At 63.5% G+C, this 57,671-nt stretch carries 39 protein-coding genes (2 of these 39 only partly in view); 20 read left to right on the top strand and 19 right to left on the bottom strand.

Annotated elements, in window-relative coordinates; translation table 11 throughout:
• Together AC1D2G_RS09050 and AC1D2G_RS09045 are read right to left on the bottom strand one after the other, a co-directional pair.
• A protein-coding gene (locus AC1D2G_RS09050) for a GcvT family protein (RefSeq protein WP_477413402.1) crosses the window boundary here: on the bottom strand, positions 1-1,563 show its 5' portion. It extends 864 nt beyond the left edge of the window; 1,563 of the gene's 2,427 nt are visible here — the first part of the coding sequence; its start codon is at positions 1,561-1,563; its stop codon lies off the left edge, out of view.
• Positions 1,564-1,620: 57 nt separating this feature from the next.
• The gene (locus tag AC1D2G_RS09045; RefSeq protein ID WP_477301925.1) at positions 1,621-3,159 is read right to left on the bottom strand and encodes a trimethylamine methyltransferase family protein; all 1,539 of its coding nucleotides are present in this window, start codon (positions 3,157-3,159) and stop codon (positions 1,621-1,623) included.
• 217 nt (positions 3,160-3,376) lie between these two features.
• Between AC1D2G_RS09045 and AC1D2G_RS09040 the strand changes: the two genes are divergently transcribed.
• The gene (locus tag AC1D2G_RS09040; protein WP_477413400.1) at positions 3,377-3,967 is read left to right on the top strand and encodes a transglycosylase SLT domain-containing protein; all 591 of its coding nucleotides are present in this window, start codon (positions 3,377-3,379) and stop codon (positions 3,965-3,967) included.
• 32 nt (positions 3,968-3,999) lie between these two features.
• Here AC1D2G_RS09040 and AC1D2G_RS09035 read toward each other — a convergent pair whose 3' ends face one another.
• From AC1D2G_RS09035 to AC1D2G_RS09010, 6 genes are all read right to left on the bottom strand, one after another.
• A complete protein-coding gene (locus AC1D2G_RS09035; protein WP_477413398.1) occupies positions 4,000-6,192 on the bottom strand; it encodes a dipeptide ABC transporter ATP-binding protein in 2,193 nt (730 codons plus the stop codon).
• A 60-nt stretch (positions 6,193-6,252) separates the two neighbouring features.
• The gene (locus tag AC1D2G_RS09030) at positions 6,253-7,410 is read right to left on the bottom strand and encodes an ABC transporter permease (protein ID WP_457151197.1); all 1,158 of its coding nucleotides are present in this window, start codon (positions 7,408-7,410) and stop codon (positions 6,253-6,255) included.
• Between the two features lie 12 nt (positions 7,411-7,422).
• Positions 7,423-8,457, bottom strand: a complete 1,035-nt coding sequence (locus AC1D2G_RS09025) for an ABC transporter permease (RefSeq protein ID WP_477226940.1) — start codon at positions 8,455-8,457, stop codon at positions 7,423-7,425.
• 224 nt (positions 8,458-8,681) lie between these two features.
• Positions 8,682-10,334 carry an ABC transporter substrate-binding protein gene (locus AC1D2G_RS09020; RefSeq protein WP_477301921.1) on the bottom strand — a complete coding sequence of 551 codons (1,653 nt, stop codon included), beginning with the start codon at positions 10,332-10,334 and terminating at the stop codon, positions 8,682-8,684.
• A gap of 263 nt (positions 10,335-10,597) precedes the next feature.
• Positions 10,598-16,651: a translocation/assembly module TamB domain-containing protein gene (locus AC1D2G_RS09015; RefSeq protein WP_477413396.1), complete on the bottom strand. Its 6,054-nt coding sequence runs from the start codon at positions 16,649-16,651 to the stop codon at positions 10,598-10,600.
• A 3-nt stretch (positions 16,652-16,654) separates the two neighbouring features.
• A complete protein-coding gene (locus tag AC1D2G_RS09010; RefSeq protein ID WP_477413394.1) occupies positions 16,655-18,583 on the bottom strand; it encodes an autotransporter assembly complex protein TamA in 1,929 nt (642 codons plus the stop codon).
• Positions 18,584-18,855: 272 nt separating this feature from the next.
• Here AC1D2G_RS09010 and AC1D2G_RS09005 point away from each other — a divergent pair, with 272 nt between their 5' ends.
• The 11 genes from AC1D2G_RS09005 to AC1D2G_RS08955 all read left to right on the top strand — a co-directional run bounded on the left by AC1D2G_RS09005 (position 18,856) and on the right by AC1D2G_RS08955 (position 38,990).
• Positions 18,856-24,336 (top strand): alpha-2-macroglobulin family protein, encoded by a 5,481-nt coding sequence (locus AC1D2G_RS09005; protein WP_477413392.1) that lies wholly within the window; start codon positions 18,856-18,858, stop codon positions 24,334-24,336.
• 108 nt (positions 24,337-24,444) lie between these two features.
• Positions 24,445-26,535, top strand: coding sequence for a penicillin-binding protein 1C (pbpC, locus tag AC1D2G_RS09000; protein ID WP_477413390.1), 2,091 nt, complete (start codon positions 24,445-24,447; stop codon positions 26,533-26,535).
• 18 nt (positions 26,536-26,553) lie between these two features.
• Complete coding sequence (locus AC1D2G_RS08995) at positions 26,554-27,276, top strand: M15 family metallopeptidase (RefSeq protein WP_477413388.1); 723 nt, start codon at positions 26,554-26,556, stop codon at positions 27,274-27,276.
• A gap of 167 nt (positions 27,277-27,443) precedes the next feature.
• Entirely contained in the window at positions 27,444-31,733 is a 4,290-nt protein-coding gene (locus AC1D2G_RS08990; protein WP_477413386.1) for a beta strand repeat-containing protein, read from the top strand.
• A gap of 80 nt (positions 31,734-31,813) precedes the next feature.
• On the top strand, positions 31,814-32,917 hold the full coding sequence (locus AC1D2G_RS08985; protein WP_477413384.1) for a TIGR03032 family protein: 1,104 nt from the start codon (positions 31,814-31,816) through the stop codon (positions 32,915-32,917).
• A 222-nt stretch (positions 32,918-33,139) separates the two neighbouring features.
• Positions 33,140-34,168, top strand: a complete 1,029-nt coding sequence (locus AC1D2G_RS08980; protein ID WP_477413382.1) for a sulfate ABC transporter substrate-binding protein — start codon at positions 33,140-33,142, stop codon at positions 34,166-34,168.
• Positions 34,169-34,190: 22 nt separating this feature from the next.
• Entirely contained in the window at positions 34,191-35,042 is an 852-nt protein-coding gene (gene cysT / locus AC1D2G_RS08975; RefSeq protein WP_477413380.1) for a sulfate ABC transporter permease subunit CysT, read from the top strand.
• On the top strand, positions 35,035-35,919 hold the full coding sequence (gene cysW, locus AC1D2G_RS08970) for a sulfate ABC transporter permease subunit CysW (RefSeq protein ID WP_477413378.1): 885 nt from the start codon (positions 35,035-35,037) through the stop codon (positions 35,917-35,919). Before cysT ends, cysW begins: the two co-directional genes overlap by 8 nt.
• Positions 35,920-35,932: 13 nt before the next feature.
• Positions 35,933-36,973 (top strand): sulfate/molybdate ABC transporter ATP-binding protein, encoded by a 1,041-nt coding sequence (locus tag AC1D2G_RS08965; RefSeq protein ID WP_477413376.1) that lies wholly within the window; start codon positions 35,933-35,935, stop codon positions 36,971-36,973.
• A 227-nt stretch (positions 36,974-37,200) separates the two neighbouring features.
• Positions 37,201-38,187, top strand: a complete 987-nt coding sequence (locus AC1D2G_RS08960; RefSeq protein WP_477413374.1) for a sulfate ABC transporter substrate-binding protein — start codon at positions 37,201-37,203, stop codon at positions 38,185-38,187.
• A 353-nt stretch (positions 38,188-38,540) separates the two neighbouring features.
• Entirely contained in the window at positions 38,541-38,990 is a 450-nt protein-coding gene (locus tag AC1D2G_RS08955; protein WP_013530871.1) for an RrF2 family transcriptional regulator, read from the top strand.
• Here AC1D2G_RS08955 and AC1D2G_RS08950 read toward each other — a convergent pair.
• The 7 genes from AC1D2G_RS08950 to AC1D2G_RS08920 all read right to left on the bottom strand — a co-directional run bounded on the left by AC1D2G_RS08950 (position 38,987) and on the right by AC1D2G_RS08920 (position 46,960).
• On the bottom strand, positions 38,987-39,526 hold the full coding sequence (locus AC1D2G_RS08950; RefSeq protein WP_477413372.1) for a gluconokinase: 540 nt from the start codon (positions 39,524-39,526) through the stop codon (positions 38,987-38,989). The two genes, AC1D2G_RS08955 and AC1D2G_RS08950, sit on opposite strands and share 4 nt — an antisense overlap.
• A 2-nt stretch (positions 39,527-39,528) precedes the next feature.
• Positions 39,529-40,515 carry an ABC transporter permease gene (locus AC1D2G_RS08945; protein WP_095091457.1) on the bottom strand — a complete coding sequence of 329 codons (987 nt, stop codon included), beginning with the start codon at positions 40,513-40,515 and terminating at the stop codon, positions 39,529-39,531.
• Complete coding sequence (locus tag AC1D2G_RS08940) at positions 40,512-41,492, bottom strand: ABC transporter permease (RefSeq protein ID WP_477394996.1); 981 nt, start codon at positions 41,490-41,492, stop codon at positions 40,512-40,514. Before AC1D2G_RS08940 ends, AC1D2G_RS08945 begins: the two co-directional genes overlap by 4 nt.
• A complete protein-coding gene (locus AC1D2G_RS08935) occupies positions 41,489-43,036 on the bottom strand; it encodes a sugar ABC transporter ATP-binding protein (protein WP_477413370.1) in 1,548 nt (515 codons plus the stop codon). The genes AC1D2G_RS08940 and AC1D2G_RS08935 overlap by 4 nt, the downstream gene beginning before the upstream one ends.
• 79 nt (positions 43,037-43,115) lie before the next feature.
• Positions 43,116-44,243 carry a sugar ABC transporter substrate-binding protein gene (locus AC1D2G_RS08930; RefSeq protein WP_095091454.1) on the bottom strand — a complete coding sequence of 376 codons (1,128 nt, stop codon included), beginning with the start codon at positions 44,241-44,243 and terminating at the stop codon, positions 43,116-43,118.
• A 303-nt stretch (positions 44,244-44,546) separates the two neighbouring features.
• A complete protein-coding gene (gene gntR / locus AC1D2G_RS08925) occupies positions 44,547-45,575 on the bottom strand; it encodes an HTH-type transcriptional regulator GntR (RefSeq protein WP_477413368.1) in 1,029 nt (342 codons plus the stop codon).
• Between the two features lie 155 nt (positions 45,576-45,730).
• Positions 45,731-46,960 (bottom strand): MFS transporter, encoded by a 1,230-nt coding sequence (locus AC1D2G_RS08920; RefSeq protein ID WP_477413366.1) that lies wholly within the window; start codon positions 46,958-46,960, stop codon positions 45,731-45,733.
• A 222-nt stretch (positions 46,961-47,182) separates the two neighbouring features.
• Here AC1D2G_RS08920 and AC1D2G_RS08915 point away from each other — a divergent pair, with 222 nt between their 5' ends.
• Positions 47,183-47,419 carry a DUF3175 domain-containing protein gene (locus AC1D2G_RS08915; protein WP_477413364.1) on the top strand — a complete coding sequence of 79 codons (237 nt, stop codon included), beginning with the start codon at positions 47,183-47,185 and terminating at the stop codon, positions 47,417-47,419.
• An 18-nt stretch (positions 47,420-47,437) separates the two neighbouring features.
• Here AC1D2G_RS08915 and AC1D2G_RS08910 read toward each other — a convergent pair whose 3' ends face one another.
• Positions 47,438-48,214, bottom strand: coding sequence for a FadR/GntR family transcriptional regulator (locus tag AC1D2G_RS08910; protein ID WP_477286699.1), 777 nt, complete (start codon positions 48,212-48,214; stop codon positions 47,438-47,440).
• Positions 48,215-48,322: 108 nt separating this feature from the next.
• Positions 48,323-49,213 (bottom strand): NAD-dependent epimerase/dehydratase family protein, encoded by an 891-nt coding sequence (locus tag AC1D2G_RS08905; RefSeq protein WP_477413362.1) that lies wholly within the window; start codon positions 49,211-49,213, stop codon positions 48,323-48,325.
• Positions 49,214-49,332: 119 nt separating this feature from the next.
• Here AC1D2G_RS08905 and AC1D2G_RS08900 point away from each other — a divergent pair, with 119 nt between their 5' ends.
• Positions 49,333-50,271 (top strand): NAD(P)-dependent oxidoreductase, encoded by a 939-nt coding sequence (locus tag AC1D2G_RS08900; protein WP_477413360.1) that lies wholly within the window; start codon positions 49,333-49,335, stop codon positions 50,269-50,271.
• Between the two features lie 149 nt (positions 50,272-50,420).
• Here AC1D2G_RS08900 and AC1D2G_RS08895 read toward each other — a convergent pair whose 3' ends face one another.
• Both AC1D2G_RS08895 and AC1D2G_RS08890 read right to left on the bottom strand, forming a co-directional pair.
• Positions 50,421-51,206 (bottom strand): FadR/GntR family transcriptional regulator, encoded by a 786-nt coding sequence (locus AC1D2G_RS08895; RefSeq protein ID WP_095091450.1) that lies wholly within the window; start codon positions 51,204-51,206, stop codon positions 50,421-50,423.
• 183 nt (positions 51,207-51,389) lie between these two features.
• Positions 51,390-52,379 carry a sugar-binding protein gene (locus AC1D2G_RS08890; protein ID WP_095091449.1) on the bottom strand — a complete coding sequence of 330 codons (990 nt, stop codon included), beginning with the start codon at positions 52,377-52,379 and terminating at the stop codon, positions 51,390-51,392.
• A 470-nt stretch (positions 52,380-52,849) separates the two neighbouring features.
• Here AC1D2G_RS08890 and AC1D2G_RS08885 point away from each other — a divergent pair, with 470 nt between their 5' ends.
• From AC1D2G_RS08885 to AC1D2G_RS08860, 6 genes are all read left to right on the top strand, one after another.
• Positions 52,850-53,590 carry an ATP-binding cassette domain-containing protein gene (locus tag AC1D2G_RS08885; RefSeq protein ID WP_095091448.1) on the top strand — a complete coding sequence of 247 codons (741 nt, stop codon included), beginning with the start codon at positions 52,850-52,852 and terminating at the stop codon, positions 53,588-53,590.
• 35 nt (positions 53,591-53,625) lie between these two features.
• On the top strand, positions 53,626-54,624 hold the full coding sequence (locus tag AC1D2G_RS08880; protein WP_477413358.1) for an ABC transporter permease: 999 nt from the start codon (positions 53,626-53,628) through the stop codon (positions 54,622-54,624).
• A gap of 87 nt (positions 54,625-54,711) precedes the next feature.
• Positions 54,712-55,479: an SDR family oxidoreductase gene (locus AC1D2G_RS08875; RefSeq protein WP_477413356.1), complete on the top strand. Its 768-nt coding sequence runs from the start codon at positions 54,712-54,714 to the stop codon at positions 55,477-55,479.
• Positions 55,480-55,666: 187 nt separating this feature from the next.
• On the top strand, positions 55,667-56,494 hold the full coding sequence (locus AC1D2G_RS08870) for a helix-turn-helix domain-containing protein (protein WP_477413354.1): 828 nt from the start codon (positions 55,667-55,669) through the stop codon (positions 56,492-56,494).
• A gap of 137 nt (positions 56,495-56,631) precedes the next feature.
• Complete coding sequence (locus tag AC1D2G_RS08865; RefSeq protein ID WP_477413352.1) at positions 56,632-57,075, top strand: SRPBCC family protein; 444 nt, start codon at positions 56,632-56,634, stop codon at positions 57,073-57,075.
• A 12-nt stretch (positions 57,076-57,087) separates the two neighbouring features.
• Positions 57,088-57,671 carry the 5' portion of an FAD binding domain-containing protein gene (locus AC1D2G_RS08860; protein WP_477413350.1) on the top strand. It continues 211 nt past the right edge of the window, so the window shows 584 of its 795 coding nt (coding positions 1-584); the start codon lies at positions 57,088-57,090; its stop codon lies beyond the right edge, outside the window.

The raw sequence follows: 57,671 nt of genomic DNA, 5'->3' as shown, positions 1-57,671 counted from the left end.
CGGCGCCAGCGTCATGCGGCCGGGCCTGGGCAGCTTGCAGGCGAGCATCCGGTCGAGCCAGGCGGCCGCCCCCTCACCCGTCACCTTGTATTTGGCGAAGCTCGAAATCTCTGACAGGCCGACACCGTCGCGAACGGTCGCGACCTCCCTGGCGACCTGGGTGAAATCGCTCGAGCGGCGCCACGAGAACTCGTCCTTGACGCCCTCCGGCGCATACCACAGCGGCACCTCCAGCCCATAGGCGACGCCCCATTGCGCGCCCTTGGCCGACAGCAGGTCATAGACCGGTGTCGTCTTCAGCGGCCGCCCGGCGGGCAGTTCCTCATTGGGGAAGCGGATCGAAAAGCGCCTGGAATAGTTCTCGCGCACCTTGGCGTTGGTGTAGGCCATCGTTGCCCAGTCGCCGTAGCGCGCGACGTCCATCGCCCAGATATCCGCGCCGGGATCGCCCTCGATCATCCAGTTGGACAGCGCCAGGCCGACGCCGCCGCCTTGGCTGAAGCCGGCCATGACTCCACAGGCAACCCAGAAACCCGGCAGGCCGCGCACCGGCCCGACCAGCGGGTTGCCGTCCGGCGCGAAGGTGAAGGGGCCGTTGATGATCTGCTTGATGCCAGTGTTCTGGAACGCCGGGAAATGCCGGAAGCCGACCTCGAGCGACGGCGCGATGCGGTCGATGTCCGGCGCCAGCAATTCATGGCCGAAATTCCACGGCGTCTGGAACTCGGACCACGGCTTGTTGGCCTTCTCATAGGTACCCATCAGCATGCCGCCGCGTTCCTGGCGCAGATAGAGCTCGCCATCGAAATCGACCGCGTGGATGATCTCCGTGCCGGTCTTGGCGTTCCAGGCGGCGACCTCCGGCATGTCCTCGGTGATCAGGTACATGTGCTCCATCGCCAGCACCGGCAGTTCGAGCCCGACCATGCGGCCGACCTCGCGCGCCCACAGGCCGCCGGCATTGACGACATGCTCGGCCACCACCTCGCCCTTGTTGGTGATGACGCGCCACATCCCATCGGCGCGCCGCACGATGTCCTCGACCTTGGTGAAGCGCTCGACCTCGGCGCCGAGTTTGCGCGCCGCCTTGGCATAGGCGTGCGTCACCCCCGACGGATCGAGATGGCCGTCCTCCTTGTTTCTGACAGCGCCGACGAACTGCTTGGGATCGAGCAGCGGCATCAGTTCGGCCGCCTCGCTGGGCGAGATCTCCTCAAGCTCGATGCCGAGATAGCGCCCCTTGGCGACGACGCCGCGCAGCCAGTCCAGCCGCGCCTCGGTCGCCGCCAGAAGCACACCGCCGGTCAGGTGCACGCCGGTCGCCTGGCCGGAAAGCTCCTCGATCTCCTTGTAGAGGTTGATCGTGTATTTCTGCAGCTTGGCGACGTTGGGATCGCCATTGATCGTGTGCATGCCGCCGGCCGCGTGCCAGGTCGAGCCCGAGGTCAGCTCGTCACGCTCCAGAAGCACGACGTCGGTCCAGCCATGGCGGGCCAGATGGAACAGTACGGAGCACCCGACGACGCCGCCGCCAATGACCACGACCTTTGCATGCGATTTCATGGATTTTTCTCTGATATCAGTGTGTTGAATGGGTGAGATGAATCAAAACGCGAGGCATCACGGCTCGCCCTGCCCGATCGCTTCGCGCCGCTTGGCCATGTAGGCCTCAAGCGCCTCGCGCACGGCGATATCCATCACCGGCTCGACATAGTCCTCGAGCGCCTTCTTCCACAGCCGCGTCGCCCGCGCCGTGGCGTCGAGGCCACCGGCTTCCTGCCAGGCTTCGTAATTCTGCCAATTGGACAGCATCGGCTGGTAGAAGGCGGTGGCGTAACGCTCGAGCGTATGCGGCTCGCCGAAGAAATGGCCGCCGGTCGGCACCGCGCCCAAGGCTTCGACGGCAAGCTCCGCCTCGTTGACCTCGATCGGGCGCAGGAACTCCATCATGTGCTGGATCATCTCGACATCGATGATGAGCTTCTCGAACGACGCTGTCAGTCCGCCCTCCTGCCAGCCGGCAGCGTGGTAGACGAGATTGCCGTGGCCGAGCACCGCGCCCCACAGCGCCATCAGCGTCTCATACGCGCCCTGCGCATCGGCGGCGTTGGAGGCGGAACCCGGGGTGGTGCGGTAGGGCAGATTGTAGCGTCGCGCCAACTGCCCCGACGCGATGTTGGCCTTGGTATTCTCCGGCGTGCCGAAGGCCGGCGCGCCCGACTTCATGTCGACATTGGAAGTGAAGGCGCCATACATGACCGGCGCACCGGGGCGCACCAACTGCGTCAGCACCACGCCGAACAGCGCTTCGGCATTCTGTTGCGCCAGCGCGCCGGCCAGCGTCACCGGGCTCATCGCCCCCATCAGCGTGAACGGCGTCACCGCCACCGACTGGCCGAACTCGGCCATGGTCATCAGCCCCTCTGCCATCATCTCGTCAAAGCGGCGCGGCGAGTTGACCGAGATGATGGTGGTGATCCCGGGATCGTCGCGCATCTGGTCCAGCGTCAGCCCGCGCGCAATCGCCATCATCTCGATGCCGTCCAGCGCCCTACCCCTGCCGATCGCCGAGACATGGAAACTCTTGTCGGTCAGCGTCAAATTGGTGAAATAGGTGTCGAGATGACGGGAATTCGCCGGCAGTTCCACCGGCGCGCAGACCTGGTTGCCGAGCATGTGGATGCAGTTGAAGTGCTGCGCCAGCCGGGTGAGGTCGGAATAGTCGCGCAGATTGCCGGCGCGGCGGCCGCGTTCCATGTCATGCACATTGGGCGGCCCGGCGACGAGCGTGAAATTGATGGTGTTGCCGCCGAGATGAATTGCGTTGGCCGGATTGCGCGGCGTCAGCACATAGCTGGACTGCGTGGTCTTCAGCGCCTCGGCGACGAGGCCGCGATCGATGCGGACATTCGCCGAGGCATGATCGACGCTGGCGCCGGCCTTCTCGAACAGCGATAGCGCACGCGGGCTCATCACCTCGATGCCGAAATTCTCCAATATGTGCATCGACGCCTGATGGATCTGCTCGATCTGGTCGGCCGAGAGCATTGCCATTGGCGGATAGGGATTGGTCACGCGCCGGAGCGGCAATTGCGGGATGGCCGATGGCCCCCTGTTGCTGGTGCGCTCGGCGCCGCGCTTGCGTCTTGGTTCGTTCATGCATGACATCAAAGCCCCGGCAAACCGGGGAAGCTGTCAGAAATGCGCCGCCTACGGGCGTGATTTTAGCCACGGCGGCATTTCTGCAGTATCAGTTTAGGAAAAGCGACAAAATGCGTCGTGTTATTGGTACTGGATTTTGTCGAGCGGCTACGCCGGTGAGGCATTAACGAACGTCGCAAGATTCCTTTTATGTTTTCGCCCTATTGCTCCTCCAATGCGTAGTTCGAGTTTTAGTAAAATTGGTGCGGTTTGCGTGCTGCTGGCGCTTTCGGCCTGCGCCACGGCGCCCAGTCATATCAACAATGTTTGCGCCGTCTTCGACCAGAACGATGGCTGGTTCGACAACTGGCAGTCGGCCGCCGAGCGCACGCAGCAGAAATACGGCGTGCCGGTCCCCGTGTTGATGGCGACGGTGCGCAAGGAATCCGGCTTCAAGAGCAACGCTCGGCCGCCGCGCACCAAGCTGCTCGGCTTCATTCCATGGAAACACGTCTCGTCGGCCACCGGCTTCTCGCAGGCACTGGACGGCACCTGGTCGCAATATCAGAGAGAGACGGGCAACTGGGCAGCGCGGCGGACCAAATTTGCCGACGCCGTCGATTTCGTCGGCTGGTATCACTCTAAGACCGCAGACAGCTATGGTGTCGCCCGCAACGACACCTACAATCTCTATCTCGCCTACTATCTCGGCTGGACCGCCTATGGCCGCGGCAACCGCGGCGATGCCGGCGTCCAGGGCTATGCGAGGGCCACCGAAAAGATGGCGCGGGACTATGCGCAGCAGCTGGGCCAGTGCGGCAACTGAACGCGCCGCTGCGCTAACTCCGACTGCCCCCGTCAGTTCGGCTTTTTGCCGCGTGGAGCCTTAGGCGCGGGCGTCTCCGAAACATGAGGCGCGTCTTCCGGCACGCCCTCATGCGCGGCGTGTTCCTTATCGAACTTGATCACCGGCTCCATCTTGGCCAGCACGTCGTCCGCCAGCCAGCACAGGCTCATATGGCCGTCGCCCAGGTTCTTGACCGGCGGCACCTTGGTCTCGCACAGATTGTCCGGCACAAGTTTCTTGTAGCCGCAGCGTGTCTGGAACGGACAGCCCGACGGCGGGTTCATCGCCGAAGGAATGTCGCCCTCCAGCACGATGTGCCGCTTCACCACGCTGGTGTCAGCGATCGGGATCGCCGACAGCAGCGCCTCTGTATAGGGGTGATAGGGCGGCGCGAAGATCTGGTCGGTCGTGCCCTGCTCGACGATGTAGCCGAGATACATCACGACGACACGGTCGGCGATGTAGCGCACGACAGACAGATCGTGGCTGATGAACAGCATCGTCGTCTTGTTCTTGCGCTGGATGTCCATCAAGAGTTCGGTCACCGCCGCCTGCACGGACACATCGAGCGCCGATACCGGCTCGTCGGCCACCACCACCTTGGCGTCGCCGGCAAAGGCGCGCGCCACGCCGATGCGCTGCTTCTGGCCGCCGGACAGCTGGCGCGGCTTGCGGGTCTCGAATGCCCGCGGCAGCTTCACTAGGTCGAGCAGTTCCAGCATGCGCTTGCGGCGGTCGGCAACCGTCTTGCCGACGTTGAATTTCTCCAGCGTGCGGATGATCTGCGAACCGACCGAGTGGCTGGGATTGAGCGTATCGAACGGGTTCTGGAACACCATCTGGATCGACGACACGGTGTCGACGCTGCGCTTCTCGATGCCGGTCGACTGGATTTCCGTGTTGCCCAGCGTCACACTGCCGGAGCTTGCCGTCTCCAGCCCGAGCAGCACCTTGGCCAATGTCGACTTTCCACAGCCGGATTCACCGACGATGGCGACCGTCTCGGATTCGCGCGCCATGAACGAGATCGTCTCGTTGGCCTTGACGACGCGGCCTTCGCTCGAGCCGAACACCTCGCTGCCGCCAACCTTGTAGTATTTTCTCAAATCCTCGATCTTGAGCACCGGCGCGCCGGGCACGACGCGCTCATTGACCTTCTTGGCGCCGGGCGGCAGTGCCTCCCAGTCGATCTCGTTGAAACGCACGCAGCGCGAGAAATGGCCTTCGTGGCCCGCGACCTCGATCATCGGGATTTCGGCGGCATTGCAGACGCCCTCGACGAAATGGTGGCAGCGCGGGCCGAAATTGCAGCCTTTGGGCCGCTCATGCGGCAGCGGCAATTGCCCTGGGATGGAGATCAGCGGCCGTGAATTCTTGTCGGCGCCCGGCAGCGGGATCGAGCGGAACAGCCCTTGCGTGTAGGGATGGCGCATGCGGTCGAACACGTCTTTGATCTTGCCGGTCTCTACTGCTTCGCCCGAATACATCACCGTGATGCGGTCGCAGGTCTCCAGGATCAGGCCAAGATTGTGCGACACGAAGATCATCGAGGTGCCGAACTTCTCGCCCAGCCCCTTGACCAGATCGACGATCCCCGCCTCCACCGTCACGTCGAGCGCCGTCGTCGGCTCGTCGAGCAGAAGCAGTGCCGGCTTCGAAAGCAGCGCCATGGCGATGACGATGCGCTGCTGCTGGCCGCCCGAGAGCTGGTGCGGATAGGAGCGCATCATGCGCTCGGGGTCGGGAAGCTTGACCGAACGCACCATTTCGAGCGCCCGTTTGTAAGCCTCTTCCTTCGACACCTTGTCGTGGATCAGCGGCACTTCCATCAATTGCTGGCCGACCTTCATCGCCGGATTGAGGCTCGCCATCGGTTCCTGGTAGATCATGGCGATCTTGTTCCCGCGGATGGCGCGCAGCTCCTCGTCGGAGAGCTCGCCCATGTCCTTGCCCTGGAACTTGATCTTGCCGCCGACGATCTTTCCGATGTTGGAGAGGTCGCGCATGATGCCGAGCGACACGGTCGACTTGCCGCAGCCGGATTCGCCGACGATGCCCATCGCCTCGCCCGGCATGACCGTGCAGGAAAAATCCATGACGGCCGGGATCTCGCCCTTGCGGGTGAAGAAGGAGATCGACAGGTTCTCGATCTCGATGATCGGCCCATTGGTCGGCTTGGCGGGATTTCGAACTGCCTCATTCATGGGTCGCTCCAATCCTTGTTTCAGGCCGGCTCTTCGTTCTTGGGGTTGAAGATCCGTCCATCAGTCTTTCATCGATTGTTCGCGCAGCGAGTCGGCCAACAGGTTCAAGCCCAGCACGAACGACATCAGTGCGATCGTCGGCGGCAGCGCCGGGTGGATGAAGGAGCGCAGCAGCCGGCTGGCGTCCTTGATCGCGGTGCCCCAGTCCGGGCTTTCCGGCGCCAGGCCAAGGCCGAAATAGCCGAGCGTGCCTAGCAGGATCGTGGTGTAGCCGATGCGCAGGCAGGCGTCGACGATCAGCGGCCCGCGTGCATTGGGCAGGATCTCCCACAGCATGATGTACCAGGGCGATTCACCGCGCGTCTGCGCCGCCGCTACGTAGTCGCGCGTCTTGATGTCCATCACCAGGCCGCGCACGATACGAAACACGCCGGGGCTGGAGGCGAACACCACCGCCACGAAGATGTTGAGCTGGTTGGGGTCGATGTGCACGATCTTCAGCGGATCGGCGTCGAACACCAGGCCGGCATAGATCCAGCCACCGACGATCAGGGTGATGCCGAGCAGGATGTAGAGCCGATCGGGCCGGTTCTTGTAGCGCGTCCAGAACAGCACGCTGAAGAAGATGATCGGAAACAGGAAGAACACGCCGGCCATCGCATAGGGGATCGGCGTGTCCATGATGCCCGGCGTCACGAGCAGGTAGAACAGCAGGATCACCGGGAAGGCCAGCACCAGATTGGCCAGGAACGACAGCACTGTGTCGATCTTGCCGCCGTAGTAGCCGGCCGGCAAGCCGAGCGTGATGCCGACCATCAGCGCGAAGCCCGTCGCGGCAGGCGCTATGATCAGCACGATCTGGCTGCCATAGACCATGCGCGAAAACACGTCGCGTGCCAGCTTGTCACCGCCGAATAGATAGGTCAGCCCCGATTGCGGTTCGATGGCGCCCGGCAGCACGTCCTTCATGATCGGGACCTGGGCCAGCGGATCGAAGGGCGAGATGGTCGCGGCGAAGATCGCCGTGAACAGCCAGAACAGGCAGATGCCGACCCCGACTATGCCGACGCCGCTGTCGAACAGCTGGCCGTAGAGCGCCAGCTTCTTCTTGTAGGCGAAGCTCGCTCCCATGACGATGAGGAGCGCGATCCAGACCGGCCAGAAGCGCGACAGCACTTCGAGAACGACGGTGAAGGCACTGATGTATTGGATCGGCATCCGCTTCGCCCCCTACTGAACTCTGATACGCGGATTGAGAAACGCGTAGCCGACATCGGAAATCAGCTGCGTGATCAAGACGATGAACACCGAAACCAGCGAGCAGCCGAGCAGCAGGTCGATGTCGTTGTTGCCGGCAGCCTCGACCAGCGTGTAGCCGAAGCCCTGGTAGCGGAACATCACCTCGACGATGACGACGCCAGTGAGCAGCCAGGGAAACTGCAGCATGATGACGGTGAATGGCGCGATCAGCGCATTGCGCAGCGCGTGCTTCACCACCACGCTGCCGAAGGAGAGACCCTTCAATCGGGCGGTCCGGATATATTGCTGCGTCATCACCTCGACCATCGAAGCGCGCGTCATGCGGGCGATGTAGCCGATGCCGTAGATCGCCAGCGTCATGACCGGCAAAGTGAAATTGTAGAAGGTGATGCCCTGGCTGGCCGATGCCGCCGAGCCGTTCAACCAGCCAAGCCATGAGGCGAAGATGACGGTGAAGATGACGCCCGACACATATTCGGGTGTCGCGGTCGAGGCGATCGAGGCCACCGACAGCACGCGGTCGGTTCGCGACCCTTCGCGCATGCCGGCCAGAATGCCGATCAGCAGCGAGATCGGCACCATTACCGCCAGCACGCAGAGCATCAGGGTGCCGGTCGCGCCAAGGGCGGGAAACAGTTTCGAGGCGACGCTAGCCTTGAATTTGGTAGAGCAGCCGAAATCGCCCTCGAGAACGCCAGCGAAGGTCGGCACGACCGGATCGTTGCAGAAGGAGAAACGCTGCGCCGGCTTGCCGGTCGCCGGGTCGGTCACCGGCTGCTTGGGCACGACGCCCAGCCACTGCCCATAGCGGACGAAGAAGTTCTGCCGGTAGCCATGGTTGACCAGCCAGCTTTCGAGCTGCTCGGCCGAGGTATGCATTTCGGTCTGGCTGATCGCCAGCTTCTTCAGATTGGGTTCAAGGTTGATCAGGAAGAAGACGATCATGGTCAGGCACAGCATCGTCAATGCCATGGTGCCAAGGCGCCTGATAACGAAAGAAAGCATGGCGGTCCCCTGCCGATGGGTTGGGGTTTGAGCCGGCTATGAAAGCCAACCCTGCCGTGAGCGGCGGGGCTGGCTGTCAAACAGGCCTTCGGATGCGATCAACCCTGTTTTTGTTGCATGACCTTGCCCGGGAGTCCGCAACTTTTTTGAGAAGCGGACCTACAGGGACGGATGATGCCAACAGCGAGGGAAGGGGCTGATGCCCCTTCCCCTTGTCCGTGCGATCAAGCCTGGTCGAGCCAGACCTTGCCGTAGTCGCGCTCGAAGGTCGGATGCATCTTGTAGTTCTGCACCGCCTTGACAGAGTGGCTGTAGAGCTTGCGCCAGTACGGCTGGATCAAGATGCCGGAATCCTGCAGGATCTGCTCGATGTCCTTCATCATTTCCTTGCGCTTGGCGGCGTCGGCAACGGCGAGCGCTGCATTGAGCTTGGCGTCCCAGTCGGGGTTCGACCAGGCCGTCTCGTTCCAGGCCTCGCCTGTGCGATAGCCGATCGCAAGCACCTGGACGCCAAGCGGCCGCATGTTCCAGTTGGTCATCGACAGCGGATACTTGGTCCAATCGTTCCAGAACGTCGAGCCAGGCAGCACGGTGCGCTTCACCTTGAGGCCGGCGTCGCGCATCTGGGCGGCGATCGCATCGCCGGTGTTCTTGTGCCAGTCCTCGTCGACGGTGATCAGATCGTGCTCGAAGTCGGCCTGGCCTGCCTCCGCCATCAACGCCTTTGCCTTGGCCGGATCGCGGGCGACCTTCGCAAGCTCGAAATATTCCGGGTGAATCTGGCAGACATGGTGGTTTTCGGCAACGGTGCCGGCATTGCCGTAGCCGAGCTGAAGAACGACATTGTTGTCGACCGCAAGCTGCAACGCGTTGCGCACCTTCTGATCGCCATAGGGCTTGTTGTTGACGTTGGTGCGGCAAACGATGGTCGACGCCGTGACGATTTCCGACTTGACGAGGTCCATGCCGTCGAGGATCGACACATAGTCGGCCGAGGTCTCGAAGTTGGTGTGGACTTCGCCGGCTTCGAAAGCGCTGACCATGGCTGCCGGATCGGTGCCGTAGTCGATGAATTCCAGGCCATCGAGGAACACTTCGCCGTCCCACCACTTGTCGTCGGCACGGCGCTTGTAGACCACCTTCTGGCCGACATCGTAGGAGACGAGTTCGAACGGGCCGGTGCCGATCGGGCAGGATTTGAAATCGCCGCCCTTCTCATCGAAGCTCTTGTGAACGATCAGGCCGGGATAGTCGCACATGTTGGGGATGAGTGCGATATCGGGCTTGGAGAGCTTCAGCACGACCGTGTGGTCGTCAGGCTTAGTGACGGCGCTTTCGTCGAGCTTGTCGTCCTTGACCAGCGAGCCGAGACGGCCGGGCATGGAATTGCCTTCGGCTTTCTTGTCGGCCCAGCGCTTGAGGTTGAAGATGACGTCATCGGCGGTGAAGGGGTCGCCATTCGACCAGGTGACGCCCTTGCGCACATGCAGCGTGTACTGCGTGGCGTCGTCGTTCACGTCCCAGCTTTCCAGCAGATAGGGGCGGAACGTGTATTCGGATGTGTACTTGACCAGCGGCTCGAGCGCCTGGCGCTCGGCATTGGCGATTTCCGACCAGTCGGCTTTGCGCGGGTCCTTCGGATCCTTGATCCACTGGGCGATCTTCAGCGTGCCGCCCTTCTTGCCTTTTACCTCTTCGGCCTTCGCCGGCGTCGGGTCGGCGAGGCCGAGCAAGCCGTAAGCCATTGCCGTCGACGCGCCGAACACGCTGGCCATGGCCAGGAATTCGCGACGATCCACCGTGCCTGCCTTGGCGTCTTCGGCCATGGCCAGGATGTGATCGGGAACGCGATCGCCGTTACTCTTATAAATTGTCATGACTTAACTCCCATTGTTGGCTTTCCGCCTTTTAACATTCCGCATCCAGGCCATGATGTCAAAGCCGGTATGGATTGGAACATGTTAGCGAATGTGCAACTTTGGAAAGCGGGCGGTTCGCGTGATAACGACAGTCTTGGCGCAAAATTGCTACTGCCCGACGGATTCCTCTGGAATCTCGATAGTCGAATAAACTGAGACATTTACTGAAGGCCGAACAGCACCAGCCTTGGGCCACGATGGGGCCAAAAGCCCCTCGAATATCAATACTCTTTCTCGTAGAAGATGCCGCCCTTGGCCTCGCCGGCATCATTGGCCTCGCCGCGCAGTTTGACGCCGCGCCCAACATTGAGGTCGATGGTTGCCTTGCCGGAACCCGGCTTGTCGCCTTTCTGGATCGTCACGTAAGTGCGGTCGTTCAGATACTTGCCCGCCGAAACCGCTGTGCCTCCCCGGTCGTCGGTGGTGACATCGAGATCGTCGACGCCGATTGCGCTGCGCAGGTTTTCAAGCAGCGACGTCGAGCCGCCGACGCCGGCCAGTTGCCCGGCCGCTTCGGCGAGTTGGGCGATCTGCAGCGGCGACAGGTTCGACATCGAGCGTCCGAAGATCAGCTGCGCCAGCACCTCGTCCTCGGGCAGCACCGGCACCGAGGAGAAGGTGAATTTCGGATTGGTCGCCTCGCCCGACACCACGATGGTGACGGTGGTGGAGGTCGTCGTCGTTGTCGCCGTCAAATTAAGGTAAGGCACCAGCGAGCCGGAGAAGCCGACCGTGCCTTCGGTGAAGGTCAGCCGCTTGCCGAGAATCGACAGCCGCCCGCGCTGCAGGGTGAAGGTGCCGACCGCTTGCGGCGACGAAGCCGGGCCGGTCAGTCGGAGCGAGCCGCCGAGTTCGGCATCGACGCCCCTGCCCTGGATGAAGATCTGGTTCGGCGCGTTGACCGTGACATCAAGGACGAGGCCGCTGCCGCCGCCACCGCCACTGGTCGTCGGCGGGCGCAGCGCCTTGTCCTGCGCCCGTACGGCGCTCGGCGCATTCTTGTGCTTGACGTCGAGTGCCGACAGCGAAGCTGGCAGCCTGTCTGGAACCGTGATCACCGTCTTGGCGAGATTGATGGTGCCGGCAATCACCGGTGCGGAGGTCAGCGGCCCCTTGATCGTCAGGTCGCCGCCGAGATTGGCGGTTACCACACGACCGTCGGTATAACGGCCGTCGACAAGCTTGATCGACAGATCGGCCGGAAACCCTTGCGCCGGGTTGATGCCGACCGTGCCACTGGCCGACAGGCTGCCGCGCGTCGACAGCGTGCCGGTCAGCCGGTTGATCCTTGCGACGCCGCCGGCGATCGATACGTCGGCGGCGATATCGTTGACCGCGAGGCCCGAGCGCGCGTCGACCAGCCGCGCGCCGGAGGTGCTGACCGAGCCGCCGATGACAGGCGATGTCGCTGGACCGCGAACCTGCACATTGACATTTGCCGTTCCAGACAGGGACAGCCCCTGCGCGGCAAGCTTCTGGCTGAGCAGGCCGAACGGCACGGCGCCATTGAAATCGAGCACCAGCGCCGGCGTGCCTGCCGTCGTCACGGTGCCGCCGCCCTTGAGGCCAAGGCCGGCTCCATCACTGACATTGGCGTTGAAGGTCAGCTTGTTGGCGGCGAAGGTGCCGGACGAAGAAACACTCACCGCACCGACACCCGCACCCCGGGTCTGCGACGTCTGCACGCCGGTCGCATCGATGTTGAAGGCAACAGCGGGGCTCGCCGGCGCACCCGTCACCTTGGCTGTGCCCGAGATCGAACCGGCGGCATCGAGGCCCGGCGAGAAACTGTTGGCAAGTGACATCGGCACTCGCGCCAGCGTCGCGTTGATGTCGAGCGCCGTGCCGACCTTGCCGGTCACCGTCGCCGTGCCGCCGCCCAGGTTGAACACCAGCCGGTCCAGCGTCGTCGTGCCATTGGCAATGCTGACGGTTGAGGCCTGGGCTATGGCCGCCTTGATGCCCTTGACCGTGGCCTGGCCGGAAGCAAGCTCGATGGTGGTCGTGCCGTTGGCCACTTTCACCCGGCCAGCGGCCTGCGCCGGGATGCCTTTTACGGTGGCGCCACCGGAAAAGCCGGTCCAGTCGCCATCGCGCTTCAAATCCACATTTATGCCGCTGATCACGGTGCCGCCTGATGTGACGGTGTCGGCGCGGATCTTTCCGGAAATCACCGGAGCCGCGAGATAGTTGGCGATGAGCGCATCGACGGAAACGGCCTTTGCCTGCAAATCGCCGCGCGAGATCGACGCCGTCGCCGCCTTGATCGCGACCTGCGGGGCGGTGCCGTTCTTGGAAAAGGCGATGGTGCCGCGCACGTCGCCTTCCGCCTTTTCCAGCGCAAGTGCCGCCAGTGGGCCAATATCAGGCAGGTCGAGCGCGATGGTGCCGACCGGCACGAACTTCTCGTCCAGCGCCAGATCGCCGGAGATCCTGTTCTTGCCGAGCGACAGCAGCAGGCCGTTGATGGCGCTTTTGCCATCCGCCGTCGCCAGCACCGCACTGCCTTGCAGTGGCTGGCCGGCGACATTGCCGGTGAGTTGCACATTCGCCGCCGGGTTGGCGGCATCGGCCTTGCCTGTGGCGGTAAGCTTCAGCCCGGTGATCTCGCGCGCGGCCACCAAAAGCCGGTCGCTGTCGACCGTTAGCGACAGATCGGGCGCGGTCGCGGGGCCCTGTGCGTTCAAGGCGAAGCCGATGGCGCCCTTGGCGTCTTTCGAAAGCAGCGAGATGTCGCTTAGCGCGCCCTTGATGTCGGCGGCGACCTTGTTGTCGGCAAGGCTTGCCTGCCCCTCGGCAGTCAGTGCACCGGAGGCCAGCTTCAATCCGTCGACATTGACATTGCCCGACGCATCGCGCTTCAGCGCCGCACTCAGTTCCGCGCGTTCGGCAAGCACGCCGCGCACCGCCGCTGGCAGCGCCGCGGAGGCGGCGTCGGCTTTCAAATTGAGCTCGATGGCGCCGTCGGTCATCGATACCCGGCCGCTAAAGCCGCTGTTCAGCGCATCGCTCGTCACCGAGCCGCTGTCGATAGTGATGGCATCCTTGGCGAGGCTGCCGGCAACCTTGGCCGTAACCTTGCCGGCGATCAGTGGCGCGATGGTTGGGTTGTCGAGGCCAATCTGGTCGGCCGACACTGTACCGGAGATCTGTCCCGTCCGGGCCTTCAGATCGAAAGCATCGGAATGCAGGGCGACAGCGACGCCCTCGACCTTGGTCAGCTTGGTGGCGACCGACGGCAGCGCCGCCGAAATATCGAGCCGCGGCTGCGTGCCCTGCCCCGCTGCCCTTACCGACAGCGCCTGCAGTTCAAGCTTGATAGGGCTTTCCGCGCTGCCCAGCGTCAGCGGCAAGCTGGTTCCGGCCGAGGCGAGATCGAGGGCAAAATCGCTGGCGCCGTTCGGGTTGAGGGTGCCCGCCGCCTTGCCGGAAATCTTGTCGCCTGTGAGCGTCGCATGATCGAGCACGACGCCGCCGGCCATGGTGTAGCTGCCGGCTGCATCGACGGCGAGCGGACCGAGCTTCGCCTGGCGGGTCTGGCTGGTTTCGACGCCGGCCAGTTGTGCGTCGAACCGAACCTCGGGCGCAGATGGCGACCCGGTCACTTCAGCGGTTCCGCCGAGCTTGCCCACGGCATCGAGACCGGGCGAAAAATCATTGGCGAGTGCTGCCGGCAGTGCCGAAAATTGTGCCGCCAGATCGAGCGCCTGGCCGGCGGTGCCGGACAGCGTCACCGAACCGCCGCCGACATCGAGCGCGAGTTTTTCGATGCTGGTCGTGCCGTTGGCAATGCTCAACGTCGATGGCTGCGCGATCGCGGCCTTGATGCCGCGAACCGTGGCTTCACCCGAAGCGATCTCGATGCTGGTCGTCCCGTCCGCTATCTTGACCCGGCCGGCAGCGGTCGCCGGAATGCCCGATATGGTGGCGCCACCGGTAAAATTGGTCCAGTCGCCATCGCGCTTCAGGTCGACGCCAATGCCGCCGATTTCCGTGGTTCCGGAGGTGACGCTGTCGGCCTTGATCGAACCGGCGATCGCCGGCGCCTTGAGATAATTGGCAATCAGCGCATTGACGGTGATGGCCCTGGCCGTCACCTCGCCGCGCGCGATCGACGTGCTCTTGGCGTCGATGGCGACCGAGGGTGCGTCGCCGTCTCTGGCGAAGCGGATGGTGCCGTCGATGTCGCCCGTCACCGCCTGGCCGGCGAGCGCGGCCAATTGGTCGATAGCAGGCGCGGCGAGCGTCAGCGTGCCCAAGGGCATGAATTTGTCATCCAGCGCGAGGTCGCCCGAGACCTTGTTGTCGCCAAGCGAAACCAGGAACCCATTGATCGAACGCTTGCCTTCGCTGGTCACCAGCGCCGCCTTGATGTCGAGCGGCTGGTCGTTGACGGAACCGGTCAGCGAGACATTGGCGGAGGGGCTGGCAATGTCGGCCTTGCCGCTTGCCGTCAGCTTTATGCTCTTCACCGTGCGGCCCGAGGCCGTCAGGCTGTCGCTGCCGGCGGAGACCGTGAAATCCGGCGCCGTCCTGGCGCCGCTTGCCGACAGTGCAAAATCGACGCCACCGGCCACCGGCACGCCAACCATCGGCGACAGCACCGAAACGTCGCCCAGCTTGCCCTTGATATCGGCCTGGATGTCGGTGCCTTGCGCGCTGGCGGTGCCGCTGGCGCTGAGTGTGCCGGAGGTGAGTGAGATCGAGTTGGCGGCAAAGGATCCCTGCGGATCGCGCGTCGCCGCGGCCGAGAATTTCACCCGGGCGCCGAGCACTGAGGCGATCTGCGGCGGCAAGGCCGTCGCCACGGCATCGGCATTCATCTTGAGCTGCATCGACAGGTCGGCAAGTGCAACCGTGGCGGTCAGCGAGGCATTGACCGCGTCGGAGCGCAACGTGCCCTCGTCGATGGCAATGGCATCCTTGCTGACCGATCCGGACAGATCGACATTGACCTTGCCGGCGACCAGCGGCGCCAGTGTCGCTACGTCGGTTTTCAGGCCGCCCGCCGCTAGCTTGACGGTGACGGGCCCGGCGCGGTTCTGGATATCGAAGCCGTCCGAATGGATCTGCGCAGCTAGGTCGTCCAGCCGCGTGCCGCCGGCGACGATCGAAACGAAGGAGGCGCCGATGTCGATGATCGGCGTCTTGCCGTCGCCGAACGCGCGCGCGGTGGCGTTGTTGATCGCCAGCCTGATTGGCTGCGCTTTGCTGCCGACGCTGATCACCACAGGCGGGCCCTTGGCGGCGAGTTCGACCGCGAGATCGCTGGCACCGGCAGGATCGACGATGCCGGATGCGGTGCCGTGCACCGCATCGCTGTCGATGCTGGCGCGGTCGACACTGAGACCGCCGGTCGATGTGGCGGTGCCGGCGACATCGAAGCTGGTCTTGCCGGCAAACAGCGGCTTCAAATTCTCCGGCAGGAAGCGCGCGAAATCACCGTCGCCCTTGGCCTCGATGTGATTGCCCTTGTCGGTCAGTTGATGGCGCCCGGTGAGCTGGGTGACGATCTGGCCGTCGACAACGAAGGTCCCGATGCCGCTCCAGTTGGCCAGCGGGCCCGTCCCCGAGACAATGATGTCGACCGGCGGCGTTTCAGGCAGATTGAGCAGGTTGGCGATGATGCCGCCCGCCGGTTCCGATGCCTTCAGATCGAGGTCGAGCTTGTTGTCGGCTGGCGCGAAATGGACTTTGGCGTCGACATTGCCTTGCTTGCCGTCATGGCGGGTGACGTTGAGCGTCGTCTCGACCGCCAGCGGCGCGGCGTCGACCTTGAGCATGCCCTTGGCGGCAAGTTCGGCGATGCCGCTGCCGGCCAGATCCTGGCCGAGCGCGATTTCGGGAAGGTCGATCTGCTTGATGTCAAGCGAGACCGGCAGCGTCGTCGTGCCGCCACTCTGCGCCGGCTGCGTGCTGGCCACAGGCAATCGGGCCAGTTCGATGCGCCCGGCGGCGATGCGGTCGGCACTGAAGCTTTTCGACAGCAGCGCCAGCGGCGACCAGTCGACGGCGACCTTGCGCGCCACCAGCCAGGCGCCCTCACGGTCTTCCAGCACGACATGGTCGACGCTGAGCGCGCCCGACCAGATGCCGTCGATACCGCTGACGGTGATCTTGCGGTTATCGCTCGACGCCAGCCGCGAAATGATGCCGGCAAGATTGTCGCGTCCACGCTCGGTCTTGGTCAGCACCACCAGCGCGCCGATCGCCCCGGCGACAGCGATGAGCAGCGTGTAGAGGACAATGCGAAGGATGCGCCTGAATATCTTCATCGCTCAGAACGCCTGTCCGATGCCGGCATAGATGCCGAAATGCGGATCGTCTGGATCACGATTGAGCGGCACGGCCGCGTCGATGCGCAGCGGCCCAAATGGGGTGACATAGCGCAAGCCGACACCGGCGCCGACTTTGACATCGGAGAAATTGGGCACCGATTTGGTCGACACCGTGCCGACATCGACGAACGGCACGATGCCGATCGTGTCGGTGATGGCGATGCGCATCTCGACCGAGGTCTCGAAGAAGGACAGACCACCGATCGGCTGGCCGGTGAAATCCTTGGGGCCGATGCCTTGATAGGCATAGCCGCGCACCGAACCACCGCCGCCGGAATAGAAGCGTCGGTCGGCCGGTACATTTTCGAGGCTGGTGCCGACTATCGAGCCGACGGCCACACGCTCGGCCAGCACGAACTTCGAAGCCGAATCCAGCGACTGATAGGCTGAACCCTCGCCCTTGAGCTTGAGGAAGGCCGCACCGTTCAGAATGTCATAGCTCGGCTCGGCATAGGCCAGCACCCGGAAGCCGCCGGTCGGGTTCAGCCGGTTGTCACGGTTATCGTAGACATACTGCAGCGGAATGCTGGCGATCAGATATTTGTGCTTGCCGAAAGCATCGTGGATTCGCGAATAGTCGAGCGACACTTCCGCCGAAACCGTCTGCTTCTTGGTGAGTTCGTAGGACAGGCCGGTGCTGCCTTTCACCGAGAAATGGTCATAGGCGTCCGGATGCTCGAGCACGGTCTTGAACCTGGCGAAGAACTTCGAGGCGGGCCCGATTACGCCCGGTTTTTCGAACATGATGCCAGCATTATAGTTGAGCTCGCTGAGGTCGTTGCTGCCGATACCGCTGATGGCCCCTTCGATGCGCAGCTTTTCGGCCCTGCCAAACAGGTTGCGGTGGCCCCAATAGCCCTCCAGGCCGAGGCCATCGGTGTTGGAGAAGGTGCCGCCGACACCGAAATAGCGTGGCTTGCGCTCGCTGACCTGGACGCCGATCGGAATGTTGCCGTCGGCATCGAGCTTGTCGGCTTCCCTGAACGTCACGCTGTTGAACACCTCAAGCGCCAGCAACCGGTCGCGCGCATCGCTGATCTCGTCGGGCGAGTATTGCCGGCCGCGCTTGAGGCCGGTCATGTATTCGGTGAAGTCGCGATCGACCTTCTCGGTGCCTTCCACCGTGGTGTCGCCATAGCCGGCGACCGGCCCGGCGGCGACCGTCAGCGTCACGTCGAGCGTCGAGGTGGCATGGTCGGCGACGATCTGCCGGTCGGTCACCTTGGCCAGCGGTCTGCCCTCCTGCTTCAGCGCCCGCACGATCAGCGCCTCGGCCTTGAGCACGGCGCCGGATCCGGCGTCGCCGCCGGCGATCAGGCCATAATCGGCGCTCATCAGCCCCGCCGCGTCACCCTCCAACCGGACATTGCCGAGAGTGAATTTCGGCCCGCTGGCGACATCGATGACCACCGGTACCGGTTGCGGGCCCTTGAATTCAGCATCTGGCGGCAAATCGTCGAGCGGCTTGCCGTCGATGGTGATGGTGACGACGCCTTCATAGCGGGCATCGGCATAGAGCGCCGCGACCAGCTGTTCACGGTCGCTACGCGCCTTGGCCATCAGCCCGAGCGAGCCGGAAACCGGGTGTTCCTCGTCACTTTTCAGGGCCGAGGCATTTTCGAGCTTCTTGACGAGATCCTTGTCGGCATCTGGCGCGGAAATGGTGACGGCATAGCGCAGGGGGTCGACGATGTCGGCGTCCTCGTCTTTCGACGATCCCCACAGCTTGATGCCGAAAAGCTCGAAAGCAGCAGCATTTCCGGCCTCGGCGACAAGCGCGGTTGAGCAGATCATGACCAAAAGCAGGGCGCGCGAAAGCACACGCCCTGGCGCGGTACCTCCTGACATCTGCTCTTCATGCGCCGGCATTAAGACAACCTAGAATGAAAACCTAAAATTGGAATGAAGTTCTGAAGCGCTCGTAAAGGGGCCACAATCCAATTGTCTGAAATAGGACGGGCTTGGAATTCACACCTTTTGCGTCGCCGCAAGAAAGCGTGATCCCCTGTCCTATGGAGCTACTACCGGCGATCGGCCGGAAAGGAAACCGTTGGCAGGCGGAACCCTGCCGCGTCCTTGTGTTGACAAGCATGACTGATGCTTGATCATGCCTGGACGTCAGCAGTGTCTGGGAGGGTGTAATGGCAATGCGCGCGGCTCGTGGTCTGTCGATCCTGATTCTTCTCTTTTTTGCCTGGAATGGTGTCGCGCAGGCGGCTGAAGCCCGGCGAATCGCGACAACGGACAATTCCGATTATTTCGGCTTTGATCTCAGGTCCGACCAGAATGTCACGCTCGACCAGTGCAAGACGACATGTCTGGGTGATCCGGCCTGCCGCGCCTTCACTTACAACACCAAGGCCAAATGGTGTTTCCTCAAATCCGACTACAATCAACTGAAGCCGTTCAACGGTGCGGTCGCCGGCAAGGTCGTCAACATCGATGGCGACCCCGACATCGGCGCGCCGCCGGAACTTGCCTTCTTCCCCAACTGGATGGCCGATCAGGCCCAGCAATACCGCAACAAGCTGTTGGGTCCGGCCTATGTCAAGCCGACGGAAGGGCTGACGGCGCTGACGAATGCCGCCGAACAGTCCGAGCTTACCGGCGATCACCGCTCCGCCATGCTGAGATATGAAGGCGCCGTGTCCGTCATGCCCGATGATGGCCAGCTCTGGCTCGCCCTGGCGCGCGAAACGCTGGCCGTGCAGCCTGCCGCCAACACGTCCGAGGCTTCCACTTTGCCGGCAAACGGCACCTCGGCCGCCTTCAACGCCTACAAGCTCTCGCGCACCACCAAGACGCGCGCCGAAGTGCTGGCGCTGCTCGGCAACGGCCTCGACAAGCGCGATCTCTACCGGCCAGCCCTGCAGGCCTATGAGGCCAGCCTTGCGCTGGTCCCCTCGCCGGCGGTCCAGGCCGACTATGCCGATCTGAAGGCCCGCAAGGGTTTCCGCGTCATCGACCACACGGTCGATGCCGACACCAGCGCGCCGCGCATCTGCGCGCAATTCTCGGAGGACCTGGTCAAGACCGGCGTCGACTACGCACAGTTCGTCACCGTCGACAACGCGCCGCCCAAGGGCGTCGAGGCCAAGGACAAGCAGATCTGCGTCGAAGGTCTGGAGCACGGCCAGCATTACGAGGTCACCTTCCGCGCCGGCCTGCCGGCCGCCATCGGCGAGGTGACCGCCGCCCCCGTGGTGCTGTCGATCTATGTGCAGGATCGGGCACCCTCGGCCCGCTTCACCGGCGACAGCTTCGTGCTGCCGGCCGGCGCGCGCCGCGGCATTCCGGTCGTCACCGTCAACATGAACGCGGCCGAGATGAAGCTCTACCGTATCGGCGACCGTTCGCTGGCGCAGCTTCTTTCGGGCTATCAGTTCCTCCACCAGCTCGACAGCTACGATATCTCCAACATTTCCGAGCAGATGGGCGAGCCGGTCTGGCACGGCCAGCTCGACATCGCCAATGATCTGAACAAGGAGGTCACCACCTCCTTCCCGGTCGACGAAGCGCTGCCGCAACGCAAGCCAGGCGTCTATGTGCTGACCGCCCAGGCCGTCAACGACAAGAGCGACGACTACAATTCGATGGCCACGCAATGGTTCGTCGTCTCCGACATCGGCCTGTCGACCTATACCGGCCAGGACGGGCTCAATGTCTTTGCCCGTTCGCTGGGCAGCGCCAAGCCGATCTCGGGCGCCGAACTGACGCTGGTTGCCCGCAACAACGAGATTCTTGGCACCGCGACCACGGATGCCGACGGCCACGCCGTCTTCAACCCGGGCCTGACGCGTGGCGACGGCGGCATGGTGCCGGCCGTGCTGATGGGCAAGCAGGGCGACAATGATTTCGTCTTCCTCGACATGGGCCGGGCAGGCTTCGACCTGTCCGACCGCGGCGTCACCGGACGCGCGGCGCCCGGCGCGCTCGATGTCTATGCCTGGACCGAGCGCGGCATCTACCGCGCCGGCGAGGATGTTCATGTCGCGGCCCTTGCCCGCGACGGCGCCGCCAAGGCGGTCGAGAACCTGCCGCTGACCTTCATCTTCTCGCGCCCCGACGGCGTCGAGGACCGCCGCATCGTCAGTGACGGCGCATCGGCCGGCGGCCACGCCGTCGACCTGCCGCTCGAGCCCAACGCCATGCGCGGCACCTGGTCGGTGTCGATCTACACCGATCCCAAGCAACCGGCGGTCGCCAGCCAGATGTTCCTGGTCGAGGATTTCGTACCGGATCGCATCGAATTCGACATGAAGGCCGACAAGCAGGAGATCGCACAGGGCGAAACCGCCAACATCAACATTGACGGCCGCTTCCTCTACGGTGCGCCGGCAGCAGGCCTGGCGCTGGAAGGCGAGTTGACGCTGTCGACGTCCCGCGATTGGGACCGTTTCCAGGGCTTCTCCTTCGGCCTCGCCGATGAGCAGTCGGCCGAACCCACGGTCACCCCTCTCACTGATCTGCCGGTGGTTGGCGATGACGGCAAGGCGACCTTCCCGGTCTCCGTCGAGCGACTGCCCTCGACCACCAAGCTGGTCGACGCTAAGGTGACGGTTCGGATGCGCGAAACCGGTGGCCGCGCCATCGAGCGTTCGCTCAACATCGGCATCCGCCCGCAAGGCCATATGATCGGCATTCGTCCGGATTTCGCCGACAATGAAGTGCCGCAGGGCGGCACAGCGAAGTTCAGCCTGATCGCTGTCGATCCCGACGGCAAGCGTGAGGCGCTGAAAGGCGCCCAATGGACGCTGGTCAAGGTCGAACGCAATTACCAGTGGTACCGCTCCAACAACTCCTGGAACTACGAGCCGGTCACCTTCACCAAGTCGATCGCCAACGGCCAGGTCGACCTCAGCGCCGACGGCGACGCTACGGTCTCCGTGCCGGTCGACTGGGGCCAGTACCGCCTCGAGGTCGAGACATCGGATCCCGAGGGACCGGCGACCAGCTACGAGTTCGACGCCGGCTGGTACGTCTCCTCGACCACCACCGAAACGCCTGACGGCCTGGAGATCGCCCTCGACAAGGACACCTATGCCGCTGGCGAAGTGGCCAAGCTCAAGGTCTCGCCGCATTTTGCCGGCGAACTCCTGATCAACATCGGCTCGGACAAGCTGTTGAAGACCGTCACGGCAACCGTGCCGGCCGGCGGCAGCACCGTCGACATCCCGGTCGGTGACGACTGGGGCGCCGGCGCCTATGTCACGGCAACCCTGTTCCGGCCTGGCGAGGCGCAGGAATCGCGCATGCCGGCCCGCGCCATCGGCGTGAAATGGCTGAAGGTCGATCCGGGCTCGAAGAAGCTCGCCGTCACCCTCACGCCGCCCGACAAGACCATGCCTCGCCAGCAGCTGTCGATCCCGGTCGCGGTGGCCGGCGTGCAGCCGGGCAGCAACGCCTATGTCATGGTCGCCGCCGTCGATGTCGGCATCCTCAACCTGACCAACTACAAAGCGCCGGATCCGGAAAACTGGTTCTTTGGCCAGCGTATGCTGGGCATGGAAATCCGCGACCTCTACGGCCGCCTGATCGACGGCTCGCTGGGCAACACCGGCAAGCTCAGGACCGGCGGCGACGGCGCCAACATGCAGACGCAAGGCAGTCCGCCGACCGAAAAGCTGGTCGCCTTCTTCTCTGGTCCGGTTCAGCTCGACGCCGACGGCAAGGCGCGGATCGACTTCGACATTCCGCAGTTCAACGGCACCGTGCGCGTCATGGCTGTCGCCTGGACCAAGGAAGCGGTCGGCCATGCCCAGTCCGACGTCATCGTGCGTGATCCGGTGGTCATCACCGCCGGCCTGCCGCGCTTCCTGGCGCCTGGCGACGCCGCCGTCATGCGCCTCGATGTCGCCGACACCGATGGCCCGGCCGGTGACTATGCGCTGTCGATAAACACGACCGGCGACCTTTCGACCGGCGACAAGCCTCTGCCTGAGAAGCTGACGCTGGCCAAGGGCAAGCGGCAGACACTGACCGTGCCGCTGATCGCACAGACGGCGGGCAATGCCTCGATCACCATCAAGCTTGCCCATGCCGACGGCACCGCTGTCGAACAGACGCTGTACGTGCCGGTGCGTCCGGCGCAATTGCCGGTCACCACCCGCCTGGTCGTCGACCTCAAGGGCAATGGCGGCGCTTTGCGCGTCGACAAGGAGCTCCTGGCGGCAAGCCTGCTCGACGGCGCTTCCGTCAGTGTTGGCGTTTCGCAGGCCGCAGCCTTCGACGTGCCGTCGCTTTTGATGACGCTCGACCGCTACCCCTATGGTTGCGCCGAGCAGACCACCAGCCGCGCCATGCCGCTTCTCTACGTCAATGAATTGGCGTCCGGCATCGGCATGGCCAGTGACCCCGACCTGCACGGCCGCATCCAGGATGCCATCTACAAGGTTCTGAGCTACCAGGCCTCTGCCGGCAGCTTCGGCCTGTGGGGTCCGGGCTCCGGCGACCTCTGGCTCGACGCCTATGTCACCGACTTCCTGACCAGGGCGCGCGAGCAGAAATACGACGTGCCGAGCCTGGCGATGAACCAGGCGCTGAGCAACTTGCAGAACTCGCTCGGGTACGACCAGAGCGTACAGGACCGTGGCAGCGAGATCGCCTACGCCCTCTACGTCCTGGCCCGCAACAAGAAGGCCTCGATCGGCGACCTGCGCTACTATGCCGACACCCAGCTCGAGGCTTTCTCGAGCCCGATGGCGGTTGCCCAGCTGGCGGCGAGCCTGGCGCTCTACGGCGACACGCCGCGCGCTGAAGCGACGTTCAAGACTGCGCTCCAGCTCGCCAAGGCGACAACCGACTATGACTACTACCGCTCCGACTATGGCTCGCCGCTGCGTGACGGCGCGGCGATGCTGGCGCTGGCGGCGGAATCGAAGCCGGTGCCGACGATCGTACCGGAGCTTATCAAGCTGGTGACGAAAGAACGCGCCGAAGCCGATTGGACCACCACCCAGGACGAATCCTGGATGCTGCTGGCGGCCCGCGCATTGAAGGAAGGCAATGATTCGATCACGCTGACCGTCAATGGCGCGCCGCATTCAGGCGGTTATTCCAACCAGTTTAACGGCAGCGACCTGGTCGACAGCCCGCTCGCCATCGCCAACACCGGCAAGACCCCGCTGCAGGCCGTCGTCACCACCGTGGCGTCGCCGATCCAGCCGCTGCCGGCCAGCGGCGACGGCTTCACCATCGGCCGAACCTACTACAAGCTCGATGGCACCGAAGCCAACGTCACCGAGGCGACGCAGAACGAACGCTATGTCGTTGTGCTCAAGATCTACGAGCAGAACCGCTGGCCTTCGCGCCTCCTGATCACCGACTTGTTGCCGGCAGGCTTCGAGATCGACAATCCGGGCCTGGTCTCCAGTGCGCAATTGTCGAATTTCTCCTGGCTCGCCCAGACCGACGCGGCCCATCTCGAATTCCGCGACGACCGTTTCGTCGCGGCGTTCAACCCCAATGACGGCGATGGCGACCGCAACATCACGCTTGCCTATGTCGTTCGCGCGGTGACGCCGGGCACCTACGCCCATCCGGCGGCGACGGTGGAGGATATGTACCGGCCGCAGTATTCGGCCCGCACCGCCACCGGCATGATGGAGGTCAAGGCGCCGTAAGGTGCCGATGGTGGCGATCATGAACAGAACGATGGCGCTCGCGACAGCCCCCTTCTCCCCGTCACCAGACGGGGAGAAGGTGCCGGCAAGCGGATGAGGGGCAGCGCCATGCTCTCAAAAAAGATCCTGCGCCGCGCAGCCATTACCGCAGCTTCCTGCGCCGGCATCCTTGCCCTTTCCGTCGCCTCCCTCTGGGAACTCGACCGCGCCTTTCCCCCGCCGCTCCCGGCCGAGCTCACGGTCTCAACGGAAGTCCAGGACCGCGACGGCCAGCTGTTGCGCGCCTTCGCCACGCCGGACGGTTATTGGCGGCTCGAAACCAGGCTCGACCAGGTCGACAAGCAGTTCGTCGACATGCTGGTCACCTATGAGGACAAGCGCTTCTGGGACCATGAGGGCGTCGACGTGCTTGCGTTGGCGCGCGCCGCCGGCCAGTTCGCCACCAGCGGCCATATCGTCTCCGGCGGCTCGACCCTGTCGATGCAGCTCGCCCGGCTGATCGAGCCGCGCGAAAGCCGCAGCCTCGGCTCCAAGATCAAGCAGATGCTGCGTGCCATCCAGATCGAGCGGCGGCTGTCCAAGCGCGAGATCCTCGAACGCTACCTGACGCTGGCGCCATATGGCGGCAATCTGGAAGGCGTGCGCGCCGCCTCGCTGGCCTATTTCGGCAAGGAGCCGAAGCGGCTCACGGTTTCGGAAGCCGCCCTGCTCGTAGCCTTGCCGCAGCTGCCGGAAAAGCGCCGGCCCGACCGCAACCTGCAGATCGCCCACGCCGCGCGCGACCGGGTGCTGACCCGCATGGTCTCCTCCGGCCTGCTCGGCGAGCGCGAGGCCGCGCGCGCGGCCCTCGACGATGTGTCGGGCCTGCGCCGCACCTTGCCGGCGTTCGCCGCGCACGCCGCCTATGCGATGCTGCCCAAGGCCGTGCCCGGCCAACCCGTGCAGCTGACGATCCGCAAGAGCGTCCAGGAGGGGCTGGAGCAGGTCGCCAGGGACGCCGCCACCAAGCTAGGGCCTCGCCTCTCCGTTGCCATGGTGCTGGCCGACGCCCGCACCGGCGACATTCTCGGCGAGGTCGGCTCGGCCAATTTCTTCGATGCCAGCCGCTCCGGCTGGATCGACATGACCAAGATCGTCCGCTCGCCCGGCTCGACGCTGAAGCCTTTTATCTATGGACTTGCCTTTGAGCAGGGCCTGGTGGCGCAGGAAACGCTGATCGACGACAGCCCGGTCGATTTCTCCGGCTACCGGCCGAAGAATTTCGACATGGGCTACCAGGGCGACGTCAGCATCCGCCAGGCGCTGCAGCTGTCGCTCAACGTGCCGGCGATCCGCGTGCTGGACGCAGTCGGACCAACGCGGCTGATGGCGCGCTTTCGCCAGGCTGGCGTCAGCCCCACGCTGCCGGTCAACGAGGCACCGGGCCTGGCCATCGGCCTCGGCGGCGTCGGTGTGTCGCTGCGCGATCTCGTCCAGCTCTACACAGGCCTCGCCAATGGCGGCAAGACACACACGCTGCATGACGGCACCGAGCCGGCCAATGCTGAGCGCACCACCGCCACCATCCTCGACGGTCAGGCCAACTGGCAGATCATCGACATCCTGTCGGGCGTCAAGCCGCCCGAGGGCGCCTTGCAGCGCGGCATCGCCTACAAGACCGGCACCTCTTATGGCTACCGCGACGCGTGGTCGGTCGGCTTCGACGGCCGCTACGTGCTGGGCGTCTGGGTCGGCCGCCCCGACGCCGGCGCGGTTCCCGGCCTCTCCGGCTACGTCTCGGCCGCCCCCATCCTGTTCGAGGGCTTTGTCCGTTCGGGTCTGGTCACCGTGCCATTGCCGGGCAAGCCGCCCGGCGTCTTCAGCCCCAAACGCGAGGACCTGCCTATGACGCTCGCCCGCTTTGGCACCGGTTCGGACGGCCTGGTGCAGGCAACGCCGACCGAACCCGCGCCGACTATCATCTTTCCGCCGGACGGTGCTCGCGTCGACCTCGGCACCAACTCAGCCGATGCCTCGCCGCTGGTGCTGAAGCTTCAGGGCGGCCGCGCACCGTTCCGCTGGCTGGCCAACGGCAAGCCACTCACCGGCATCGACCGCCGCCGAACCGCAACCTGGCAGCCGGATGGCGCCGGCTACTCGACGCTGACCGTGATCGATGCCGCTGGACGCGCAGCAAGCGTGAAAGTGTTCGTCGAGTGAAAGCGTTCCTTGAATAGAATGCGCCAGGCGATTCAGTGCATTGGCTTTTGCGCGCTGACGGTGGCGGCTTTCACTCTGCCGACACATGCCGACACCCTGCCCGCCGGCTTTGTCCGCCTCACCGCCATCGACCCTTCGATCCGCCAGGACATCCGTTACGCCGGATCGGGCAATTTCCTGCGCCGCAAGGTGAACGGCTATGAAGCGCCGGCCTGCATCCTCACCGAGCAGGCGGCCAAGGCGCTTTCGGACGTCCAGAAGGCGATTGCCGCCAATGGCCTCACGCTGGTCGTGTTCGATTGCTACCGCCCTGCCCGTGCCGTCACCGACATGGGGCAATGGTCGCGAGAGGGCGGGCCGCCCGATCCGCAATGGTATCCGCGGGTCAAGCGCGGCGACCTCATCGCCAAGGGCTATGTCGGTGAACTGTCCAGCCATTCCCGCGGCTCGACGGTCGATGTCGCCATCGCGCGAGCCGACAGCAGATCCGCCTCGAAACCGGCCTGCGGTGCTGTCGAAGCCGACACGCTCGATTTCGGCACCGGCTTCGACTGCTTTGACCCGACAAGCGAGACCGCCCACCGCGGGCTCGCCGGCGAAGCCGCGGTAAACCGCAAGATGCTTCTCGATGCCATGCGCACCGGCGGCTTCAAGAACTATGCCCGCGAGTGGTGGCATTTCACGCTGGCAAATGAACCGTTCGCCAAGCAGCGATTCGACTTTCCCGTCACCGCCAGGTGAGACAGCCACCAAACCGGTGGAACTGCTGTTCAGCGAACTGATACTTCAACAAGTTGTTGTATAAATACAACTTAAATTGCCCGTCACCAGTGTTTGCCCTGAAATCGCGCAGACTCGAATTGCAATTCCCTTCCGCAAGGATACGCATGGCCGCTGGAGGGCTTCCAATGGGTTTTACGTCGGGTTTTGACGTCGTGTTCGTGCGCGACGTCGTTCAACTATGTCCAAAGCGTCGCCGCTCGCTGCTTTTGGGCACGGCGCTCGGCTCGACGCTGGTAGCGCTCTGCGCCTCCCCGTCATTCGCGGCAAACTGCACGCAGCCGGCCTCGCCCTCGCCGATCACGGTCAACGGTGCTGCAACGCCGATCTCGTGCACCAACACCGTCGCACGCACGGCAACCGTGGCTGGCGACAACGCCATCGGCATTGTGACCACCGGCAATGGCAACACCGTCGACATCACCAACAGCGGGTCGCTGACCACGACTTCGACTTCACTCATTCCGGGGCCGACTTTCTCGCAGTCTACCGGCGCGCGCGGCATCTATGCCGGCACCAACGGCATTGGCGCTGACATCACCATCAACAACACTGGTACAATCAACTCGTACAGCGACGGCATCAAAGCGACCGACGCCGCCACGAGCGGCACCGTTTTCAGCAGCGACACCCACATCACCATCACCAATTCAGGCAACCTGACCGCAGGCCCCAACGCCGAGGGCATCTATGCCAATGCCGGCTACGGGTCCAACAACGTCGTGACCATCAACAACAGTGGCGTCATCCAGACCGGCGCCAGTGCCTCCCAGAGCGGCACATCGTCCGGCATACTCGCCACCGTCGACGGCGACAACAGCCAGATCAACATCGCCAACAGTGGCGCCATCAGCACGATCGGCGACACCGCTTCGGGTATCTCGGCGATCACCAACTACTACAATGGCGACAATGGCAGCATCGTCATCGGCAACAAGGCTGCCATCACCACGACGGGCGCCGGCGCCGATGGCATCCTCGCCAAGGCCGGCAATCCGGACCATGGCGGCACGGTCAAAATCACCAACGCCGCCACCGTCAGTGCCGGCAATATCGGCATCGCCAGCTTCACCTATGGCGCAGGCGGCAACATCACCATCGACAACAAGGGCAATATCACGTCCGGCACAGGCGGCGCCAATGCCTCCGACGGCATTATGGCCGTCGCCTACGGCAGTGACGCGACCATCACCATCACCAATGGTGGTGCCATCGACACGACCGCCGGCGGTCACCGGTCTGTCGGCATCGAGGCGACGGCAGGCTACTACGACTACAGCAACGCGCACATTTCAGTGACCAACACAGCCAGCATCACCACTGGCGCCTATTCCGAAGGCATCCTCGCCCGCTCCTATGGCACCGGCGCCACGGTCACCATCGACAACAGCGGCGCCATCAACGCCGGCTCGCTCGGTATCGTCGCCAACGTCTACGGCGACAGCAGCCAGATCAGCGTCACCAACAGCGGGGCGATCACAACCACGGATCCGAACGCGAATGGCATTACGGCGGTCGCCATTTCCTATGGCAGCAGCGGCGACAGCATTGTCATCGACAACAAGGCCGGCGGCACCATCGACACCAGCACCGGTACGTTCGGCATCTTCGCGCTGGCTGGGAGCAACGGCAATACCGACCCCGACAATGGCGGCACCATCACTATTACCAATGCCGCCACGATAAGTTCCGGCCACACCGGCATCGCCGCCATCACCTATGGCAATGGCGGCGACATAACGGTTTCAAACTCGGCCGCGATCACAGCCGGAAAACTGGGCGACAACGGTTCCTACGGCATCCTGGCTGTTGCCATTGGCAGCGACATAGCCATCGATATCACCAACAGCGGCGCCATCGACACGACCGCCGGCGGTCCTAACGCGACGGGCATCCAGGCCTCGGGCACCTATTCCTCGGCCAGCAACGTGCACATTTCGGTCACCAACAGCGCCAGCATCACCACGGCCGCCAATTCCGAAGGCATATTCGCCCAGGCCTACGGCGACGGCGGCATGGTTACCGTCGACAACAGCGGCGCCATCAAGACCGGCGACAGCACCTCGACGAACGGTCGTTCGTCCGGCATCGCCGCCAATGTCAATGGCGACAACAGCCAGATCAGCGTCACCAACAGTGGCGCGATCACAACCATCGGCGTCGGTGCGAACGGCATCACCGCGATCGCCAACCTCTATGGCACCTGCAGCTGCCAGGGCCCCCTTTTCCCGGCCACCAGCAACGGCAGCATCGTCATCAGCAACAAGGCTGGCGGCACGATAACCACGACAGGAAGCTATGCGTCGGGCATCTTTGCACAGGCCGGCAACAAGGATCCGTCCGACCCGGGCAATTCCAATCCCGACGATGGCGGCACGATCAACATTACCAATGCCGCCGTGATCAAATCGGGGGGCAAGGGTATCGCCGCCGGCACTTACGGAGCCGGAGGCACCATCAGCGTCACCAACAGCGGCGACATCGCCTCGACGGCCGGCGAAGGCCTCTATGCCAAGTCCATTGGCGACAACAGCAGCATTGCCGTCGCCAATACGGCACCCGTCGATGCCAAGGGCGGCGTTGCCGGGCTGGCTGCCTACACGAGCGGCGCCGGCAGCAACATCGTCATCGGCAACAGCGGAAACAATGCGGAACTGTTCAGCAGCGTGGGCTTCGGCGCAATCGCTGGCGCGACCGGTACATCGAGCACGATCCTCGTCACCAACGATGGCAAGATCAGCGGCGAGCTTGGCGGCCTGCAGGTCAATTCGACCGGCGGCTCCACGGTCACCATCGGCACGTCGGGCTTTGTCGGCGCCAACAACAACCTGGCCATCAAGTCGACCGCCGGAACAACCAGGATCGACGATGCCGGCGTGATTGCCGGCCGGGTCGAATTGAGCGACGCCGGAAATGTCATGAACGTCAATGATACCGGCGTCTTCAGGGCATTCACCGACAGCAAATTCGGCGCCGGCAGCGATACGCTCAACAATGGCGGCACCCTCTACGCATCGGGCAGCTTCTTTGGCTCGTCACCGAGCACCGTCAGCTTCATCGGCCTCGATAGCTTCGTCAACGGCAGCCTGGGCTCCGGAGCCGGCCTGACGACGATGATCGATGGCGTGGCCGGCGACAAGCTGATCACCAGCGGCAACTTCACCGGCCAGGGCAATTCGAAGCTCGGCGTCGACGCCAACTTTACCACCGGCGTCGCCGACACTCTGACAATCGGCGGCAATTCGTCCGGTCATACCGATTTGGTCGTGAATGTCGTCGGCGCCGGCGCGCCGGCGGTCTTCATCCCCGTAGTCACGGTGACCGGAACAACCGCCGACAGCGATTTCGATCTGGCTGGTCCCGTCAATGCCGGCTTCTTCACCTACGGCCTGTTCCTGCAGGGCAACACACACGGCCTGCGTTCCATCGGGCTTGACAATGCCGGTTTCGAACTGCCTGCCGGCGTGACCGGGGCACAGGATGTGTGGCTGGATACGACCGGCTTCTGGCAGGACCGCATGGCGGATCTGCGCACGCAGGAAAGTGGCGTCCACAATGCGGATATGCCGGAGGAAAAACTCGCCGCGCGCATGGGCGGCCTCTGGGCGCGGGCGTCCGGCGATTGGTCAAATCGCGACAGCAGCGTCAGCTTCACCGATCCGGTCTCGCTGCAGGCCGAGACCCTCAACCTCGATCGCAAGCAGCGCACCAGCGCCTTCCTCGGCGGCATCGACATGGGGCTCGAAGGTGTCGCCGGCGGCGATATACTGTTCGGCGTCATGGGCGGCTACGTCACCTCCAAGCTCGACTTCAAGGCGACGGACGACAGCTGGGACTACAAGGGCGGCACGGTCGGCGCCTATGCTACCTACCTGAATGGCGGCTTCTACCTCGACGGCCTCGTCAAGGCCGATTTCCTCGATGTCGACATCAACGACGTCGGCGGCAAGGCGAGTACCAACGCCACCAATATCGGCGCGCGCCTCGACGCCGGCTACCGCGTCGCCATGGGCTGGGGCTTCATCGAGCCGCAAGCCAGCCTGGAATGGGTCCGCACCAATATGGACTCGGTATCGCTGTTTGGCGGCGACATCGACTTCCAGAACGGCAGCAGCGGCCGCGCCAGGATCGGCGTACGCATCGGCACCGATATGCAGATGAACGGCACAACCGTTAGTCCGGACCTGACGCTGAGTGTCTGGAACCATTTCGGCGACAGCAACGCCGTCGACATCAACTTCCTCGGCAGCGCCTTCTCGGCCACCGACAGCGCCGGCAACGGCACGTTCGGCGAGGTCGGCGTCGGCGTCAACGTGGCCAGCGCCAGCAACTGGTCCGGCGTGGTCCGCGGCAGCGTCCGCTTCGGCAACAATTACAGCGCCGGCTCCATTGGCGCGGCACTCCGTTACGGGTGGTAGTCCAGCGGATTGCATCTGAACTTCTTGCGCCGGCCCTCGCGGCCGGCGTAGTCATGACCAGGTCCACCCATGGAGCAAGCGTGAGCACATCCAAGGCCACTGACGAGGCCCCGGCGAAACCGCCCGAAGCCGCGTCTCCCAGCGCGGCCGAACAGCAGACCAACATCTCGCTGTCGCGCGGCTTCATCAACTGGATGGAGACGGCGCAGTGCTCGCTGGCCTTCACCTCCTACCAGACCGGGCAATTGTTCCTGGTCGGCCTTACCGGCGACAGGAAGGCCTCGATCCACCAGACCAGTTTCGTCAGGGCCATGGGCGTGACCGTTGCCGGGCAGCGCATTATCCTTGCCTCCGACACGGCGGTGTGGCGGCTGGAAAACATCCTCGGACCCGACCAGGTCGCCAACGCCATTTACGACCGCATGTATATGCCGCGCGCCGCTTCTTACACAGGCGACCTCGACATCCATGAACTGGCCGTGCGCGAAGACGGGCAGATCGTGTTCATCAACACCAAGTTCTCTTGCCTGGCGACGCTGAGCCCGACGCATTCCTTCCGGCCGTTGTGGAAGCCCTCCTTCATCAGCAAGCTGGTGCCTGAGGACCGCTGTCATCTTAATGGTCTCGCCATGCAGAACGGGCGCGCCCGCTATGTCAGCGCGATCAGCCGGTCGGACTCCGTCGGCGGCTGGCGCGACCGCCGCTGGGAAGGCGGCATGATCATCGACATCACCGAGGACAAAGTGGTGGTCGACGATCTGTCGATGCCGCATTCACCGCGCGTCCATGACGGTGCACTGTGGGTGTTGGATTCCGGCCGCGGCTTTCTGGTCCGCATCGATCCCGGAACCGGACAGCGGCAGAACATAGCCTTTTGCCCCGGCTTCCTGCGCGGCCTGAGCTTTCATGGCCGCTTTGCCATCGTCACCACCTCGCTGCCGCGCGATGGTCTGTTCAAGGACCTGCCGCTGCAGGACAATCTGCAGACGCGCGACGCCGAGCCGCGCTGCGCGCTCTACATCATCGACCTGCATACCGGCGGCATAGCCGAGTGGATCGAGTTGAAGGGACACATCACCGAGTTGTTCGACGTCGCCGTCATTGCGGGCTGCCGCTGCCCTTCGTCCGTGCCGCTCAACAGCCCGAACATGGCTTCGCTGATCACCATCGACAGCGAAGGCTGAGCGAATCGGGCCCGCGTGCTAAGTCCTTGTCCCGGCCTGTCCAAAGCCTAGATCAAATGTCAGGCAGGCTCGGAATCCGCTCAGCGCAGCCATGAGGAAGAAATTTCTCCGCAGACCGAAATATCGTCGAACATTTTCTTCAGGAGGGCAAAAAAGGCAACATTGAATGCATCTAATTTCTATCAATTCGGTAGATTTGGCGCCGGTTCAACGGAGGCAGAAATGACCAAACCTCATTTCAGGAAACTGCTCGGCGCACTGGTCGCCACATCTGTCCAGTTCGGCACGCTCGGTTTCGCGTTTGCCGACACCACCATCCTCAACGTGTCCTACGATCCGACGCGCGAGCTCTACAGGGCCTATGACGAAGCCTTCGCGGCGCATTGGAAGGCCGAGACCGGCGAGACGGTCACCATCCAGCAATCGCATGGCGGATCGGGTGCCCAGGCCCGCGCCGTGATCGACGGCCTCGACGCCGATGTGGTGACGCTGGCGCTCGAAGGCGACATCAACGCCATCGTCTCCAAGTCGAAGAAGATCAATCCCGACTGGCGCACCAAATTCGAAAACAATTCGGCGCCTTACACCTCGACCATCATCTTCCTTGTCCGCAAGGGAAATCCCAAGGGCATCCATGACTGGAACGACCTGATCAAGGACGGCACCCAGGTGATCACGCCCAATCCCAAGACCTCCGGCGGCGCGCGCTGGAACTATCTCGCCGCCTGGGCCTACGCCAACGCCAATGATGGTGGCGACGAGGCCAAGACCAAGGAATTCGTCGGCAAGCTCTACGCCAATGCCCCGGTGCTCGACACCGGCGCCCGTGGCTCGACCGTGACCTTCGCTCAAAAGGGCATCGGCGATGTGCTGATTGGCTGGGAAAACGATGCCTATCTGGCGCTCGATGAATTCGGCGCCGACAATTTCGACATCGTCTATCCCCCGACTTCGATCCTGGCCGAGCCGCCGGTGGCAGTGGTCGACGCCAATGTCGACGCCAAGGGCACGCGCAAGGTCGCCGAAGCCTATCTGGGCTGGCTCTATTCCAAGGAAGGCCAGACAATCATCGCCAAGAACCACTATCGTCCGGCCAAGCCTGACCTTGTGGCTCCAGCAGATCTTCCCAAGACACCCGACATCAAGCTGATCTCCATCGACGATCCGCTTTTTGGCGGCTGGAAGAAAGCACAGCCTTATCATTTCGGCGACGGTGGTATATTCGACCAGATCTACAAGCCGGCCCAGTGAGCTAGATCTAGATCAGGACGATATGACCATAGCACCCGCGCAGGCGGGGTGGCGGTTCAGACAGCCGAGTGTCATTCCGGGTTTCGGATTGACGCTCGGCTTCTCGCTTGCCTACCTCACCCTCATCATCCTCATCCCGCTGTCCGGGCTGCTCTGGCGCTCGGCCGCCCTTGGCTGGCCTGAATTCTGGGCCATCGCCACCGATCGCCGCACCATCAAGGCGCTGGAAATCAGCTTCGGCACCGCCTTCATCGCGGCTGCCGTCAACGTCGTCTTCGGCACGCTGGTCGCCTGGGTGCTGGTGCGCTACCGCTTTCCCGGCCGCCGCATCGTCGATGCCATGGTCGACCTGCCCTTCGCGCTGCCGACGGCGGTGGCCGGCATCGCGCTGACCACGCTCTACGCGCCGAACGGCTGGATCGGCAAATTGCTGATGCCGCTCGGCATCAAGGTTGCCTATACGCCACTCGGCATCGTCATCGCGCTGGTCTTCATCGGCCTGCCCTTCGTCGTGCGCACCGTGCAGCCGATCATGGAGGAGATCGACAAGGAGGTTGAGGAAGCCGCTGCCACGCTTGGCGCCAGCCGCTTCCAGATCATCACACGCATCCTGTTTCCCGGGCTGGCGCCGGCCATTGTCACCGGCTTTTCGCTGGCCTTCGCCCGCGGCGTCGGTGAATACGGCTCGGTCATCTTCATCGCCGGCAACCTGCCTTACAAATCCGAGATCGCGCCACTGCTGATCGTCATCCGGCTGGAGGAATACAATTATCCGGCGGCGACCGCGATCGCGGCGATCATGCTCGCTCTGTCGTTCGTCATGCTGCTGGTTGTCAATCTCGCGCAGACATGGAGCCGCAAGCGCTATGGCTGATCCCGAGATCAAATCCTACGAGCCGCATCACGAGAGCCAGTCGGCGGCCGTCACGGAAAGCCGCCCGGCGCGCGTGACGCTGATGACCGTTGCCTTCACCTTCCTCGGCATCTTCCTGCTGCTGCCGCTGATCATCGTCTTCAACGAGGCACTGGCGAAAGGCGTCGGCGCCTATACGCAATCGCTGAGCGATCCTGACGCGCGCTCGGCGATCCGGCTGACGCTGCTTGTCGCAGCGATCTCGGTGCCGCTCAACATCGTCTTCGGCATCTCCGCCGCCTGGGCGATCGCCAAGTTCGAGTTCAAGGGCAAGGCCTTCCTGACCACGCTGATCGACCTGCCCTTCTCGGTCTCGCCGGTCATATCGGGTCTGGTCTATGTGCTTCTGTTCGGCGCCCAGGGGCTGCTCGGCGGCTGGCTGAAGGCGCATGGCATCGTCATCCTGTTTGCGGTGCCAGGCATCGTGCTGGCCACCGTCTTCGTCACCTTTCCCTTCGTCGCCCGCGAACTGATCCCGCTGATGCAGGAACAGGGCAATGGCGACGAGGAGGCAGCCCTGTCGCTCGGCGCCAATGGCTGGCAGACCTTCTGGTACGTGACCTTACCCAACGTCAAATGGGGGCTGCTCTATGGCGTGCTTCTGTGCAATGCACGTGCCATGGGCGAGTTCGGCGCGGTGTCGGTGGTGTCGGGCCACATACGCGGCCTGACGAACACCATGCCGCTGCATGTCGAAATCCTCTATAACGAGTACAACGCCGTCGGCGCCTTTGCCGTCGCTTCATTGCTTGCGGGCCTGGCGCTCGTCACGCTGGTCTTGAAAACACTTCTCGAGATGCGCTACGGCGCCGAGATCGCCGCGACGCGCGGACACTGATAGAGGGGTTTGCATGGAAGTTCGCGTTGCCAACGTGCGCAAGGAGTTTGACCGGTTTCCGGCGCTTCACGACGTGTCGCTCGACATCAAGTCGGGCGAGCTGATCGCGCTTCTGGGGCCGTCCGGTTCCGGCAAGACGACGCTGCTCAGGCTGATTGCCGGGCTGGAGCGGCCGACGCGAGGAAAAATCTTCTTCGGCGACGAGGACGCTTCGCAGAGGTCGATCCAGGAGCGCAATGTCGGCTTCGTCTTCCAGCATTATGCGCTATTCCGGCACATGACGGTGGCCGACAACATCGGCTTCGGCCTCAAGGTCCGACACGGGCCGTCGCGACCGCCGGCGCAGGAGATCCGCCGCCGCGCTTCCGAACTGCTCGACCTCGTCCAGCTTTCAGGGCTGGAAAAACGTTATCCGGCTCAGCTCTCCGGCGGCCAGCGCCAGCGCGTGGCGCTGGCGCGCGCCATGGCGATCGAACCCAAGGTGCTGCTGCTCGACGAGCCGTTCGGCGCGCTCGACGCACAGGTGCGCCGGGAATTGCGCCGCTGGCTGCGCGAAATCCATGACGCCACCGGCCACACCACCGTCTTTGTCACCCATGACCAGGAAGAGGCGCTGGAGCTTGCCGACCGCGTCGTGGTGATGAGCCAGGGCCGCATCGAGCAGGTTGGCACCGCCGACGACATCTACGACACGCCGAACTCACCCTTCGTCTATGGCTTTATCGGTGAATCAAGCTCGCTTCCCGTCAAGGTCGAGAATGGCGAGATCTGGCTTGCCGACCGCCCGATTGGACTTACCGCGCCACACGAGCCCTCGGGCGATGCGACGCTGTTCTTCCGCCCGCACGATGTCGAGCTGCTCGACGGCTGCAGCGGCTGCATCGCCGGCACGGTCGCGGCCAGTCGCCGCGTCGCCGGCACGCGGCGAGTGGAACTCGAGATCGGCGGCGAGCGCCAGCGGGTCGAAATCGAACTGCCGGTCGATCACCCCGCGGCGCAGAAAAGTCGGGTGGCCTTCCGCCCCGGTCGCTGGAAGCTCTTCCCGACCGCTTGATCCAATCCGCCTGCCCATCGTCCGGGAAGGATTGTGCGCGCACGCAGCGTCGTTGTGCCGGCTGGGGCATCGAAAATATCCATGCCAGAAAAGAGATCCTAACAGCCGGCCGTTTTGGCGATATCTTTTCTAGTGGCTAGGGCACGGGCCGCTGCGCGTGCCTCGTCGCGTACCCTGCGCCACGGCTATGGTTCGACCATAAACACATTGCATCGGAGCCCGTTTTCATGAAGCGATTTTTCCTTGGCGTCGCCGCCGTCGCCGGCCTGTTCCTCGCATCCTCACAAGCCTGGTCGGCCGACAAACTGCTCAACGCATCCTATGATGTCGGCCGCGAACTGTTCGTCCAGGTCAACAAGGCCTTCATCGCAGGGCATCCAGGCGTCACCGTCGACCAATCGCATGCCGGCACCTCGGCGCAGGCGCGCGCCATCGCCGAAGGGCTCGGCGCCGATGTCGTCACCTTCAACCAGGTCACCGACATCGATTTCCTGGTCAAGAAGGGCCTCGTTTCGGCCGACTGGCAGAAGGATTTTCCCGACAACGCCTCGCCCTTCTATTCGCTGCCGTCCTTCCTCGTGCGCGCCGGCAACCCCAAGCACATCAAGGACTGGAACGATCTCGTGCGCGACGACGTCCAGGTGATCTTCCCCAACCCGAAAACCTCGGGCAATGCGCGCTACACCTATCTGGCGGCCACCGCCTACGCCAAGGAAGCCTTCAAGGGCGACGACGCCAAGGTGAAGGAATTCATCACCAAGCTGTTCAACAACGTGCCGATCTTCGACACAGGCGGCCGCGCTGCGACCACCACCTTCGTGCAGCGCGAGATCGGCGACGTGCTGATCACCTTCGAGTCCGAGACACGCGGCATCCGCAAGGAATATGGCGACGACAAGTTCGAGCAGGTCACGCCCTCGGTTAGCCTGCTGGCCGAATTCCCGGTGGCGATCGTCGACAAGGTGGCCGACGAACATGGCACCCGCGATCTGGCCAAGACCTATCTCGACTTCCTTTACACGCCGGAAGGCCAGGACATCCTCGCGCAGAACGGCAATCGGGTCCGCGACGCGGCCGTCGCCGCCAAATACAAGGCCGACTTCCCCGATGTCCGCCTGCTGACGGTGGACGACGTCTTCGGCGGCTGGGACAAGGTGCAGAAGGAGCATTTCGCCGCCGGCGGCCTGCTCGACCAGACCTACGGCAGCCGCTGACGGGGCAGCATCCGAGGTGAACGCGAAAGCCGGCGCTGTGCCGGCTTTTTTCGTTTCGTGCGCCGGCAATCCGGTATTCAGCGGACCAAAGCATGATCCCGAACAGCGGAATCCGGTTTTCGCCAGAATCATGTTCGAGCCGAGAAGCAGAGTTCCATCCCGATTCTATCTGGTGGAACATGCTCTATCGGCTTCATCATGCAAAACGTTACAAAGAATCAACGCGTTTGTGCCTAACGTGCCATCTAGCGGCTTGTTTTCGCGAAACGTCATCGCGCGGCGAAAACGTCATTATTTGCACACAAACAGTCGCCAGATGCGGGTGGTTGGGGCTTCAATGGGTTGATCTGGGCATGCTGACTAAAAAAGGCAAATACGGCCTCAAGGCCCTTGTGCATCTGTCCGGCCTGCCGGCTGGCCAACTGGCCTTTGTCAACGACATCGCCGTCGCCAACAACATCCCGAAGAAGTTCCTCGATGCCATCCTGGGCGAGTTGCGCAACGCCGGCTTCGTCCAGAGCCGCAAGGGCAAGGAAGGCGGCTATCGCCTTGCCCGGCCGGCCTCCGAAATCAAGATCGGCCATGTCGTGCGCGTGCTTGACGGACCGCTGGCGCCAATCCCCTGTGCCAGCCGCACGCAATATCAGCGCTGCGAGGACTGCGACGAGGCGACGTGCCAGGTCCGGCACATGATGTTGGAAGTACGCCAGGCGATTGCCGAAGTGCTTGACAATCGCAGCCTCGCCGCCATGCGCGACGCCGACAATGATGATTTTCCGGTCGAACTGACGTCGCAGATTTAGCGCATCTGACGAACCGCGGCAGCGACAAGTTCGCCGACCGGGCGCATCGCGTCGAGCGTCAATGCCCGCTCATCCGCAGCCGGTGGCTCGAGGATGGCGAACTGGCTGTCGACCAGGCTTGCCGGCATGAAATGACCCTTGCGGCCGGCGACGCGTCGCCTCGCCGTGGCAGCGTCGATCTCCAGGTAGAGGAAGACGATCTCCGGGCAGAAGCCGCTCAGCCGCTCGCGATAGCTGCGCTTCAACGCCGAGCAGGCGGCAACCACGCCTTCGCCCTGCCCTACCGACGCCACGATGCGCTCGCCGATCGCGTCGAGCCAGCCTTCACGGAGTTGATCGGTGAGCGGCTCGCCGCTTGCCATGCGCGCGACGTTTTCGGGCGGATGCAACCTGTCGCCCTCGATGAAGATGGCGCCCAGCACGGCGGCCAGCGCGGTACCGACGGCCGACTTGCCGCAGCCGGCGACACCCATCACCACAATGGCCGGCACCGAACCGGGAGCGCCCGTTGGCGCCTGTGCCGCCTTTTCGTCCACTGTCAGCGGCTTGCCGGCGCGCGGCCGTAGAGCAACAGCATGGCAACGATGACGATGCCATAGATGATCTGCCGCCCCGCCTCCGGCATCTGCATGACGGACAGGATGGATTGCAGCAGCGTGATCAGGATGACGCCGGCGACGGTGCCGAGATAGGAACCGCGCCCGCCCAGGATCGAGGTACCGCCAAGCACCACTGCCGCGATTGACGGCAACAGGTAGGCGTCGCCCATCGATTGCGCCGCCTTGGAAGCATAGCCGGCCAGAAGCACGCCGCCGAAGGCCGAAAGCCCGCCGGAGACGGCGAAGGCGATCATCACCACGCGTCGCGTGTCGATACCCGAAAGATAGGCGGCGCGCTCGCGGTTGCCGATGCCGTAGACGGCGCGGCCGAAGCTGGTGCGGGTCAGTACGAACACCATCGCCGCGCCGATCAGCGCCCAGATGATGACCGCGTTGGGCACGCCCGGAATGGCAAAACCAGTCGCCAGGTAGCGCATCGCGCCAGTCGCCGAATCCTGTGGCGAGAAACCGCCGGTGTAGACCACCATCAGCCCCTGCGCGACGGCGTTGGTGGCCAGCGTGATGATCATCGAGGGGATGCGCAGATAGGCGACGCCGATGCCGTTGACAACGCCGATCAGCATGCCGCAGACGATGCCGAACGGAATGGCCAGCGCCACGCCGACGGGACCATAGGCGGCCGCCGCGCTGGCCATCATGGCGCCCATTGCGACCGACCACGGCACCGACAGGTCGATCTGGCCAAGCAGGATGACCAGCATCATGCCGGTGGCGATGACGCCGAGGAATGACGCCACCTTGAGCTGCTGCAGAAGGTATTCAGGTGACAGGAAGCTTCTGGAATAGAGGCTGCCGAGGAATAGCAGCAGCACGATGCAGGCAAAGGCCGTCAGCACCGCCGGATCGGCGCGCCGGATGAATCTGGGCATGCGGCCGGCAATGCCGCCAAGCGTCGTTTCGCTCACAGGAACCACTCCAGCCGGTTGCGGACCCGAAACAGGGCGAAGGCGCCGAGGCTGACCGCGATCAGCAGGATAACCCCCTGGAACAGCGGTTGCCAGAGCGGATCGAAATCGAAGACGAAGAGCAGGTCACCGATGGTGCGGAACGCCAGCGCGCCGAAGATCGCGCCGATGGCGCTGCCCTTGCCGCCGAACAGCGAGACACCACCGAGCACGACGGCGGCGATCGAGAACAGCGTATAGGCGTTGCCGCTGGCATAGGCTGCCTCGCCGGTATAGGTGAAGAAGGTCAGGAACAACCCGCCGACCGCGGCAAGCAGCCCGGCCAGTGCGTAGGCGGCGAATTTGCCACGGCGGATCGGCACGCCGGACATGTAGGCCGCCGTTTCCGACGAGCCGGCTGCGTAAGCCGCACGACCGAGCACCGAGCGGCTGAACGGCACCCAGACAATGAGGACCACGGCCAGCAGCACGACCAAGCTTGCCGGCACCACGCCAAACAGTCGTCCGGTCAAAGCGTCGGCGAGGTCCTCGTTGACCGAGCCGCCGGGAAAAGGTCGCAGCAGCAGGGCAATGCCGAAGTAGACGGCGCCGGTAGCGATGGTGGCGACAATCGGCTGCAGCCGCCCATAAATGACAATGGCGCCGTTGATCGCCCCGCACAGCAGCCCAGTGCCGAGCACCGCGAGGACGCCGAAGGCGGTTTCGATGCCAGTACCGATGACCAGCCAGGACGCCAGGCAATTGGTCAGGGTGAAGATCATGCCGACGGACAGGTCGATGCCGGCGGTGATCACCACCAGCGTCTGCGCCATGGCGACGAAGGCAAGCAACACGCCCTTGTTCGCTGCCGTCTGCACGACATTGGGGGTGAAGCCCGCCGGATGGTTCGAGGTGTAGATGACGAACATGACGATGAAGATGCCGAGCGCCAGCAGCGTTCCACGCTGCTCGGCCAGCCAGTAGCGCCAATCCTTCACGCGCTTGCTCCCAGGCTCACGGGGCTCTCCTCGCCATGGATGTTGAGAGCGCTGGCGATCAGCGCCCGCTCGGTGATCTCGGCGCCAACCAACTCGCGCTTGACCGCCCCGTCATAGAGCACCAGCACACGGTCGCAGCAGCCGATCAGCTCGTCATAGTCGGTCGAATAGAACAGGATCGCAGCACCGGCATCGGCGAGCTTGCGCATCAGTTGATAGAGCTCCTGCTTGGTGCCGACGTCGATGCCGCGCGTCGGATCGTTGAGCAGGATGATGCGTGGCTGGCGCATCAGCCATTTGGCGATGACCACCTTCTGCTGGTTGCCGCCCGACAGCGCGCCGACCGGAATGTCGAGCCCCGCGGTCTTGATCGCCAGCAGGCCGACCATGTCGTCGATCAGCCGCTGCTCGGTGGCACGGTCGATGATGCCGACTTTGGACAGCCGGTCGAGCGCAGCGAAGGACAGGTTCTCGCGCACCGTCATCGGCAGCATTAGGCCTTCGGTCTTGCGGTCTTCGGGAATGAGCGCCATGCCGATACCGTCTTCACGTGCGGCGGCGGGGCTGGCGATGGCAACGGGCTTGCCGTCGATGAGGATCTGGCCCGACAGGCCGCGCAACACCCCGAAGAAGGCAAGCAGCAATTCGCGTTGGCCCTGACCGTCGAGACCGCCAAGACCGACGACCTCACCTGCCCCAACGGTCAGCGAGACATTGTCCAACCGGTCGGTCCATGAAAGCTTGCGTGCCTCCAACACCGGAACGGCGGCAGCCGAAGCGCGTGGCGGCTTCGGCGGAAAGATGTGGCTGTATTCTCGCCCGATCATCAGTTCGACGACTTCATTGTCGCTCTTTGTGCCCGCCGCGTAACTGGCGACATTGCGACCGTTGCGAAACACCGTGCATTGGTCGGCCAGTTCGGCGATCTCATTCATGCGGTGCGAGATATAGAGCAGCGCCAGCCCTTCCGAGCGCAGTCGCTTCAGCACGCCGAAAATCTTGGCGACATCCGTCGCGGTCAGCGCCGAGGTCGCCTCGTCGAGGATCAGGATGCGCGGCTTGCGTGCCAGCGCCTTGGCGATCTCGACCATCTGGCGGCGCGATAGCGGCAGGTCCTTGACCAGCGCCAGCGGGTGGATGTCTGCGGCGCCCGCGCGCGCCAACGCTTCTTCCGCAATCCGGCGTTGTGCCTTGCGGTCGATCATTCCGAACCGCGTCGGCGGGTCTGAGATAACAATGTTGTCGGCAACGCTGAGTTCGGGAACCAGCGACAGTTCCTGGAAGATGCAGACGATGCCGGCCTGGTTGGCGGCAGCCGGCGAAGCGAACGTCACCTCGCGGCCATCTAGCGTCATGCGCCCTTCGTCGGGCGCAACGACACCGGCCATCACCTTGATCAGCGTCGATTTGCCGGCACCGTTTTCGCCGAGGATGCCGTGAATGCTGCCGGATGAGACCGAAAGCTCGGCCTTTTCCAGCGCCCGCACACCACCATAGCGCTTGGATATGCCTTCCATCCGGAAGAGCGGAATCGCACCGTCCATCGGGCCTCCCGAGGCTCTTTGACGACTAGGGATATCGAGTGGTCGGCGCCGCGGAATATCCCGCGGCGCCTGGGTGCAGCTACTGGTCGGCCTTGGTCTGGCCCATGATTTCCTGCGCGGTGAAATTGATACCGCAGGTCGGGAAGGAATTGCCGACGAAGAAATTGTCGGACTGATCAGGGAAGAAATCCTGACCTGCCTTGAAGTTCGGATCCTCGACGATCGCAAGCGGCAGCTTGACCGACTGCGGGACGACATTGCCTTCAAGGGCTGCGATCGCCGTCTTGATGGCAACCGCCACCTGGGCGGGGCCGGTACCGGCTGACGAGCATTTCAATCCGTCCGCCGCATGGGCCGCGCAGAATTTGCGGAAGCCGTTCTCTGTCTCGCCTCCGAACGGCACGAACGGATGCTTGGCGTCGATCATCGCCTGCACGATGCCGGTGTCGCCACCCTGGCCGGTGATGCCGACGAACGGACCATTGGTGGCGATCGCGTCAGCCGTGACTTTCTGCGCTGTCGGATCGTCCCACTTGCCGGCGACTTCGGTGACGTCCCATTTCTTGCCCGAAGCGTCGAGAACCTCATGGATGCCATTGTGGCGATCGGTGTCGACCGACGTGCCGGCAACGCCGCGGACTTCAAGAATCTTGCCGCCTTCGGGTATATGGCCGGTCAGCCATTTGCCCCAAAGTTCGCCAAGGCCCTTCTGATCGACATTGACGTTGATTGCATCCTTGGTATCGAGAATGTTGTCGAAGGCGACCAGCACGACGCCGGCTTCCTTGGCGCGCTTGATGACCGGCGCGAACGCGGTCGGGTTCTGCGCGTTGACAACAATGGCGTCATAGCCGGAATCGATGAAGTTGTTGATTGCCGAAATCTGCGCCGGCACGTCCTCGCCGGTCGACACCACCTTGAATTCCTTCAGCTTGGCGGCGACGTCCTTCTGCGCTGCGTAAGCCTTGGCGGTCTGGATCATCTGGATGCGCCAGGTGTTGGCGATATAGCCATTGGCGAGCGCAATCCGGTATGGGCCATCTTTTTTGGGAAACTTGAAGAACTGCGTATCTGCGGCCCAGGGCGCGAAGCAATCCGGTTCGGCGGCTGGTCCCTTCACGACTTCGGGACCGGCGGCCATTGCGGCCGAGTTGAGCATGACAAATGCAGTGGCGGCAACGATGCCACCCACGAGTGACTTGATCATCGATATTCCTCCCAGTTGCAGTTTTGATTGTTTTGGCTGCCATGCACTTCACGCGTCCGGCTAGGCACCTCCTGCCTTGCCTGTCGCACTTTCTTAAGTCGCCAATGTCGACCCGGCTCCCTCCCTTGCCACCTCTAAATGGGAAATAAAAACTATCATATTATACATAATAAACAAGCATCAGCTGTCGCTTATATATAATAAACAGGCCTTGGCTTTTGCCGTAAGTTTCCACTCTAGGCAATTGGTAGCGCTACCATGACGTTGTGTAAACCGGCATTCACACAGTCGCTTCTGTGTGTTTCAACGGGCGGTGCTCTCGCGGCGTTTGAGTTCGAAGCGGAGATCGACGATCCGTTGTTCCGGCCTGTTGCCGGCGATCGTCGCCAGCGCCATGGCGACCGCACGTCGGCCGATCTCATAGCGGTGGGTGCGGATGCTGGTGATCGAAGGAAACGCCACCTGCATCATGTCGAGATCGTTGAAGCCGACGATGCCTATCGTCTTCGGCACTGCGATCGAGGCGCGATGGCACTCGAACAACACGCCGAGCGCGATGTCGTCATTGTTGCAGAACACACCGTCGAGCGTCGGTACCTTGGCCAGCGCGTCGCGGAGCATTTCGCGCCCGAGCGGCACGCTCGACAGCACCGGCGTGGTGGTGACGAGGCGTGGGTCGAACAGCCCGGCGACCTCCATCGCCGCGCGATAGCCGGCGAGGCGCCGCTGCGAGCGCGGGTCCATGCGCGCGCCGATGAAGCCGATGCGGCGGTAGCCTGTCTCGATCAGATGCTCGGTCGCCGTCCTGCCGCCGTCGAAATGCGAGAAGCCGACCATCATGTCGACAGGATCAGGCCCGGTTTCCATGACCTGCACCACCGGGCAGCCGGCGCTCTCCAGCAGTTTTCGCGAGGTCGGTGTCTGGTCGATGCCGGCGACGATCAGCGCTGCCGGCCGCTGCGAACCGAAGACCTGCAGCAGCCGCTCTTCTTCGAGGCCGGAATAATGGGTGTTGCCAAGCTGGATGCGGAACGGGCTGGCCGACAGGCTGTCATAGATGCCGCGCACCACCTCGGCAAAGACGTTGTTGGTGAGCGACGGCACCAGCACGCCGAACACCTCGGCGCGCGCCGAAGCCAGTGCCCGCGCATTCGGGTCCGGCACATAACCAAGTTCGTCGACTGCGGCCTGGATCTGGCGGCGCAATTCCTCCGAGACGCGCCCCGGCTCGCGCAGAGCGCGCGACACGGTGATGGCGCCGACACCGGCCTTGCGCGCGACATCGGCAATGGTCGGGCGGCCGCCGCCCCGGCGCGAGCGCGGCTTGATCAAGGACCCGCTCCCTCGGAAGAGCACCCACCAAAGCGCGGGGATACGATCGTCCTTGCTGTCGTCATGTCACCCGGCATGCCTTGCCATACCCACTCGTGCTCTGGCGTCGCGCAGCCTTTCGCCCTTGTCAAGCAACGCGAAGTAGCTCAGCCCTTTCAAGCCATCGCCACGGCACGTTGCCTTGCCTTCCAAAACAACAGACCGATCGCCAGTATGTTCAGCAGATTCCAGGCGATACCGTTGAGGAATGCCGCGGCGTAGGAGCCGGTCAGATCGTAGATCCAACCCGACATCCAGCCACCGATCGCCATGCCGAAGATCGTCGCCATCATGACGATGCCGATACGCTGGCCGGCCTCTTTGGCCGGCATGTATTCGCGCACGATGATCGCGTAGCAGGGCACGATGCCGCCTTGCGACAGGCCGAACACCAGCGATACGACGTAAAGCGAGGCAAGTCCGTCGAAGGGAATGTAGAACAGCAGTGATAGGCATTGCAGCACCGAACCGATGAGCAGCGTCTTCACGCCACCGATGCGGTCGGCGAGAAAACCGGAGGCCAGCCGGCTGGCGACGCCCGCCGCCATCATGATCGACAGCATGTCGGCGCCGTGCGCCATGCCATAGCCGAGATCCATGCAATAGGCGACGATATGCACCTGCGGCATCGACATCGCCACGCAGCAGCCGAGGCCGGCGACGACCAGCAGCACCTGCAAGGCCGCTGGCGACAGCGAGATCGGCTGCACCGGCCTGCTTCCCGGCGAACCAGTTGTGGCAGTCTCCGGAGCACCACGCCGCAACAACAGCACCAGCGGCACCATGGTCACCAGGCAGAAGACGCCGATCGCGGCATAGGTGAAGCGCCAGCCTTCAGCCTTCATCAGCGTCGGCATGATGGTTGGCCAGATCGCTCCGGCAAGGTAGTTGCCGGCGGCAGCCGCGGTTACCGCGACACCGCGCCGGCGGTTGAACCAATGCGAGATATCGGCGATCAGCGGCCCGAAGATCACCGACGTGCCGACACCGATCAATAGCCCTTGAGCAAGGGTGAATTGCAGGATGGAGGTCGACAGCGCCGCGAGCAGAAGGCCGGCGGCGAGCGCAATCGAGGAGAGCAGCGCGGGGATCCAGTAGCCCATGCGGTCGATGGCGCGGCCGACCAGCACGTTGCCGGCGGCGAAACCGACCATGGTCGCGGTGTAAGGCATGGATGCCGCAGCGCGATCAACGCCGAACTCGGCCTGTACCGCGGGCAGCACGACGACGACAGCCCACATGCCGACGCCGCCGATCGTCGCCAGCAGCATCGAAATCGCGAGCCGGATCCAGGCATAGCTGCTGTCGATACCGGGGCTCGGCCGGCTCAAGTCGGATCGGGTCAAGGCGTTTCCTGTCGGCGGTCTCGAAAATCGGCTGCCGTTTGCGCCACTATCGGCACATTCGCAACGCGCAGCAGCGCCACGGCGGGCAAATCCGTCGCACCAGACCCCACGCGAATGCGGAACCGATGCCAAGGTGTGGAGTTTCCTGGCAAGCCACCCTGCAAAGGAGTCCTGCCATGACCGCGAAGAAGAAATGGTCGGCCGAGGTGACGGAGCGACGCGATGGATCTCGAGGACCACGTCTTCGAATCCAACGACGCCAGGAAGATCGCCGCCTCTCTCAAGCGATCCGCCGAACACAGCCTCCGGCGCAAGGCCGAGCCGTTCCAGTCCGCCATGTCGATGCTGAACTTCTGCATCAACCGCGCCGGCAAGAATCTGCCCGCTTCGCGCAGACAAGTGCTTGAGGACGCCAAGGACGAGCTTCGCGCCGCCTTCGGGCGGGAGAAAGAGGATTAGCCGCGACCCATTAGGCGCCTAGCGCGAACGGATGACGCCGTCAGTGTTGGCCAACAACTTGCGCACCGCGTTGCGCGCCGCATCCGGCCGCTGCAGGCGGATGTTCTTCTCGATCGCCTCGTGCAGCTTCTGTGCGTGCTGCAAATCATCCAGCTCCCGCGTCGTATAGGCGAACAGGTGGTCGAACGCGGACTCGATGAGCACGCCGAGCGGCACCAAAAGGTCGTTGCCGGATGCCCGCAGGATCGCCAGGTGGAAACGCGTGTCGGCACGCGTGCGCTCCTGCAGGCTCGTCGCCTCGCCCATCTCGCGGCAAGCCTGGCTGATCTCGGCCATCTGCTCGTCGGTCCGCCGCATGGCGGCAAAGGCGGTCGCTTCCGGCTCGATGATGTGGCGGAACTCCTGCACGGTCTTCAGGAACACCTCGCGATCCGGGGACGTCGCGTACCAGGCAAGCACGTCCCGATCGAGCAGATTCCAGCGTTCCTTCGGCTCGACCCAGCTGCCGATCTTGGGGCGCGACGCCAACAGGCTCTTGGCCATCAGCATCTTGATCGCTTCGCGCACCGCCGAGCGGCTGACGCTGAAGGTCTCCGACCATTTCGCTTCATTGGGCAGGATGGTGCCGGGCGGGTAGTCGCCGCGCACGATCCTGAGGCCAATCTCGCTGGCCAGCGAAGCATGGACGCTCGAGCCGGGGATACGCGCCGCGTCTGGTCGGCGAACGCCCGCCGGGCGCTCGCCGGAGGCCGCTTTCGCTGGCGATTTTTCCTTGTTCGGCTTCGCGTCCCGCATAGGCTCCAGAAAGGCCGGATTGCAGGGGCTGTCAAGCACGGCAAGCGGCTCAAGCGGCAAAGCCGGCCGCTGTGCACAGATCTGCCCGATTGCTCCGACGGATCAGGCCTACTTGACGTATTTGCGCCAGCTGTGCTCCGGGCGGAAGCCGAGAATATCCCGCGCCTTGCGGTTCGACAGCAGCGTCTCGTATTCGCCGAGTTCGGCCTTGACCGGTACGCTGGGATAGAACCGCTTCAAGAGTTCCGCGGTCGGCAGGTCGGATGAGGTATCGTCATTGGCGGCATTGAACACCTGATAGCCGAGCCCATCCTTCTCGATGGCACGCAGCGTGATCTGGCCAAGGTCGCGCGCGTCGACATAGCTCCAGGCGATGCGCTTGCGAAACCCCGGCTCAGCGAACCATTTCGGAAACAGCGAATATTCATGTGGCTCGATGACGTTGCCTATGCGCAGCGCATAGATATCGATGCCGCTGCGCAGCGCAAAGGCGCGCGCCGTCTTCTCGTTGACGACCTTGGACAGCGCGTAGCTGTCCATCGGATCGACATCATAATCCTCGTCGAGCGGGAAATACTGGGGATCACGGGGCTCGTTGGCGAACACCAGCCCATAGGTGGTTTCGCTTGAGGCAATCACTACCTTGCGGATGCCGAGCTTCACCGCCGCCTCGATGACATTGTAGGTGCCGAGCGCATTGATGCGGAACACCTCGTTGTCGGTGGTGATCATGATGCGCGGGATGGCGGCGAAATGCACCACCGCATCGACTGGCTGGGAGCGCAGCGACGGGTCGAATTCGTGCAATCCCATATAACTCGACAGCGCGTTGAACACCTGTCCGCTGTCGGTGATGTCGGTGATCAGCGTGCGCACCTTGGGATTGTCGAGCGGCTTGGTGTCGATGTTGAGCACCTGGCAGCCCTGCTCCACCAGATACTGCACGACATGGCGTCCGGCCTTGCCGCTGCCGCCGGTGAACATGATCCGCTTCGTCATTTTGCTCTCCACATCCGCTGGGATTTATGTGTATTGTCAGACAAAATCGCAATCCGCAACCACCCTCGCCTGCAAAACGGCAGCGCTGATCATCAATCATTGCAACAGGACTTGAAGACATGAACACGACTGCCGCGCGCGAAAAGATCGGCTTCATTGGCCTTGGCCTGATGGGGCACGGGATCGCCAAGAACATCGTCGACAAGGGCTACAGCCTGACCTTTCTCGGCCGCAAGAACCGCAAGCCGGCGGAGGACCTGCTTGGCCGCGGTGCGGCGGAAGTATCGACCTCGCGCGATGTCGGGGCGGCATCGGACATCGTCTTCATCTGCGTCACCGGATCGCGCGAAGTCGAGGCTATCATTCGCGGCCCCGGCGGCCTCAAGGAGGGCTTGAAAAAGGGCGCGGTCGTCGTCGACTGCTCGACCTCCGATCCGGTCTCGACCATTGCACTGGCGGCTGAACTCAAGGCTCTCGGCATCGACTATGTCGATGCGCCGCTGAGCCGCACGCCGAAGGAGGCCTGGGAAGGCACGCTCGACGCCATGGTCGGCGCGCCGGACGCCGTCTTCGCCCGGGTGAAGCCGGTGCTCGAAACCTGGGCCGGCCGGATCGTCCATATCGGCGACACCGGCGACGGCCACCGCATGAAGCTGCTCAACAACTTCATCTCACTCGGCTATGCCGCGATCTATTCGGAGGCGCTGGCGCTGGCGCAGAAAGTCGGCATCTCGCCGCCGCGCTTCGACAGCGTCATCCGCAACGGCCGCATGGATTGCGGCTTCTACCAGACCTTCATGCGCTGGACGCTGGAGGGCGACCGCGACGCCCACAAATTCTCCATCGCCAACGCCTTCAAGGACCTGACCTATCTGGAATCGATGGCCGGAGCGGCCGGCATCGCCAACCCGCTCGGCAACGCCACCAAGAACTCTTTCGCCGGCGCCTTCGCCACCGGCCCCGCCGAGCAATTCGTGCCGATGCTGGCAACCCATATCGGCAAGGTCAACGGCGTCGACCTGATGCCGACCAAGGATGACAAGAAACAGACGATTTGAGGTGAGAAGCGGTCCGCCCAACCGACGAAAAGCCAATTGCTTGGCTTTTCGAGTTTCGAACGGTGAAGGCCGGGTCCGCTTCCGGGCGGAAAAAAGGGCCAGTGGACATTTTAAAGGGAAAGCCCGAAGGGCCGGCTGTCACTGCCGCACTACCATCGCCTTGACCGTCCGATCCCTTCATCGGTGTTCTCAAGCAGTTTGTGGACGGCGTTGCGCGCGGCTGTCGGACGCCGCAGCCGGATGTTCTTCTCGATCGCCTCATGCAGCTTCTGCGCCTGCCGCTGATCACCGACCCTCTGCGTCGTGAAGTCGAAGAGATGGTCGAGTGCCGATTCGATCAGCACGCCGAGCGGAACCAGCAGATCGTTGCCGGAGGCGCGCAGGATGGCGAGATGAAAGCGCGTGTCGGCGCGGATACGCTCCTGCAGGCTCAAGGCATCGCCCATCTCGCGGCAGGCCTGGCTGATCTCGGCCATCTGCTCGTCGCTGCGCCGCATGGCGGCAAAGGCCGACGCTTCCGGCTCGATGATATGGCGAAACTCCTGCACGGTGCGCAGGAATGCCTCGCGATCGGGAGCTGTCGCGTACCAGGCCAGCACGTCGCGGTCGAGCAGGTTCCAGCGCTCTTTCGGCTCGACCCAGCTGCCGATCTTGGGGCGCGAGGCCAGAAGGCTCTTGGCCATCAGCATCTTGATCGCTTCGCGAACCGCCGAACGGCTAACGTCGAAGATTTCGGCCCATTTGGCCTCGTTGGGCAGGATGGTGCCGGGCAGATAATCGCCGCGCACGATCCTGAGACCAATCTCGCTGGCCAGCGAGACATGAACGCTCGCTCCCGAAAAGTGTGCAGCGCCAGCCCTGCGCATGACAACCGGACGGAGGCTGTCTTGTGCCTTGGCCCGGTCGGTTCGCTTCTTTGACTTCTTGTCCGGCATCCACGTTCCAATGCGTCGGCCGTCTGTCGTCCGGACTGGTCCGAACCCGCACGGCACGCCGATCTCGTTGCCGAAAAATCCAGACCATGGACGCAGCAAAGCCGGAGCCTGCCGCCCCAACCGCAGTGTCCCGTTCAGGAATCGACGGGGGGCGCCCGTTGCCGAGCGCCCCAAATCGAGAACCTACTTCTGGATGCAGGTGTCGACCGTGTCCTTGGTGCATTCGTCGAGACCGGTAAACACCGGATCGGCGACGGTCTTGCCTTCGATCAGGTCGATCATCACCGAGGGCGCCTTGTAGCCCATTTCGAACGGCCGCTGGCCGACCAGCGCGGTGACCAGGCCGTCACGAGCAATCGCCACCTCGTCGCCAATCGTGTCGGCTGCGCCGATGACGAAGTCGTTGCTGGCGATGCGGTCCTTGAGCGGCCCGAACAGATCGCGATAGGGCTGCGGCGCACCGAACAGCGGCCAGCCGCCCATGATGCCGAACGCGTCGAGCTTGGGGTTGGCGGCGAGGATATCGGTCATCGCCTGAACGCCCTTGGCGCCATCGTCATTGGTGAATACCGGGCAGCCGGCGACTTCGGTCCAGCCACCTTCGCCGGCGAGCGCCGCGAGGCCTTCCTTGCCCGACAGTGCGTCACGCATGCCTTGCGCACGACGCAAGATGTTGTCGGCCGCAGGATTGCCCTCGATGGTGCAGATCGTGCCGCCATTCGGCTTGCCCTTCTTGATGTACTCGCCGATCTTCTTGCCCATCAAATAGTTGTCGGTGCCGAGATAGGTCTTGCGCAGCGCCGCATCTTCCTTGCTGAGGTCGGCGTCGACCGTCATGATCGGGATCGTCGGATTGGCGGTCTTGATCGTCTGCGCGATCAGCGGCGCGTTGGACGGCGAAATCGCCATCGCCACGGTGTCGGCCTTGCTCAGCATGTCCTGGACGATCTGCGCCTCGCCGGCCTCGTCCGAGGTCGAAGCAGGGCCGGTGTAGAAGCATTCATATTCCGAGCTGGCGTTTTCCTTGTTCCATTTCTCGCAACCCTGGTGGATGGCTTCGAAGAACGGATTGTCGAGACCTTTCACGACAATGACGAGCTGTTTCTTGGCCAAAGCCGGTCCGGCGCCAAGCGCCATCATGGCGGCGGCGGCAAGCAAAAGTGATTTCCTCATATCAGTCCTCCCTTGAAACAGACGGACACGGCGTGCCCGCCACACAGATCGACCGGACGCGTGATGACCGAGGTTCGTTTCGCGAGCTCTCGTGTCGCCAAGACAGATCGATAAGTATTTCCAGATGCGGCCTTGGACCGGCTCAACACACGGGGTGCAGCCGGAACCTCGACCGATAAACCTCCACCGATTCCACCCGGCGAACCGCAGGCAGGGACCGGCATAATCTCCTCCGACGCTTAGCTAATATCGGCTCGCCGCCAACGTCAATGCTATTTGTCCTACAAAACGGATTTTTAGAATAATCCAACCTTAATTCGTCCGACAATTGATTGACGCGCGCCGGCTTTTGCGTAAAAGAACGCTAACGCTGTTTCCGGGAGGAGCTGGGAAGAGCGAGGCCAAAGCAGCGCCGGCATTGACGCCGGGAACAGCAGCAGGTCGCAAAGCACGGGGAGGCAAGAAGGCTGGTGGCGGTTCTCGAACTCACCAACATATCGAAGCATTTCGGCGCCATCCAGGCGGTCAACGACGTGTCTTTGTCGATCGAGCCCGGCCAGGTGGTCGGCCTGATGGGCGACAATGGCGCCGGCAAGTCGACGCTGGTCAAGATGATCGCTGGCAATTTCCGCCCGAGCCACGGCACCATGCAAATGGACGGCAAGGATTTGATCTTGCACAAGCCGGTCGAAGCCCGCCAGCACGGCATTGAGATCGTCCACCAGGACCTGGCGCTCTGCAACAATCTGACGGCAGCGGCGAATGTCTATCTCGGCCGTGAATTGCGCCGCGGCGTCGGCCCCTTCCGCATCCTCGACTACGCTTCTATGTACAAGCGCGCCGGCCAGATCTTCGCGGAGCTCAAGTCCGAGACCCGCCCGCGCGACCTCGTCAAGCAGATGTCGGGTGGCCAGCGCCAGGCGGTGGCAATCGCCCGCACCATGCTGTCGCAAGCCAAGATCGTGCTGATGGACGAGCCAACGGCGGCGATCTCGGTGCGGCAGGTCGCCGAGGTGCTCAACCTGATCCGCCATTTGCGCGACCAGGGCATCGCCGTCGTGCTGATCAGCCACCGCATGCCCGACGTTTTCACCGTCGCCGACCGCGTCATCGTCATGCGGCGTGGCCGCAAGGTCGCCGACAAGACGATCGCGTCCAGCTCGCCCGAGGAAGTCACTGGGCTGATCACTGGTGCTATCGAACAGGTTTGATTTCAGCGCGTTTCACCGACAGATAAAGGTCGATAATGGCAGTCACCCTTGACCAGACGATCGCACAGAAACAGCACACCTTGCTGTCGAAGCTGTTTGCCAGCCAGACCTTCTGGGTGGTGATCGCGGTCATCCTCGCCTGCCTGTTCCTGTCGTTTGCCACCGACGCCTTCGCCACGCAGAAGAACCTCTACAACATCACCCGCAACATCACCTTCGTCGCCATCATCGCGCTCGGCATGACCTTCGTCATCATCACCGGCGGCATCGACCTCTCGGTCGGTTCGGTGCTGTGCCTGTCGTCGATGGTGCTGGCCGTCACCATGCATGCCGGCTACTCGATCGAGATCGGCATCCTGGCCTCTATCTCCACCGCGCTTGCCATCGGCGCCTTCAACGGCATTCTGATCGCCTATCTCGGCTTCCCGCCGTTCGTGGTGACGCTCGGCATGTTGTCGATCGCCCGCAGCCTGGCCATGGTCGCCTCCAACAACACCGTCGTTTTCCAGTTCGGACCGGACCACAACAAGCTGCTGGCGCTGGGCGGCGGCGCCTGGGTGTTCGGCATCGCCAATCCAGTGCTTTACATGATCCTTCTGGCGCTGATCACCGGCTTCATCCTGCGCTGGACCAAGTTCGGCCGGCACATCTTCGCCATCGGCGGCAATGAGCATGCTGCGACGCTGACCGGCGTTCCGGTGCGCCAGATCAAGGTCGCCGTCTACATGATTTCTGCGCTGTCGGCTGGCATTGCCGGTATCATCCAGACTGGATGGCTGGGCGCCGTCACCACCAATCTCGGCACTGGCATGGAGCTTCAGGTCATCGCCGCCACCGTCATCGGCGGCGCCAACCTTGCCGGCGGCGTTGGTACCGCCTTCGGGGCCATCGTCGGCGCGGCGCTCATCGAGGTGATCCGCAACAGTCTCGGCCTGCTCGGCATCAATGCGTTCTGGCAAGGCGTGTTCATCGGCGGCGCCATCCTGCTGGCGGTTCTTTTCGACCGCATCCGCAATTTCCGCCGCAACGACTAGGACCATGATCCCGAAAAGTGGAAACCGGTTTTCTCGGACAAACGGAAGCCGTTTGTCCGAGATCATGGTCGAACAAAAGACAGCCTGATGGCAAACTCGCTGTTCAGCCTTGAGGGCCGGCTGGCGCTGGTAACCGGCTCTGGTCAGGGCATAGGTTTTGCCCTGGCGCGCGGCCTGGCTGAACATGGCGCCGGCGTAGTGCTGAACGGCCGCGATGCCGCCAGGATCGGCGGCGCCGTCGAAAAGCTGCGCGATGCCGGCTTCAAGGCGCACGCCTCGACCTTTGACGTCACCGATTTTCAAGCCGTCAACGCCGACATCGCCCGCATCGAAGCCGAGATCGGCGCCATCGATATCCTCGTCAACAACGCCGGCGTGCAGTTCCGCGCCCCGCTCGAGGACTTTCCCGAGGAGCAATGGGAGCGGCTGTTCAAGACCAATGTCTCGGGCGCCTTCCATGCCGGCAAGGCGGTCGCCCGCCACATGATCGCGCGCGGCATGGGCAAGATCATCAACATCGGCTCGGTGCAGAGCGAACTGGCCCGGCCGAACATCGCGCCCTACACCGCAACCAAGGGCGCGATCAGGAATCTGACCAGGGGCATGTGCGCCGACTGGGCGAAATACGGCCTGCAGATCAACGCGATCGCGCCCGGTTACTTCCGAACCGAAATGAACCAGGCGCTGGTCGACAATCCCGAATTTTCCGCCTGGCTGGAGAAGCGCACGCCTGCCGGGCGCTGGGGCAATGTCGACGAACTGATCGGCGCCGCCGTGTTCCTCGCCTCCGACGCATCGTCCTTCGTCAACGGCCATACGCTCTATGTCGACGGCGGCATGACGGCTTCGGTTTGAGCCACCAACGCCGGCGCGGCCATCCAACCGTTGTTCGGTTCACTGCCTATCGCTCAGTCTGAAAATCCACCGGCATTGGCCGTCATCCACCCTCGCCACAGGCCCACGTCTTGACGCGGCCCCGAACTCAGCCGCACAATCCGCCCCGCAGGCGAAGGGAGGCCAGTCGTCTGCGGGAGGAATACCCATGACGGAAGCGATCAGGCTCTACTGGGGCCGGTTCGGACATGTTTCTGTCCTGAATGTCGCAAGCGACTTCGTCACCCATGCCCACGTCGAAGCACATTTGATCATCTGGCTTGAAGGCACGGCCGGCGAGATGACCATCGGCCGCGAGACGGTACGGCTTGGCCCGCGCACCGCCGCCGGCATCAACTCCTTTCAGCCGCACAGCCATGTCCTGTCGCGGAACGGGACGCCGGGCCTGTTCCTCGCCTTCTACATCGATCCCGACTGGGCGCGGCGCCGCCGCGACCTGCCTTCGTCCGCACCGCTGTTCTCGCAGGCCGCAATCACGCTGGAGCCCTGGCTGCACCAAGCCGCCGCCAGTCTGCTCGATCACCTCATCGACAATGAAAGCGTCGACGATGTCGCCAATAACGAGATCGAGCGTTTCATCGACAGCGTCCTCGATGCCGCGGACGCTTCGGCGCCGCAGGAAGCCCGCGTCCGCATAAACACCATGCAGGATTTCCGCGTCCGCAAGGCAATCCAGTTGATGAAGGCCAATGTCTGCGAGCGCATCTGCTTCGACGATGTGGCGCGCGCCGTCGGCCTGTCGCGGCCGCACTTCTTCGCCCTGTTCAAGGAACAGACCAATCTGACACCCAATGTCTACTGGAACACGCTGCGCATGGAGGAAGCGGTGCGGCAATTGCAGTGGTCGCAGGAGCCGCTGATTTCGGTCGCCTGCAATCTCGGCTTCACCACGCAGGGCAATTTCTCGCGCTTCTTCCGGGACCATGTCGGCGTGCCGCCGACGCTCTACCGTGAAGCGGCGCGGATGATGGCCTGAGCCAACCGGCCGCCACCCTTTTTCAGACTCCCACCGTTTTTCAGACTCCTTGATACGGGCTCAAGACGCATTGATAAGCGCCTTTGACTTGGCCGCCCTACCCTTGCCCAACTGCCGCATCTGCAAGGGACATCCATATGGCGAACGTCACCATCTCAAGCGTCATCGACGCGCCGGTCGAACAGGTCTGGGCGCGCATTCGCGACTTTAACGGCCTGCCAGGCTGGCACCCGCGAATGGTGGAAAGCCATATCGAGGACGGCAAGGACGCCTCGACGATCGGCTGCGTGCGCAATTTCCAGCTCGCCAGTGGCGCCCGCATTCGCGAAAAGCTGCTCGACTTCTCCGACAACAATTTCCTCGTCAGCTACTCGATCCTGGAGACGCCGCAGCCGCTCACCAACCACAAGGCGACGCTGCAGCTCAGGCGCGTGACGGATGGCGACCGAACCTATGCCGAATGGACCGCCAGCTTCGACGCAGCGCCGGAGGAAGTCGGCAAGCTGGCCGAGGGCATGGGCGCCAATGTCTTCCAGGGCGGCTTCAATGCCCTGAAGAGCCATTTCGCCGGCCAGAGCTGAGGGAGCCTGGCTATGGCGCTAGCACTGCAGACTTTTGTGACGGTGAAGGAGGCCAACGCGGCGCTGAAATCCCAGGGCACCCGCTATCTCGGTGGCGGCACGCTGGTCGTGCGCGCCGCCAATGAAGGCGATGTTTCGGTCTCCAACCTGATCCGTTCGACCGAGCCGTCGCTTTCAGCGATTGCCGTCACCGACGGCAAGGCCCGCATCGGCGCTTCGGTCACCATGGCGGCGATCGCCCGTCATCCGGATCTCGGCTTCCTTGCCAAGGCCGCGCGCGCCGTCGGCGGCCCGGCGGTCCGCAACATGGCGACCGTTGGCGGCAATCTGTTCGCACCGGCGCCTTATGGCGACTTCGCCGTTGCCCTGCTGGCGCTCGATGCCACGATTGGCACCGATGACGGCGAAACGCCGATCGAGACCTTTCTGACCCGGCGCGACAGCAACCGCGCTATCGTCACGTCGGTCGCTTTCGCGCTTCCGAAGGCAGACGGCTTTCGCTTCCTGAAAGTGTCGCGGGTCAAGCCGAAGGGCGTCTCGGTGCTCAGCATCGCCGCCGTACTTGAACTGGCCGGCGACGGCGCCGTGTCCTCGGC

The sequence above is a fragment of the Mesorhizobium sp. P2_C7 genome, from assembly GCF_056404515.1.
The sequence above is the reverse complement of the archived record's forward strand: the minus strand, read 5'-3'. Positions and strand labels throughout refer to the sequence as shown.

Coding starts and splice junctions, on each gene's coding strand:
- AC1D2G_RS08905 (WP_477413362.1), bottom strand. CDS start 49,213: ATGACGAAGCGGATCATGTTCACCGGCGGCAGCGGCAAGGCCGGACGC.
- AC1D2G_RS09025 (WP_477226940.1), bottom strand. CDS start 8,457: ATGCTTTCTTTCGTTATCAGGCGCCTTGGCACCATGGCATTGACGATG.
- AC1D2G_RS08990 (WP_477413386.1), top strand. CDS start 27,444: ATGGGTTTTACGTCGGGTTTTGACGTCGTGTTCGTGCGCGACGTCGTT.
- AC1D2G_RS08995 (WP_477413388.1), top strand. CDS start 26,554: ATGCGCCAGGCGATTCAGTGCATTGGCTTTTGCGCGCTGACGGTGGCG.
- AC1D2G_RS09020 (WP_477301921.1), bottom strand. CDS start 10,334: ATGACAATTTATAAGAGTAACGGCGATCGCGTTCCCGATCACATCCTG.
- AC1D2G_RS08980 (WP_477413382.1), top strand. CDS start 33,140: ATGACCAAACCTCATTTCAGGAAACTGCTCGGCGCACTGGTCGCCACA.
- AC1D2G_RS08935 (WP_477413370.1), bottom strand. CDS start 43,036: ATGGACGGTGCGATTCCGCTCTTCCGGATGGAAGGCATATCCAAGCGC.
- cysT (WP_477413380.1), top strand. CDS start 34,191: ATGACCATAGCACCCGCGCAGGCGGGGTGGCGGTTCAGACAGCCGAGT.
- AC1D2G_RS08880 (WP_477413358.1), top strand. CDS start 53,626: ATGGCAGTCACCCTTGACCAGACGATCGCACAGAAACAGCACACCTTG.
- AC1D2G_RS08890 (WP_095091449.1), bottom strand. CDS start 52,379: ATGAGGAAATCACTTTTGCTTGCCGCCGCCGCCATGATGGCGCTTGGC.
- AC1D2G_RS08910 (WP_477286699.1), bottom strand. CDS start 48,214: ATGCGGGACGCGAAGCCGAACAAGGAAAAATCGCCAGCGAAAGCGGCC.
- AC1D2G_RS09015 (WP_477413396.1), bottom strand. CDS start 16,651: ATGAAGATATTCAGGCGCATCCTTCGCATTGTCCTCTACACGCTGCTC.
- AC1D2G_RS08900 (WP_477413360.1), top strand. CDS start 49,333: ATGAACACGACTGCCGCGCGCGAAAAGATCGGCTTCATTGGCCTTGGC.
- AC1D2G_RS08875 (WP_477413356.1), top strand. CDS start 54,712: ATGGCAAACTCGCTGTTCAGCCTTGAGGGCCGGCTGGCGCTGGTAACC.
- AC1D2G_RS09030 (WP_457151197.1), bottom strand. CDS start 7,410: ATGCCGATCCAATACATCAGTGCCTTCACCGTCGTTCTCGAAGTGCTG.
- AC1D2G_RS09005 (WP_477413392.1), top strand. CDS start 18,856: ATGGCAATGCGCGCGGCTCGTGGTCTGTCGATCCTGATTCTTCTCTTT.
- AC1D2G_RS08960 (WP_477413374.1), top strand. CDS start 37,201: ATGAAGCGATTTTTCCTTGGCGTCGCCGCCGTCGCCGGCCTGTTCCTC.
- AC1D2G_RS08955 (WP_013530871.1), top strand. CDS start 38,541: ATGCTGACTAAAAAAGGCAAATACGGCCTCAAGGCCCTTGTGCATCTG.
- AC1D2G_RS09040 (WP_477413400.1), top strand. CDS start 3,377: ATGCGTAGTTCGAGTTTTAGTAAAATTGGTGCGGTTTGCGTGCTGCTG.
- AC1D2G_RS08870 (WP_477413354.1), top strand. CDS start 55,667: ATGACGGAAGCGATCAGGCTCTACTGGGGCCGGTTCGGACATGTTTCT.
- AC1D2G_RS09010 (WP_477413394.1), bottom strand. CDS start 18,583: ATGCCGGCGCATGAAGAGCAGATGTCAGGAGGTACCGCGCCAGGGCGT.
- AC1D2G_RS09045 (WP_477301925.1), bottom strand. CDS start 3,159: ATGAACGAACCAAGACGCAAGCGCGGCGCCGAGCGCACCAGCAACAGG.
- AC1D2G_RS08965 (WP_477413376.1), top strand. CDS start 35,933: ATGGAAGTTCGCGTTGCCAACGTGCGCAAGGAGTTTGACCGGTTTCCG.
- AC1D2G_RS09035 (WP_477413398.1), bottom strand. CDS start 6,192: ATGAATGAGGCAGTTCGAAATCCCGCCAAGCCGACCAATGGGCCGATC.
- cysW (WP_477413378.1), top strand. CDS start 35,035: ATGGCTGATCCCGAGATCAAATCCTACGAGCCGCATCACGAGAGCCAG.
- AC1D2G_RS08930 (WP_095091454.1), bottom strand. CDS start 44,243: ATGATCAAGTCACTCGTGGGTGGCATCGTTGCCGCCACTGCATTTGTC.
- AC1D2G_RS08865 (WP_477413352.1), top strand. CDS start 56,632: ATGGCGAACGTCACCATCTCAAGCGTCATCGACGCGCCGGTCGAACAG.
- AC1D2G_RS08915 (WP_477413364.1), top strand. CDS start 47,183: ATGGATCTCGAGGACCACGTCTTCGAATCCAACGACGCCAGGAAGATC.
- pbpC (WP_477413390.1), top strand. CDS start 24,445: ATGCTCTCAAAAAAGATCCTGCGCCGCGCAGCCATTACCGCAGCTTCC.
- AC1D2G_RS08895 (WP_095091450.1), bottom strand. CDS start 51,206: ATGCCGGACAAGAAGTCAAAGAAGCGAACCGACCGGGCCAAGGCACAA.